Raw genomic sequence first — 57,671 nt, forward strand, 5'->3', positions numbered from 1 at the left:
CGAAATTACAGGAGCACACATGGCAGATCGCGTACTCCGGGGCAGCAGGCTCGGAGCGGTGAGCTACGAGACCGATCGCGACCACGACTTGGCCCCGCGCCGGATCGCCCGCTACCGCACCGACAACGGTGAGGAATTCGACGTCCCGTTCGCCGACGACGCGGAGATCCCGCCCACCTGGTTGTGCCGTAACGGTCAGGAGGGCCAGCTCATGGAGGGCACCTCCGTGGAGACCAAGAAGGTCAAGCCGCCGCGCACCCACTGGGACATGCTGCTCGAACGTCGCAGCAAGGAGGAGCTCGAGGAGCTGCTCAAGGAGCGCCTCGACCTCCTGAAGACCCGTCGCCGCGGATAGCACAGTGGCAACGCCGAAGGCCGCCTACCCGATCCGGGAAGGCGGCCTTCGGCGTTCTCGGCGCCAGCCGCCGATGATTCAGTGACTGGCTACTTTGCGGTACTGCAGTAGGGCCGCGGGCATCGCGATGGCGAGGATGACCAGCGAGCAGATGATCGCGTAGAGGATGCAGTTCTCCGCGGCCCACCCTGTCGCGGGGACGAAGGTCGGGGGCGAGTCGTTCTCGAAGAGCTTGCGGCCCGCGGCCGACACCGCCGTGATCGGATTCCATTCGGCGATCGCGCGCAGCGGACCCGGCAGCGTCTCGGCGGAGATGAACGCCGAGGAGATGAACGTCAGCGGGAACAGCCAGATCAAGCCCGCGCTCTGCGCGACCTCCACCGTCGGCGAGATCAACCCGGTCAGGGCTCCGACCCACGACATGGCGAACGCGAACAGCAAGATGATGGCGAAGGCGATCACGGCATCGCCGAAGCTGCCGTGGATGCGCCAGCCGACGATGTACCCGCAGATCGACATCACGCCCAGGCTCACGATGTTGACGACCAGGTCGGACAGCGTTCGTCCCATCAGAACCGCCAGCCGCGACATCGGCAACGTCCGCATCCGGTCGATGATGCCCTTCTGCAGGTCACCGGCCAGGCCGACGGTGGTGAACGCGGCATTGAACGCCACGGTCTGAGTGAAGATGCCGGCCAGCAGGAACTCCCGGTACTGGTCGCCGCCGAGCGAGGCACCGAAGATGTAGGCGAACAGGAACACGAACATCAGCGGCTGGATGGTGGCGGTGACCAGCAGCGTCGGCACCCGCAGGATGGTCAGCAGGTTGCGGTAGGCCACGATCGCGCTGTCGCGCACGAACCGGGCCTTCGGTTCCATCTCCTCGGTAGCGGGCGTGCGCTGGCTCGCCGGCTGGATGGGCAGATCACGGGTTTCGTACTCGTCCACCGTGATGTCGGGGGCGCTCACGACAGGACCTCCTCTTGCACGTCGTCGGTCTCGGGTTCGGGAATGGGCTCGGCCGGGGTGCCGGTGAGCGAAAGGAACACATCGTCGAGGGTGGGGCGCACGACGTTCGCGTCGAGGACGCAGACGCCGGCGTCGTCGAGGCGGCGCAGCGCTTCGACCATCGTGCGAGACCCGTCGCCGACCACCACCGACACCTCGTCGCTGCCGGGTTCGTGGATCGGTTCGCCGACTCCGACCTGGTGCAGAACCTGCACCGCGGGCCACGGGTTCTGCCCCGCGGCGAGGGTGACCGTGAGCCGGTCGCCGCCGATGGACGTCTTCAGTTCGTCGGCCGAACCACGGGCGATGACGGTGCCCTTGTCGATGACGGTGATCCGGTCGGCGAGGAGGTCGGCTTCCTCCAGGTACTGGGTGGTGAGCAGGACGGTGGTGCCGTCGTCGACGAGATCCCCGATCACCTGCCACATATCGAGGCGACCGCGCGGATCGAGGCCGGTGGTCGGTTCGTCGAGCACCACCACCGGCGGCCGGGCCACCAGCGCACCGGCCAGGTCGAGGCGACGTGCCATGCCGCCGGAATAGGTGCCCGCGCGCCGACCCGCCGCGTGGTCGAGTCCGAACGCGGTGAGCAGTTCCTCCACGCGGGCGACCGACTGCCTGCGTCCCATGCCGTACAGGCGCGCCACCATACGCAGGTTCTCGTAGCCGGTGAGGTTCGCGTCGACCGCCGCGTACTGGCCGGACAACCCGATCCTGGTGCGCGCGGTGGCGGGGTCGCCCAACACGTCGACACCGGCGACGCGCACCGAACCGGCGTCGGGTCGCAACAACGTGGTGACGATCCGCACGGTGGTGGTCTTGCCTGCGCCGTTGGGCCCCAGCAGGCCGAGGACCGTCCCCGCCGGGATCTCCAGGTCGATTTCCTTCAATACGCGCACCTTGCCGTAGCTCTTGGCCAGGCCGTGCACTTCTACCGCGAGACTCACGGACGCATCTCCTTCTGGCCGCTGCCGCACACGGTGATCTCCGGGACGGCATCGAGGTGGCGATGCAGCACAGGGCCGATCTCCGCCAACGATTCCGGTGTGGTCATCGCCGCGTGCCTGCAGGGCAGGTCGTGGTTATGGATGTTGCCGGTGACGAACGGTTGCCACGCGTCGGCACACCGGCTCGGATCGGCGGCGTTGATCTCGTCCGCCGCGGCGGTGAAGAACACGAGATCGCCGTCGAAGGTGCGCGGCCGGAACCGGTTGGCCATGACGGTGCCATCGGCGTAGCCGGTATAGAGGCGTTGCAGGTGGTCCATCGAGAGCGCGGCGAACGGGCCTGCCTCGGCCCGCAGCAGATTCGCCGCGTCGTGCAGATCGAGGTCGGCGGGCAACGCTGCGCCGTCGACCAGGTCGGCGCCGAACTCGCCGAGGATGTCGGCGACGCTGGGCATCGAGGTGTCGAGCCAGCGGTCGCCGAGCTGGTAGCTGTCCATCATCGCCAGCAGCGCGACGTCTTCGCCCATCTCCTGCAACTGCACGGCGATCTCCTGCGCGATCAGGCCGCCGAGCGACCAGCCGAGCAGGTGATAGGGGCCGTGCGGCTGGATCGACTTGATATGGGCGACATAGTGTCCGGCGGCTTCGGGAATCGAGGTGAAGCTGTCGTCTCCGGACACGTGCGGAGCCTGCAGGCCGTACACCGGACGCTGCGGGGCGAGATGAGCCAGCAATCCCGCGTAGCACCAGGCCAGGCCGATCGCCGGGTGCACACAGAACAGTGGGGTGTCGTGCGGGCTGGTGGACGGGCGGATCGCGAGCACCGGGCCGGTGGCCGCCTCGATCATCGCCTCCGGGTCGACATCGTCGAGCTTGCCGGCGATGGCCGACGGCGTGGCGTTGCCGAACATCATCTGCACGGGCATGTCGTAGCCCTGTTCACGCAGCGCCGCGACAACCGTGGTGGCCAGCAGGGAGTTGCCGCCGAGTTCGAAGAACCCGTCGTCCACGCCGACCCGGTCGACCCCGAGCACCTCGGCGAATACCGCGCACAGCGCTGTCTCGGCGGCGGTCACCGGTGCGCGATAACCACCGGACGCGGTGAACACCGGCTCGGGCAGCCGGGCACGATCGAGCTTGCCGACCGGACTCAGCGGCACCTCGTCGAGCAGAATGATCGCCTGCGGGACCATGTAGTTCGGCACGTGCCCGGCGACGTGCTCGAGCAGTTCGGGCACGCTCGGCGCGCTCCCGGTGCGCGCCTTCACATACGAGACCAGGGCGGTGGCCCCGGCCTGCGTGGTGTGGCCGATGGTGAGCGCGAGCTCGACATCGGCGTGCCGGGCGAACGCGACGTCGATCTCGCCGAGTTCGATCCGGAAACCGCGCACCTTCACCTGGTGGTCGGTGCGGCCGACGTACTCCACATCCAGCGCCGACCTCGCGCCGTCACGCCAGCGCACCAGGTCGCCCGTGCGGTACATCCGTTCGCCCGGCGCGCCGTAGGGGTCGGCCACGAACCGCTGCGCGGTGAGGCCGGGCCGGTTGAGATAACCGCGCGCCAACGCCGAACCCGCCAGCTGCAACTCGCCGGTCACACCGATCGGCGTCGGGTGCAGTCGCCGGTCCAGCACGCTGGCCGCGACGCCGCGAATCGGCCCACCGATGGTGATCGGCCCCTGCGGCGTCATCGGCTGCGGCATCAACGTGACGATGGTCGTCTCGGTGGGGCCGTACACGTTGTAGAAGTTGCGTCCCGGCGCCCAGCGGGCGAGCAGCTCCGGCGGGAGCGCCTCACCACCGACGAGGACGTGGGCCAGCGAGTTCACCCCCGTCGGGTCGACGGTGCCCAGCGCGGCGGTGGTGATGAACGCGTGGGTGATCCGTTCCCGGATGAACACCTGGCGCAGGTCCTCCCCGCCGACGACGCCGGGCGGGGAGATCACCAGCGTCGCCGCCCCACCGAGCGCGAACAGCAGGTCGAGCATGGCGGCGTCGAAGCTCGGGGTGGCGAAGTGCAGTACGCGGCTGCCGGGACGCACATCGAACCGGTCGGCGGTCTCGGCGGCGAAGTTCGACAGGCCGCCGTGGGTGACCACGACGCCCTTCGGTGTCCCGGTGGAACCCGACGTGTAGATCACGTACGCCGGGTTGTGCACGCGCAGCGGACGAATCCGTTCGGCGTCGGTGACCGGCGAGTCGTCGGCGCCGAGCACGGTGGCCCGGGTCTGCGGGTCGTCCAGGACCAGCCACCGGGTGTCGGTGGGCAGCTGATCACGATGCTCGAGCAGCGTCAAACCCAGCGCCGCGCCGGAATCGGCGAGCATGTGACCGATCCGCTGCGGCGGGTAGTTCGGGTCGACCGGCACGAACGCCGCGCCCGCCTTCGCGACGGCGAGCATGGTCGCCACCGATTCCACCGAGCGCGGAATACCAAGGGCCACCAGGGTTTCCGGTCCCACGCCCTGTCCGATCAGGACCCGCGCGAGCCGGTTGGTCCACCGGTCGAGCGCATCGTAGGTGACCACCGTGTCCCCGGCGCACAGCGCGACACCGTCGCGGGAACGGGCGACGGCGGCCTCGAAAACCGCGGGCAGCGTGACCGCCTGCTCGGCGCGGGCACCGTGCACCGGCGCCAGCGCGGTCCACTCGACCGCGTCGAGCAGGGCGAGATCGCCGACCGGGGTGTTCGGGTCGGCGGCCACACCGGTGAGCAACCGAACCAGTCGGTCGCCGAGCCTGCGCGCGGTGACCTCGTCGAACAGGTCCGCCGCGTAGTTCACCGACAGGCTGATGCCGTCGCCCACCCGGTCGGCGGTCTGGGTCTCGGTGAAGGTGAACTGCAGGTCGAACTTGGCGATACCGGCGTCGGCGTCGACGGCCTCGATCCGCAGCCCGGGCAGTTCCAGCATCCGCACCGGGGTATTGCGCACCGACAGCATCACCTGGAACAGCGGATGATGTGCCTGCGTGCGCGCCGGATTGACGACCTCGACGAGCCGTTCGAAGGGCAGATCGGCATGGGCGAACGCGTCGAGATCCCCGTCGCGGACGGAGCGCAGCAGGTCGACGAACGCGCGCTCGTCGGACACCTCGGTGCGCAGCACCAGGGTGTTGACGAACATGCCGATCAGCGCGTCGAGTGCCGGATGTCCACGGCCGGCGCTGGCGGTGCCGACAGCGATGTCGTCGCTACCGGTGACCCGGTGCAGCAGGACCGCCAGCGCCGCGTGCAGCACCATGAACATGCTGACGTTGTTGGCTGTGGCGATGCCACGCAGCGCCCGGTGGGTCGCGGCGTCCACCGCGCAGTCGACGGTGCCGCCCCGATACGAGGGCACCGGCGGGCGCGACCGATCGGCGGGCACGGTGAGCAGTTCGGGCAGGCCGCCGAGCACCCCGCGCCAGTGCTCGAGCTGCTTGCTGATCAGCGAGTCCGGATCGTCCTCGGTGCCGAGGAGTTCGCGCTGCCACAGGGTGTAGTCGGCGTACTGGACCGGCGGGATCTGTTCGCCGAACGGTTCACCTGTCCGGATCCCGCGGTAGGCGGCGGCCACCTCGGCGGCGAGTGGTTCCAGCGACCAGCCGTCCATCGCGATGTGGTGCACGACCAGTACGAGCACGTGCTCGGTCGAGCGCGCGACGGCGAACTTGGCCTTGACCGGTACCGCCTGCCCGGTGTGGTCGACGCTGATCAGCGCCGCCCGCATCGGCACCGAGGAGGAGAGATCGAAGCCCGGGGTGGCGAAGCGGGTCACCGCGTTGCCGACCTCGCCGACGGCGGCCGTCGCGTGGAACAGGGTGACAGCGGCGATCGCCGGATCGAGCACCAACTGCTCGGGCTCCCCCGCGGTTTCGGGGAACACCGTGCGCAGCGTCTCGTGCCGACGTTGCACCGTGTGCAAAGCGGCAATGAGCGCATCGAGGTCGACCGTGCCGTGCAGGCGCAGCACGACCGGGATGTTGTAGGCGCCCGACGACTGATCGGCACCGTCGGCGCCCGCGTTGAAGCGATTGAGGAACCACAGCCTGCGCTGGGCCGCCGACAGCGGAATCCGCTCCGGGCGCGGCTGTGGCACCAGGTCCGGGCGATACTCGTCGCCGGACGGTCCGGATTCGATGAGCGCGGCGAGTTCGGCGACCGTCGGCGCGGCGAACACGGTGCGCACCTCCAGACGCACATTGCTGGCCGCGGCCAGCCGGGCAACCAGCTGGGTGGCCAGCAGCGAATTGCCGCCGATGTCGAAGAAGCTGTCGGTGGCGCGGATCTCGCTCGCCCCGACGAGCTCGGCGAACACTCGCGCGACCGTCCGCTCGGCGTCGGTCTCCGGTGCCCGGCCCGCGGTGGCGGTGAATTCCGGTTCCGGCAACGCCGTGCGATCGAGCTTGCCGACCGGAGTGAGCGGAACCCGGTCGATCAGGTTCAGCGACGCCGGCACCATGTGCCCGGCCAGCCGGACCATCGCGTGCCGCTTCACCTGCGCCACCTCGGCCGGATCGACGCCCTCGTTCAGCTGGATCCACGCGACGATCCGATCGTCACCGGCGATCCGGCGGACCTCGGTGTGCGAGAAGCGGACCTCGGGATGACTGCCGAGGACGGCGCTGATCTCGCCGAGCTCGATCCGGAAACCGCGCACCTTCACCTGATGGTCGCTGCGACCCAGGTATTCGATCGCACCGTCGGCGGTCCAGCGCACCACGTCGCCGGTGCGGTACATCCGGCTGCCCACCGGGCCGAACGGCTCGGCGATGAAGCGTCCCGCGGTCAGGCCGTAGCGCTCGTGATAACCCTGGGCGATGCCGGCGCCGCCGAGGTAGAGCTCACCCGGTACCCCGGTGACAACCGGGCGCAGCCGCTCGTCGAGCACCAGTGCCCGTGACCCGCGAACGGGCGTGCCGATGGCGACCGGGACACCCGACCGCAGCTGCGACATCGCGGCGATGGCGGTGAACTCGGTGGGCCCGTAGGCGTTGACGAACCGACGGTCCGGCGCCCAGTTGGCCACCAGGTCCGGCGGCACCGCCTCGCCGCCGGCCATCAGACCGCGCAGCAGCGGCAGCGGGTGGCGGGTGACGTCGATCGAGGCCAGCACCGAGGGGGTGAGGAAGGTGTGGGTGATCCGCTCGCGTTCCAGCAGTGCCCCGAGTTCGTCACCGCCGTAGACGTCGATCGGGCCGATCACCATCTCGGCGCCCGAGTAGACAGCGAGGAGCATGTCGAGAACCGAGGCGTCGAAACTGGGCGTGGAGGAGAAGTACGTCCGGGAGAACCGGTCGACACCCACGCGTTCGGCCAGGTCGAGCGCGAGGCTGGTGAGACCGCTGTGGGTGACGGCGACGCCCTTGGGCAGGCCGGTGGACCCGGAGGTGTAGATCTGATAGGCCAGGTCGGCGGTCCGCACCGGACGGATCCGCTCGGCGTTGTCGATCCTGGCTCCGTCGTAGCCGGCCAACTCGGCGTTCAGTTCGTCGCCGTCGATCAGCAACCACGAGGTGTCGATCGGGCCCGCTGCCTCACGTAACGAGTCCGCGTCGGCGCGCGCGGTGATGACCGCGCGCGCACCGAAGTCGGTGAGCATGTGCCGCACCCGGTCGGCCGGATAGCGCGGGTCGACCGGGACGAACGCGGCACCGCTGGCGGCGACGCCGAAGATCGCGAGAACGCAGTCCAGTGACCGGGTCAGCCCGACGGCCACCCGGTCGCCGGCGCCGATGCCGCGCGCGATCAGCGCCCGGCCGAGCCGGTGCGCGCGATCAGCGAACTCGGCGTAGTCGAGCTCGCCCACGTCCCCGGCGGCGCTACCGCCGGCGAACCAGCGCAGCGCGGGCCGCCGCGCGAACTTCGTGGCGGTGCCGTCGAGAATGTCGGCGAGGATGACCGGTGTGACCGCAGCGGGCCCCAGCGCGGGGACGTGGTCACGACGCTCGGGCACGGTGAGCGGGTCCAGATCGCACACCAGTTGCCGTGGGTCGGCGCTCACCTGGGTGAGGATCAGCACGAACCGCTCGGCGAGGGTCTCGATGGTGGCGGCGTCGAACAGCTCGGTGGCGTAGACGAAGTCGAACCGCAGCCCGCTCGCCTCGGCGGGTGCGATCCGCAGTTCCAGATCGAACTTGGCCAGGGCGATGTCGAGCTCGTGCGCGCTCAGCCGCAGCCCCGGCAGTTCCAGCGCCGGTGTCCGGTTGTCCTGCATGCTCAGCGCGACCTGGAACAGCGGGTGCCGGTTGCTCGCCCGGCTGCTCTCCCTGCCCAACGCGTCGACCACCCGCTCGAACGGCACATCGGCGTGGGCGAGGGCGGCCAGTTCGGCGTCGCGATCGGCGTGCAGCAGGTCGGCGAAGCTGCGGCCGGGATCGACATCGGAACGCAGGACCAGGGTGTTGACGAACATACCGACGAGGTCGTCGAGTTGGATGTCGGTGCGCCCGGCGACCGGGGTGCCGATGGGGATGTCGCGTCCACCGGTGACACCGCGCAGCAGCACCGACAGGGCCGAGCGCATGACCATGAACAGGCTCACCCCGGCCGCGCTCGCCAGCTCGCCCAGTGCCTCCTGCAGCGGCACCGAGACCTGGCAGGTCACCGTGCCCGCCGCCCCGGTGGGTTCGGTGGGGCGTGGCCGGTCGAACGGCAGCGGCAGTTCGTCGGGCAGTTCGGACAGCGTCTCGCGCCAGAACGCCAGCTGGGTGGCGCTGATGCTGTCCGGATCGTCCTCGCTGCCGAGCACGGCGCGCTGCCACAGGCTGAAGTCCGCGTATTGCACGGGCAGCGGCGTGGATTCGGGGGCGGCGCCCCCGGTGCGGGCCACGTAGGCCAGCGCGAGATCACGGGTCAGCGGGCCGAGCGACCAGCCGTCGGCGGCGATGTGGTGAACGACGACGCCGAGCAGGTGCTCGTCGGATGCTGTGCGCAGCAACGACACCCGCAGCGGCGTCTGCCTGGTGAGGTCGAAGCCCTGGCGGGCCAGCGCGGTCAGCGTGGCGTTCGCCTGATCGGGGTCGGTGTCGACGGCGTGGATCCGCGGGGTCGTCCGGTCCAGCGGCAGGATCACCTGCTCGGCGCCGGAGAGGTCCTCGGGGAAGACGGTGCGCAGTACTTCGTGGCGCGCCACCAGGTCGGTGAGTGCGCCCCGCAACGCCTCGACATCCAGATCTCCGCCGATTCGCAAGACGAACGCGATGTTGTAGGCACTCGATTCGGGGGACAATCGGTTCAGGAACCACAGCCGTTGCTGCGGCAGCGACAGTGGTATGCGTCCCGGGCGCGGGGTGTGTACCGCCAGCGCCACCCGCTGCGTCCGGGGCGCTTCCGTGATCAGCCCGGCGATGCCGGCCACGGTCGGTGCCGCGAAGATCTGCCGCACCGGCAGGTCCACCTCGAACTCGGCGTGCAGCGCGGCGGCGAGCCGGGTGGCCAGCAACGAGTTGCCGCCGATGTCGAAGAAGCTGTCCTCCGCGCCGGGGATCGCGCGGCCGAGGATCTCGGTGAACACCGCGGCCACCCGCATCTCCAGGTGTGTGCGCGGTGCGCGCGACCCGCCGTTGACCACGAATTCCGGTGCGGGCAGCGCCTTTCGGTCGAGTTTGCCCGCCGGGGTGACCGGCATCGCGTCGAGCACCGCCAGCGCGGCGGGCACCATGTAACCGGGCAACCTGCCCCGGGCGGTGTCGAGCACAGCGGCCGGGTCGATCCGCCCTTCTGCGGTGACGTAGGACGCGAGCCGCTGCTGCCCCTGCTCGTCGACGTGGACGATGGTCAGCGCCGACCGCACGCCCGGGTGTTCGCGCAGCACATGGTCGATTTCGCGCAGTTCGATGCGGAAACCGCGGATCTTGATCTGGTCGTCGGCCCGGCCGAGGAAACGCAGCACGCCGGCCATGTCGACGACGACGAGATCGCCTGTGCGATACATTCTTTCGCCGATCCGCCCGTGCGGGTTGGCGACGAAGCGCTGCGCGGTCAGTGCCGACTTGCCGAAGTACCCACGGGCCAGTCCGGGCCCCGAGACGTAGAGCTCACCCGGCGTGCCCGGCGGCACCGGGTTCATCCGGCCGTCGAGCACGAACAGCCGCATGCCGCGCACGGGCGCCCCGAGCGGGACGGGCTCGCCCGGCACCATGGCCGCGCTCGCGGTGACCGCGACGGTGGCCTCGGACGGGCCGTACATGTTGTGCATCCGGTGCGCGGTGGCCCAGGCTGCGACGAGCTCGTCCGAGCACGCCTCGCCGCCCACGATCACCGTGTTGAGCACCGGGAACTCACCTGCGGGCACCGTGGCCAGCGCGGCGGGGGTGATGAACGCGTGGGTGATGCGTTCCGAGCGAAGGAAACCGGCCAGCTCCGCACCGCCGTACAGGTCGGCCGGGGCGACCACGATCGTGGCGCCCGCCGCGAACCCGAGCAGCAGTTCCAGCACCGAGGCGTCGAAGCTGGGCGAGGAGAAGTGCATGGTCCGCGCGTGCTCGGTCACCTTGAACAGCTGGGTCTGTTCGCTGGCCAGCGAGGCGATACCGGCATGGGTGACCACGACGGCCTTGGGGGTGCCGGTCGAGCCGGAGGTGTAGATGAGGTACGCGGGCTGACCGGCTCGCATCGGGTGCCTGCGGTCGGCGTCGGAGAGCGGTGCGGCCGAGCGGATCGCGCAGTCGGCCTCGAAATCGGCGGTCCCGAACACCATCCACTCCGGTCCGGACCGGTGCTTTCCGGAGTGGGCGGGCAGCGCGGCGAGATGTTCGGGCAGGGTGATCCCGAGCGTGGCGCCGGAGTCGCCGATCATGTGCGCGATGCGCTCGGCCGGGTAGGCGGGGTCGACCGGCACATACGCGGCGCCGGTCTTGGCGACGGCCCAGATGGCGATGATGGACTCGAGGCTGCGCGGCAGCGCGACGGCGACCACCGTTTCGGGTGCGGCGCCGTGCGCGATGAGGCCGCGTGCCAGCTGGTTCGAGCGCTCGTCGAGTTCGCGGTAGGTGGTGTCGAACCCGAGGTAGCGCACCGCCACCGAGTCGGGCAGGTGCTGGGCGGTGTCGCTGAGCAGGCGAGCCAGCGTCCCGGCCGGTTCGGCCGGAGCACCGGCCACGGGGACCAAGCGCGCGATCTCCCTGCGGTCGAGGACATCGAGATCGCCGATCGCCGTGGTGGGGGTCCGGACGGCGGCCGACAGCAGGGTGGTGAACCGCCGGGCGATGGCCTCCACCGTCGCACGATCGAAAACATCGGTGGCGAAACCGAATTCGGCGTGCAGCGGTCCGTCGTCGTGGCTGTCGCGAACCTCGAGCTGTAGATCGAACTTGGCGACGCCGATGTCGATCGGCACCAGTTCCGCGGTGACACCGGGCAATTCGACGCGCAGTTCCGGGGTGCGGTCGTAGGACAGCATCACCTGGAACAGCGGGTGCCTGCTGGTCGAACGATCGGGGTTGACCAGCTCCACCAGTCGTTCGAACGGCACGTCGGGGTTGGCGAAGGCATCGAGGTCGGTCTCGCGGACCAGGTCGAGCATGCGATCGAACCCGGCACCGAGGTCGACCTCGGTGCGCAACACCAGGGTGTTGACGAACATGCCGACCAGGTCGTCCAGCGCCGGATCCGAGCGACCCGCGATGGGCGTGCCGATGGTGACATCGGTGCTCGCGCACAGCCGAGCCAGCAGGGTGGCCAGCGCCGCGTGCAGCACCATGAACATGCTCACGCCGCGCGCGGTGGCGAGTTCGGCTGCCGCGCGCCGGGTTTCGGCATCGATGACGATCTCGACGGTCTCCCCGCCGGTGCCACGCTCGGCCGGCCGCGGCCGGTCCAGCGGCAGGTCGAGCTGATCGGGCAGTCCGGCCAGCGCCCCGCGCCAGTGCCCGAGCTGTCGTGCGATGGGCGCCTCCGGGTCGGTTTCCTCACCGAGCAGTTCTCGCTGCCACAGGGCGAAATCGGCGTACTGCACCGGCAGTGCCTGCCATCCGGGTGCGCCACCGCCCGCGCGCGCCGACACCGCGACCATGAGATCGCGGGCCAGCGGGGCGACCGACCAGCCGTCACCACTGATGTGGTGCAGCACCACGAGCAGCAGATGCTCCTCGGCGCCCACCCGGTAGAGCACGACCCGCAGCGGCGTCTCGGTTCGCAGATCGAAACCGCGCCCCGCCACCTGCGCGGCCAGCACAGGAATCTCGATGGCGGACGCCTCGATCGGCGTGAGTTCGGGTTCCACCCCGGCCGCCGGATGGATGAGCTGGTACGGACCCTCGGGGCCCTCGGGGAAACTGGTGCGCAGGCTCTCGTGGCGGACCAGCACGTCGCGCAGACCCGCGCGCAACGCGTCGAGGTCGAGCTGCCCGGTGAGCCGCAAGGCCAGAGGCATGTTGTAGGCGGCGGCGTGTTCGGCGAACCGGTTGAGAATCCACAACCGTTGCTGGGCCAGCGATAGCGGCACCCGTTCGGGCCTGCGTGCCGGCACCAGTTTCGGGGTGGAGGCCTCGGACTGGTGGGTGCTGATGTAGTCGGCAAGCGCGTCGATGGTCGGCGATTCGAACATTTCCCGGATCGTGAGGTGCGCGTCGAGGGCGGCGTTGATCCGGGCGACCGCGCGGGCGGCGACCAGGGAGTTGCCGCCGAGGTCGAAGAAGCTGTCCTCGATCCCGATCGTGACCCCGTCCAGGTCCAGTACCTCGGTGAAGATCTCCGCGAGCGCGCATTCCAGCTCGGTCTGCGGTTCGGCGGCGGCGGTGACCCGCACCACCTCCCTCGGTGCGGGCAGCGCTTTGCGATCGACCTTGCCGTTCGCACTGAGCGGCAGCTCGTCGAGCACCACCACCGCCGAGGGCACCATGTAGGACGGCAGGGCGCGGCGCAGCGCCGAGAGCAGGGCCGTGGGATCGGCGGCCGCCGCGCCCGGCGCGGCGACGACGTAGGCGACGAGTTCGTCGTCACCGAGGCGACCGGTGCGGGCCACGCAGACTGCGCGCGCGATGCCGTCCTGGGCGAGCAACGCGGATTCGATCTCGCCGAGTTCGATACGCAGACCGCGAATCTTGACCTGGAAGTCGGTGCGGCCCAGGTATTCCAGGACACCGCCCGCGACCTGCCAGCGCGCCAGGTCACCGGTGCGGTACATCCGCTGCCCCGGGGTGAAGGGGTTGGCGACGAATCGGTCGGCACTCAGGTCGGGACGACCCAGGTAGCCACGGGCCAGCTGGGTGCCCGCCAGGTACAGCTCGCCGACGACACCGGGCGGCACCGGGCGCAGCCGGGGGTCGAGCACATAGGTCTGGGTGTTCCACACCGGCGAGCCGATCGGCACCGTGGTGGCCTCGGCCGGGCAGGGCCAGTAGGTGACGTCGACCGCGGCCTCGGTGGGCCCGTAGAGGTTGTGCAGCTCCGGTCCGCCGTCGGGGCCGTGCAGCGCGGCGTGGAAGTCGGCGACCGTCGCGCCGGGCAGCGCCTCGCCACTGCAGAACACCCGGCGCAGGCCAGCCCCTCCGCGCACGCGCGGGTCGGTGACGAACAGCGACAGCATCGACGGCACGAAATGTGCTGTGGTGATGGCTTTCTCGGTGATGATCCGGGCGAGGTAGGCCGGGTCGCGATGGCCTTCGGGCGCCGCGACGACCAGCCGCGCACCGACCTGCAGCGGCCAGAAGAACTCCCACACCGACACGTCGAAGGTGGCCGGGGTCTTCTGCAGGACGGCGTCGGTGTGGTCGAGCGGGTATTCGGCCTGCATCCAGCGCAACCGGTTCACGATCGCGGCATGCGTGACGCCGACGCCCTTGGGTTTGCCGGTGGAGCCGGAGGTGAAGATGACATAGGCGAGGTGATCGGGGCGCAGCGGCGCGGTGCGGTCGGCGTCGGTGATCGGCGCGACGTCGTTGCCGCGCACGTCGAGCGTGTCCAGATCGACGCGGACGGTGCCCGCGGGCAGCCTGACCCCGTCGCGGTCCGCGGTGAGCACACACACCGGACGCGCCTGCGCCACCACGGCCTCGATGCGGTCGACCGGGTGCTCGGGATCCAGCGGCAGGTAGGCCGCGCCCGTCGCGAGTACCGCGTAGATTCCCACGACCAGATCGACACTGCGCTGCAGGCAGACACCGACAGTGGTCTCCGGGCCCGCGCCGCGGGCGATGAGATCGCGCGCCAGCTGGTTCACCCGGTCACCGAGTTCGGTGTATCCGAGTGTGCGGTCGGCGAATTCGAGACCGACGGCGTGCGGACTGCGGCCCACCTGATCCTCGAACAGCGAGACCAGCGTCGCGGCCCGCATGGGCACCTCGGTGGCGTTCCACTCGCGCAGCACGCTCTCGTTCTCCGCCGCGGTGATCGCGGTGATCGCGGAGGTGGGGGTGGTCGGCTCGGCGGCCAGGAAGCGCGCGAGGAAGTCGAGGTAGCGCGCGTGGTGGGCGGCGTTCTCGGACTCGCCGTACAGCTTCGGATTGGCCTCGAAGTCGAGTTGGATGCGGCCGCCGTCGCCGTTGTATATGTTGATCGAGAGGTCCTCCACGGGACCGGTGGCGAGAACGTTCACCTGACCGGCGATATCGTCGAATTTCACCTCGTCGTGGAACAGCATGATGTTGACCATCGGACCGAAGAAGCCGCGCGCGTCGCGGGAGTACCCGCAGTCTCGCCGGATGTCGTCGGAGCGGTAGCGCTGGTGGCGCAGGGCGCCGGTGATCTGCAGTGCCGTGCGCCGTACGACGTCGGCGACGGTGGTGTCGCCTTCGAACCGCAGGCGCAACGGCACCACGTTCGACACCACACCCGCCGAACGGCGCAGCACGACGGTGGTGCGCGCCGAAACCGGCAGGCTCAGTACGACATCCGGGCTGCCGGTGACCGAATGGACATAGGCGGCGAGTGCGGCGACGATCAGTGCGGAGTTGCTCGAATCGTGGGTGGCGATCGCGTCGGTGAGCAGCGTGTCGAGGTCGGTGTCGAGCACGGCGGTGGCGCGATGGCGGCCGGCGTCGTGGGTATCGCCCGCGGCGGCGACCGACGACAGCGTCATCGGTTCGCCCACGCCGGCGAGCTGTTCGATCCAGTACTCGCGGTCGGCGCGGAACCGGCTGGACTCGCGGTAGCGGGATTCGTCGGCGTAGAGCGCGACGAGCGCGGCGGCCCGGGAAACGGACGGCTCGCGCTGCTCGCCGACGGCCGTGTAGATCTCGGCGGCGCGCGACAGCGCGTTCATCGCGCCGTAGCCGTCGATGACGATGTGGTGCCCGCGCTGGTACCAGAACCATTCCCGGTCGCCGATCCGCAACACCACATTGATCGTGAGAGGTTCGTGCTCCATGTCGATCGGGGTGCTGGCGTGGGCGTTCATCCAGGCCAGCGCGGCGGCACGGGGGTCGGATTCGCCGCGCAGGTCGATCCGGGCCCAGCCGGGCCGCCACGTCGGATCCACGCGCTGGTGTGGCACGCCGTCGATCTCGAGTAGGCGGATGTGTCCCACCTGGGCTTCCGCGCCGTAGCGCTCGGTGGCGTACAGCAACCGGCCGACGTCGAGGTCACCGCGCAGTTCGACGTACTGAGCGATGGTGAGCGGAATGTCGGGCCGAATCCGTTGCGCGTACCACAGTGCTGTCTGACCGGGTGAGAGGGCGAACGGTTGGCCCGGGTCCCCGTCGGTGATGCTCGAGCTGACGTGGTCGGTGGCCAAAGAACTCATCAAGCACTCCGTTTCTGCCTTGTGTCACAACTCCCCGAGCAGCGCCCGGGCACGCAACGGCCCAGGGCGTGGCTTTTCCACGCCCATGATTCGGAGTACTGCGGCAGCCGGATGGCTACCAATGTGAATTTATTTCGAGCTCACCGAATTACACCCCGGAAGCCGCAACTCTGTGCCGCTTCCCACCGGTTGAAACAAACCGCTTATTCAGAATTGTCCGAAACTCGCGCAGGATTCGTCGGATTCGCGCGGCGGCGTCGGAGTAATAGCAATCCAACACCGATCGAGGTCAGGATAACGGAAGCGAGTTCTGGCCACACCCCTATTCGGGTTGCGACCGTCGTTTCGTCGCGCAACGGTAGCTGGGCCACCAACGCGGCGGGAACGACCTGCTCGGTCTGCTGTCCGATCACGCCGTCCGCGGTGATGATGGCGCTCACGCCGGTGGTTGCCGCCACCACGAGCGCTCGCCCGTGCTCGACGGCGCGCACCCGCGACATCGCCAATTGCTGGTAGGTCATCTCGCTCTCACCGAAGGTGGCGTTGTTCGTCGGCACCGTCAGCAGTTGGGCACCGGCGGCGAGGGATTCCCGAAATGCCCGGTCGAACGCGACCTCGTAACAGGTCGCCACCCCGACCGGCACACCGGCAGCCGTCACCGTGCCATCACCATTTCCCGGCACGAAATAGCCCGCACGGTCGGCATAGGAGGAGAACAAACGGAAGAAACCACGCATCGGCAGGTATTCGCCGAACGGCTGGATTATCTTCTTGTCATGGCGCTCCCCCGGGCCTGCCGTGCCGTTCCACACGATCACCGAATTGGTGGTCGTGCGGTCACCGTTCACCAGGACTGCGCCGACCAGGATCGGGGCGCCGATGCGCACCGAGGCTTCGGTGATCTCGGCGGCGGCGTCGGCATTGCGCAGTGGGTCGATATCGGAGGAGTTCTCGGGCCAGATCACGATGTCGGGCCGCGCGACCGACCCGCGGGTGACGGCGTCGGCCAACTCCTCGGTGCGCCGGACGTGGTTGTCCAGCACGGCGCGGCGCTGGGCGTTGAAATCGAGCCCGAGCCGCGGGACACTACCCTGGACGGCGGCGACCGTGATCGTCTTCAGACCTGCGTCCGGGGCGGGCAAAGTCGGCCGCAGGATCACTCCGGCCAGAGGCATGATAGCCACGGCCACCACGGACGTGGCAAATCCGGTACGCACAGCGCGCGTGTTCGGGCGCGGCGCGGGCAGGCGCGCCCAGGCGACGACGCGCACCCCGAGCGCGGCGAGAGCGGTGCCGGTGAGCGCGACGGCGAAGCCGATCAGCGGCGCACCGCCGTAGGCGGCCAGCGGCAGATACCAACCATCGGCCTGGCCGAAAGCCACGCGCCCCCACGGGAATCCGCCGAACGGAAAACTCGATCTCAGCCATTCGCTCGCGGTCCAGGCGAGGGCGAGCCAGATCGGCCAGCCCGGCAGCGCGCTCAGCCACCGGGCCAGCACGCCCCACAGGCCGAAGTACAGCGCGCACACCGTCGAGAGCGCCAGCCACGGCGCCGGCCCCACATAGATCCCGGTCCACGGCAGCAGCGGAACGAAGAACGCCAACCCGCCGAGCATCCCGTAACCGAACCCGCCGCGAACCGGGCCGGGCCCACGCACGGCGAGGGTGAGCAGGGCGATGGCCACGGGCGCGAGGAACCAGAACGGGCGCGGCGGAAAACTGCCGAACAGCAACAGCCCGCCCACGACGGCCGCGAGCAGCCGCGCCACCATCGGGTGCGGTGTTCGGGTGGATCGCCGCGCACCGGAATCCACCTCGCGCGCTGCTGATGCCGGTGCGGCTGCGGAATCGGGGTGATTACCCGTCGCGGGGTCGATCATGGTGTGTCGCTCCGTGATTGGTTACTGGCGGCGGGTCAGGCGGAGTAGATCGTGGTGCCGTCGCGCACGGTGCGCAGGCAGGTCGGCAGTTCGACGCCCGGTTCCAGGCGGGGCAGACCGGGTACGCGGGAGCGAGGGTCGGTGGACCAGCGCGCCACGGTGTCGGCGGCCGCGGCGACGACGAGCTCGCCCGCGTCCCACACGGCGTAGGACGCGGGTGCGCCGGGCACCAGCGTGCCCGCCATGCCGTCGCGTACGCCGCCCGCCCGCCAGGCGCCGCGCGTGGCGGCGGCGAAGGCGGCGCGGGGGGACAGTCCGTGCCCCGGGGTGCGGTGGTGGACGGCCGCGCGCACCTGCTCCCACGGGTTCATCGCGGTGACGGGCGCGTCGGAGCCGATGGCCAGGGAGATACCGGCCGCCGCCATCGCCGCGAACGGGTTGAGGCCCGCGGCGCGCTCGGCGCCGAGGCGGGTCGCGTACATTCCGTCGGGTCCGCCCCAGGCCGCGTCGAAGCCGGGCTGCACGGACACGATCACGCCGAGTTCGGCGAGTCGCGCGATCGCGGCGGCATCGGTCATCTCCGCGTGTTCGACGCGGTGCCCGCGCGCGGCGATCGCCGGTCCACCGAGTTCGGCTGCGACACGGGCGAATCCGGCGACGACGGAATCCATGGCGGCGTCGCCGATGGCGTGGAAACCGGCCTGGATCCCGGCCTCGGTGCACGCGTGAATATGCGCGGTGACCGCGTCTTCGTCGAGGAAGGTCTTGCCGCAGCCCGCCGCGTCGGCGTAGGACGCGCGCAGCGCGGCCGTATGCGAGCCGAGCGAACCGTCGACGAACAGGTCGCCGCCCAGCGCGTGTACCCCGAGTTCGTCGAGCAGGGCGCGCGCCTGTTCGGCGGTGCGCACCGCCTGCCCCCAGTAGGCGCGCACGGCCACGCCGTGTTCGAAGGCGAGCAGTTCACCGATGTCGTCGCGGCCGGAGATCTCGGGGCCCGCGCATTCGTGGACCGCGACGATGCCGTGCGCGGCCGCCGTGTCGAGGGCCGCCTGCCGGGCCGAATCACGCTGGGCGCGAGTGAGTTCCGCGAGTGCGACCGTGCGCACCCGGTGGTGGGCGTCGGCGCGCAGCAGTTCGCCACGCCGATATCCGTCGCCGAGATCACCGGCCGCGTCGAGCAGTGCCGAGGAGGCGACAGCCGAATGCGCGTCGACCCGCGCCAGGTAGACGAGCCTGCCCGAGCCCGCGGCCGCGTCGAGTTCGGCGACCGTCGGCGGACGCTGTTCGGGCCAGGCCGTGTCGTCCCAGCCTTCGCCGATGATCACACCGTCCGGCTGGTTCGCGACGTGCGCCCGCACCGTGTCGAGCAGGTCGGACACGGATCGGGCGCCCCGCAGGTCGAGCCCGGTCAGCTGCAGACCCAGCGCGGTGACGTGCACATGGGGGTCGACGAACGCCGGCGCCACGAACGCACCGTCGAGGTCGATGACCTCCGCGTCGGGATGCATCGCCCGCCCGGGCGCCTCGGCGCCCAGCCACACCACGGTGCCGTCGGTGACCGCCATCGCGGTCGCGTCCGGGGAGCTGGAACTGTAGAAGCGACCGCCGATCAGCAACTGGGTACTCACGGTGCCCCAGTCTGCCGTATCGCCCGATTGTCACCTCGGCAGGGAGCCCCCGCTCGGCGGCGTGAACGTCAGGTCGGCAGCGACAGCGCGGCGCGCACTTCGGCATCGCCGAACCCGGGGGAACGATGCCCGCCCGCTTCCACGGCGATCAGTTCCAACCGCCACGCGGCGGTGGTGAAATCCGACATCGACTGTCCGGCAGCGGCGCTCGCTCTACGCACCACGTCGGCCAGTTCCTCGCTCACCGTGACGGTGATCTGCTCGGTGGCCATGTCGGTACTGTAGACCCTTCGCGCCCACCCGCGGGCATGTCGCAACAGGTCTTTTCGGATCAGGCCGGACCGAGCGCGCGCGGACCCGCGGTGTGACCGTCGTCGTACCACTGCCCCACCACCGTCCCGTCGACCACGTCACCGTCCGCGTCGACGACCATCCCGCGATACGGCGAGGGCGCGAACGAGGGCAGCGGGCCGAAGCGGCGCGTACCCAGCTTCTCCAGCGCCGGTCGCAGCAGCGCCCTGGTCGGGGGGAACAGCGCGAGCAGGCCGACCACTCCGGTGACGAGGCCCGGCACGAACAGCAGCACCGAGCCGGTGGCGACGATCACCCCGTCGGCGACCGCGCTCTCCGCGCTCACCTCACCGCGCGAGGCGCGCCGGAATCGGTCGAACACCCGCCTGCCCTGTCGTCCGAGCAGCACCAATCCCACGCCCGATACCGCGACGAGCACGACAAGCGCCCAGCCGATGCCGATCAGCTGGGCGAGGCCGACGAGGGCGGCGATCTCGACGACGAGGTAGGCGATGAACAACAGGGCGGTCATGGCGATCCTTTCGGACGATCTACCTCCTCAACGCGCGAGCGCCCGATTTTTCTCCCGAGCGCGCCGACGAACTCAGCCGCCGGGTCGCACGAGCCCGGTCTCGTAGGCCAGCACGACCGCCTGCACCCGGTCGCGCAGACCGAGTTTGGTGAGGACGCGGCCGACGTGGGTCTTCACGGTCGCCTCCGACAGGAACAGCGCCGCGGCGATCTCGGCGTTGGAGCGGCCTGCCGCGATCTGTTCGAGCACCTCGCGTTCGCGCGTGGTGAGAGCGTCGAGGATTTTCGGGTCGCGCAGACTCGTCGGGTCATCGGCCACGAGCCGGTCCAGCAGCCGCTTGGTGACCCGGGGCGAGACCACCGCGTCACCGGCGGCGACGCTGCGGATGGCCGAGACGAGGTCCTCGGGCGGGGTGTCCTTGAGCAGGAACCCGCTGGCACCTGCCCGCAGGGCACCGAGTGCGTGTTCGTCGAGGTCGAAGGTGGTCATCACGAGCACCCGCACACCCTCCCCCGCGGCCACGATCCGCGCGGTGGCCGTTACCCCGTCGACGACCGGCATCCGCACATCCATCAGAACGACATCCGGGCGCAGCGCACTCGCGCGCCGCACAGCCTCGTCACCGTTGCCCGCTTCACCGATCACCTCGATATCGGGGTGCGCGCCGAGCACCATCTTCAGACCCATCCGCATGAGTTCCTGATCGTCCACCACGAGCACGCTGATCGGCATTGCCCCACCCTAATAGGCGCGACCGCCCCGCATTCCTCCCATTTTTCGCCCGCACGCCGGCCAGGAACGAGCAGGAATCAGTCCGCGTCGGTACGGAGCGGGAGGTCGGCGCGTACCTGCCAGCGACCGTCGCCGAGCCTGCCCGCGTGCATGGTGCCGCCGAGGACCGCGACCCGTTCGCGCATGCCGACCAGTCCCATCCCCGCGCCGGGAATGTCGGCATCCTGGCTCATCCGCGCGGGCACGCCGCCGCTGTCGACGACCTCGACGAGGACGTCCTCGTCGCGCCGATGCACCCGGACCACCGCCTTGGGCTCCGCGCCCGCGTGGCGCAGGGTGTTGGTGAGCGACTCCTGCACGATGCGGTGCACGCCGAGACTCACCTCGGGCGCGATGTCGTCGAGTTCGCCGGTCAGCTCGAGGTCGACGGCCAGACCGGCCTCGCGCATCATCTGGGCAAGCCTCGCGATCCCCGCGCTCCCGTGCTGGGGCAGCAGTTCCGGCGCGTGCTCGGTCCGCAGCAGGGCGACGGTGCGGCGCAGTTCGCGCAGCGCTTCGCGACCGGTCCCCGCGATGGTGGCCAGCGCGCGCTCGGCGGTGTCGGGGTCTTGGCGCAGGGCGTACTTGGCCCCGTCGGCCTGCACGATGATGACGCTCACCGCGTGCGCGACCACGTCGTGGAGTTCGCGGGCGATGCGGGTGCGTTCGGCGGCGACCGCGTCGTGCGCGCGTCGTTCCCGGTCGTAGTCGGCGACGGCCAGCCGGGCGGCCACCTCGGAGTCGTAGGCGTGCCGGGCGCCGTTGAACTCGGCCAGTGTCCAGCACAGTGCGTAGATGAGCCCGGCCATCGCCAGATCGCCGCCCGAAGGCTGATCGAGCAGCAAGACCGACACCGTCATGTCGAGTACGAGAAAGGCGAGGAAGATCAGCCCGTCGCGCCGCCCGACGTAGGCGACGAGGGTGTAGAGCATCACCCCGAGCCCGATCAGGGCCACATGGTCGGTGGCCCGCCCATCGATCAGATAGCCGATCAGGGTGTTGAGCAGCGACAACACCAGCATCGCGGCCGCCACCGCCCGCGGATACACCCGTCGCAGGATCAGCGGCAACGGCAGGATCACCGAGAAGATCAGGTAGACGACCTTGTTGTGTTCGTCGCCCACCCCGAGGGCATCGAGCAACAGCAGCAACCCGGCGAGGATCGAGTCGGCGACGATGGGTCGTCCGCGTAGCCACAGGCTGAACCGGCGCACCGACTCAGCCTAGCCCGGCTGGCTTTCCGGCCGTGATCTTGATTGCCTGGACGCGTGCAACTCGGAGACTGGACGGTCCTGCTGGTGGCCGCCGCGGCGGCGGGCTGGGTCGACGCCGTGGTCGGCGGCGGGGGGCTGATCATTCTGCCGACGCTGTTCCTCGTCGTTCCCGGTATCGCGCCGCAGACCGCGCTCGGCACCAACAAGCTCGCCGCCCTGGCCGGCACCGCGACCGCCGCGGCCACCTTCGCGCGCAAGGTGCCGATGCAGTGGAAGGTGCTGCTGCCCGGAGCGGTGATCGCCGCGATCACGGCCGCGTGCGGGGCGGCGGCGGTGTCGCTGATCGACCGCGACCTGTTCATCCCGTTGGTGATGGTGGTGCTCGTCGGGGTTGCGGTGTTCGTGACCGTGCGCCCCTCGGTCGGCCTGACGATGGCCACCCATCCACCGACGCGACGCAAGGTGATCCTGGTGGTCGGCCTCGCGTCCGGTCTCATCGGCCTCTACGACGGGCTGCTCGGGCCGGGCACCGGCACCTTTTTGATCATCACGTTCGCGACGCTGCTCGGCACCGAGTTCGTCCGGGCGGCGGCGATGGCCAAGGTGATCAACTGTGGGTCGAACGTGGGTGCGCTGCTGTTCCTCGGCTCGACCGGCCACATCCTGTGGGGTCTGGGCGCGGCCATGGCGGTGGCGAATATCGTCGGCGCGCTGATCGGTTCGCGGATGGCGCTGGCCAAGGGGGCGGGATTCGTCCGGATCGTCTTGCTCGTCGTGGTGGTGGTGATGGTGATCCGGCTGGGGTGGCAGCAGTTCGGTTAGCGCACCGGTCCGGCGGGCGCGGAGGCCGCGAGCCAGGGCTGAAGTATCCGAGAGGTGGTCTCGTGGATCTCGCGATGGAGGCGTTCACCGTCGTCGGCGCTGTGCTGTGGCTGCTGGAACAGCACGGTCAGCGCGCCCGACACCGCGCCGACCACGGCACCGACCAGCGCCGCGGCACCGACCTCGTCGAGTTCGTGCGGGAACGCGATGTGCAGCTGGTGGGCGATCTCGCGCTGGGCGAGCAGTTGCGCGTGCGCGGCGCGACCGCTCACCGAGGGGACCGTCCGCGAGACCCGCGCCCGCAGGGCGGCCACCCGCGTACCGACGTCGCCGACGAGGCGTTCGCCGGGGTTGTCGCCCGCCGCGCGCAAAGCCCGCAGCAACACCTCCACCGGTCGCTCGCCGGGCCGACGGGTGGCGATGGCGGCGACCGCCGCGCGCACCCGTTCGTCGGGTTCGGGGAAGAGCAGTTCTTCCTTGCTCGCGAAGTAGTTGAAGAAGGTCCGGGTGCCGACCTCGGCCTCGGCCGCGATGTCGGCGACGGTCGTCTCCTCGTAGCCTCTGGCCTCGAACAACTCGACGGCGGCCACGAGGATCGCACGTCGGGTTCGTTCCCTTTTTCGATCGCGCAGGGCAGATGGCGGCACGGCGGGCACCCTACGGCATTTCCGACGTCGCTCGCGGGAGGAGACGGAGTCCGCGCGTCACGGCAATGCCTGTCGCGACCGGCATCTCGCGCGTCATGGCACGCGACGCCGGTGCACGGCGAGCGCCGCATCGGCCGACATGCCAGTGCCCGGAACCGGTTCCGGCGCACATGTGTCGGTGGCACCGGTTAGCGTGGGTCCGGTGAGTACCACGACTTCCAGAGATGTGGACGAGGAGTTCCGCGCGCTCGGGCTCGCCACGCTGGCCGAGGCCGCGCTGTCGGCGGCCCGCGCCGCCGGGGCCGAGCATGCCGACCTGCGCGTGCAACGGTTGGTGACCCAGTCGATCCGATTGCGCGACGGCCGCGTCGAAGCGGTCACCGACGGGACCGAGCTGGGGCTGGCGGTGCGCGTGATCGTCGACGGCACCTGGGGTTTCGCCTCGCACGCCGCGCTCACCCCCGCGACCGCCGCCGAGGTGGCGCGCCGCGCGGTGACGGTGGCGCGGGCATTGCGCGCGCTGAACCGGGAGCGCGTCGAACTGGCCGACGAGCCACGCTACGACGATGTGTCGTGGGTCTCGGCCTACGACCTCGATCCGTTCGCGGTGTCGACCGCCGACAAAGTGGCGCTGCTGCAAGACTATTCGGAACGTCTGTCCGCGGCCGACGGTGTCGACCACGTCACCGCCTCGGTCCTGCAGGTCAAGGAGCAGACGTTCTACGCCGACACCGCGGGTTCGTCGATCACCCAGCAGCGGGTGCGGTTGCATCCCCAACTGGAGGCTGTCACCGTCGATTCCGCGTCGGGAGTGTTCGAGACGATGCGTACCCTCGCCGCGCCCGCCGGTCGCGGCTGGGAGTACGTCACCGGCGCCGACGGAACATGGGACTGGACGGGCGAACTCGCGCGGATCCCGGGCTGGCTGGCCGAGAAGGTGAAGGCGCCCAGTGTGGTCGCGGGTCCCACCGATCTCGTGATCGACCCCACGAACCTGTGGCTCACGATCCACGAATCCATCGGCCACGCCACCGAATACGACCGCGCGATCGGCTACGAATCCGCGTACGCGGGCACCTCGTTCGCGACTCCCGATCAGCTCGGCACGCTGCGGTACGGCACGCCGATCATGCACGTCACCGGCGACCGCACCCAGGTCAACGGGTTGAGCACGGTCGGCTACGACGACGAGGGCGTGGCGGGCCAGCAGTGGGACCTGGTGCGTGACGGCGTTCTCGTCGGCTACCAGCTCGACCGGGTGTTCGCCCCCCGGCTCGGGCTCGATCGCTCCAACGGGTGCTCGTATGCCGATTCGCCACACCATGTTCCGATCCAGCGGATGGCGAACGTGTCGTTGCAGCCCGATCCCGAACACGACACCAGCACCGCCGAGCTGATCTCGCGGGTGCGCGAGGGCATCTACATCGTCGGCGACAAGAGCTGGTCGATCGATATGCAGCGCTACAACTTCCAGTTCACCGGTCAACGGTTCTTCCGGATTCGCGACGGCGAGCTCGACGGGCAACTGCGCGATGTCGCCTATCAGGCGACGACCACCGATTTCTGGGGGTCGATGGAAGCGGTCGGCGGACCGAGCACCTGGCAGCTCGGTGGCGCGTTCAACTGCGGTAAGGCACAGCCGGGTCAGGTAGCGGCGGTGAGTCACGGCTGCCCGTCGGTACTGGTGCGCGGGGTCAACATTCTCAATACCCGGACGGAGGGCGGTCAGTGAACGAGGGTCTGTTCCCGGCGGGCGCGGTGGTCGAGCGGGCGCTCGCGGCGTCGAAGGCCGACGAGGCGATCGTGATCGTCACCGACGCGCACGAGGCGTCGCTGCGGTGGGCGGGCAACTCGATGACCACCAACGGTTCGTCGATTTCGCGCGAGTGGGCGGTGATCTCGGTGTTCCGCACGGGGACCGACGTCGCGCGGGTCGGTTCCATCAGTTCCACCAGCGTCGATCCCACCGAGATCGAGGCCGTGGTGCGCGCCAGCGAGGAGGCCGCGCGCACGGCCACCCCGGCACGTGACGCGATGCCGCTGCTCGAACCCACCGACGACGACACCCCCGCGTGGGATCAGGCGCCGGGCGCGACCGAGATCGACGTGTTCGCCGGGTTGGCGCGCGAGCTGTCGACCGGTTTCGACGGCACCGACCGCCTCTACGGTTTCGCCCACCACCAGGTGCACACCACCTGGCTGGGTACCTCGACCGGTGTCCGCCGCCGGTTCAGTCAGCCGACCGGTTCGGTGGAGATCAACGGCAAGCGGGGCGAGGGCGACGAGCTGGCGAGCGCGTGGGTGGGCGTTGGCACCGCCGATTTCACCGACGTCGACACCCCGGGCCTGCTCGCCGAGTTGTCGCGGCGCCTCGCCTGGGCCGAGCGCCGCGTCGAGCTGCCCGCGGGCCGCTACGAGACCCTGCTGCCGCCGTCGTCGGTCGCCGATCTGATGATCTATCTGGCGTGGAGCATGGAGGGCCGTGGCGCGCACGAGGGCCACACCGCGTTCTCCCGCGCCGGTGGCACGCGCATCGGTGAACGGCTCACCGACATTCCGCTCACCCTGTACTCCGACCCCAACGCGAGCGGCCTGGAATACCGGCCGTTCGTGGCGACGCCGTCGTCGTCGGAGTCGCTGTCGGTGTTCGACAACGGGCTGTCCGCGCGACGGGTCGACTGGATCGGCCAGGGCGTCATCGAATCGCTGGTGTATCCGCGCGCGACCGCTGCCGAATTCTCCGCTCCCGCCACGGTTCCCGGCGAGAATCTGCTGCTCACCGGTGGCGGCGAGGCTTCGCTGGACGACATGGTCGCCCGCACCGAACGCGGTCTGCTCCTCACCTGCCTGTGGTACATCCGCGAGGTCGACCCCGCCACGCTGCTGCTCACCGGCCTCACCCGCGACGGCGTCTACCTCGTCGAGGACGGGCAGGTGACCGGCGCGGTGAACAACTTCCGGTTCAACGAGAGCCCGCTCGATCTGTTGCGGCGGGTCTCGGAGGCAGGTGCCACCGAGATCACCCTGCCGCGGGAGTGGAAGGACTGGTTCACCCGCACCGCCATGCCCCCGTTGCGCATCCCCGACTTCCACATGTCCTCGGTGAGCCGAGCCACCTGATCGCTCACCAGGCCGGGAAGAACCCGCTCCGACCGGTCGCCCCGAGCGTGACAGCATGAACGGGTGACTGGTATCCGGATGTTCGCCACCGACCTCGACGGCACCCTGCTGCGTTCCGATCGCACGATCTCGCGGCGGACGGCCGAGGCGATGGCCGATGCTCGAGCCGCGGGCATCGAGGTGGTGTGGGCCACGGCGCGGGCCCGTCATTCGGTTCACGACCTGGCGCAGTCATGCGGTTTCCGCGGCAAAGCGGTGTGTGCCAACGGCGCGGTGCTGCTCGACCTGGCCGACGGCACACCGAAAATCATCGACACCGTCTCGATCGACAGCGGCGCGGCGGGTGCGGTGATGGCCCAGATCCGCGACCTGATTCCGGGGGTGGTGTTCGCCAACGTGGGCGCCACCCGGTTCATCGCCGAACCCGCCTATGCCGCCCTGTGCACCTTCGCCGACCACCATCGGCACCCGCACGAGATGGAACTGTCCGATTCCCTGCCGACCGGCATCGAGTCGATGGTGAAGATCGTCGCCCGTCATCCCGAACTGCCGGGGGCGCAGCTGTACCGGACGGCGGTGGCGGTGGGGATCACCGGTGTGGAGCTGACCCACTCCGGTGCCGCGTACATGGAGATGGCCGCGCAAGGTGTGTCGAAAGCCAGCGCGCTGGCCCGCCTGTGCGCGATCGACGGCATCGACCCGTCGCAGGTGGCGGCCGCGGGCGATGCGCTCAACGATGTCGCCATGCTCACGTGGGCGGGTACCGCGCTGGTTCCGGCCAACGCGGTACCCGAGGTGATCGCCCTCGCCGACCGGATTCTGCCGACCAACGACGCGGACGGCGTCGCCGCCTACCTCGAGGAATTGGTGGGGTCGACACCGCGCGACACCGCTAGCTGACCGCCGTGGGCGCCTCACCCACGCTCAGGTGCAGGATCGTATCGGCCGCGCCCACGGTGTCCGCGTCCAACGGGAAGTACCCCTGTTCCCGGGTGGCGTCGATGCGGATGAGCGCGGGGCCGAGTTCGGCCGCCGGGATCAACCCCCAGGTGTCGACGCGATTCTGGAGAACGTGCTCGTAGGTTCCCGGCGCGGGTTCGGCGAGTTCGAGGCCATCGCTGCGTCCCAGACTGCCGAGAATCACCCGGTAGTGCTCCCCCAGCAGCGATCCGACGATCGCCCCCGCGCCGAACCAGACGAGCTCCATCGGCCCCATCGGCATGACGCTGGTGGTGCGCCGCAGGTGCAGGTTGTGTGAGTGCACCAGCGTCGGACCACGGCGTGCTTCGGTGGACCGGATGTCGAGCAGGTTCTGGGCCATCAGCGCGTCACGGGCGGCGGCCAGGCTGTTCCATCGCACGCCGTCCTCGGTCGGCGCGGCCGCCTGCCGGTGATACCGGAGCAGGCCGAGGCCGGCGGTGAGATGAATCGCCGCTGTGCGCCACCGCGCGAGTGAGGTGGCCGCGATCCGCTCCGGCGCGCGCGCGTAGAGCAGCGCGAGCATGTCGTCGGCCATCGCCCGCAATCGCTCGGCATCGAGGGTGGCTCCGGGCGAGACGGCGGCGTCGAGGACGGCCTCGGTGCGGCTCCATCGCTCGTCGCTGCCCGCGGGCCCGCTGATGTCGAAGTCGAGTTCCAGGTAGTCGCGGGCGAATTCGAGGTAGGACCGGGGGCTGGGAGCGTTCATCGTTTCCATGGCGGCGTCGAATCCGTGAAAGTGGACCTGATCCCCGACCGGCCGACCCGCGTTGTAGTCGCGCAGCCAGGCGACCAGGTTCCGGTTGCCCGCGAGCTCACCGAATTCGTGCGAGAAGCCGGTCCGCATCACCTCGTCCAAGGTGCCGGGGCCGCCTCGAACGAATTCATCCACGGTGAGCGCGGCGACCCGATCCGTTTCCAGCGCGATCGACCGGAATCCCCTCGCCACCAACTCGACGAACAGCTCGTTGCGGATGGCCGCGAAGCCCGGCTCTCGGTGCGTCGGTTCCCCGAACGCCAGCAGTTCACAGGACGAAGGGACGAAGTCGCTGATTCTCTGACTCATACCTGTCAACCGTATCGTTGAAAGAACGGTGGAGACTCGACCAGCGGCTATTCCCGGATTATGTCGTAAAGTCTCAAACCAGTGAGAACCCTACGACCGTCCGACCTGGCCCGCGAGCACGCGATCTCCACCCAGGCGGTCCGCAATTACGAGCAGGACGGCTGTCTGCCGCCCGCCGAGCGCACCCCCACCGGATACCGCATCTACACCGATCTGCACGCGGCCGCGCTGCGCACCTACCTCACCCTGATCCCCGCGCACGGCCACGCGAGAGCGGGCGACATCATGCGCGCGCTGCACGCGGACGACCTCGACACGGCGCTCGCGATCATCGACCACGGGCACAGCCAACTCCTGCGCGACCGCGAGACCCTCATCGCGGTACGCCGGGCCGTCGACCACCTCGTCACCGAATCCAGTTCTGCCACCACAGGTTCGCCGGAGACCAGAACCATCGGCGAACTCGCCCACCACCTGCGAGTCACCCCCGCCACCCTCCGGGCCTGGGAAGCGGCCGACATCCTGTCCCCCGTCCGGGACCCGGCCACCGGCTACCGCCGTTACGGACCCGACGACCTGCGTGACGCCGAACTCGCCCACATCCTGCGCCGAGGCCACTACCGCCTCGACCACATCGCCGCCGTCATCGGGCAGATCCGCGCCGCAGGGAGCACCGAGGCACTGGCGAACGCCCTCACCGACTGGCAGGCCGCTCTCACCGCCCGTGGCCTTGCGCTGCTCGACGCCGCCGCCGCGCTGAGCCGATACACCGCCGCGCTACGCCACTAGGCCGGCATGACGCTACCCACGCAGTGGACGGTGACGGCCGAGGACCCTGATGGGCGCCCGGTGGACATCCAGGGCGCACCGTCCCCGCCCCGGTGCGCCTACCTGATCACACGCGTTCGAGCACCGCAGACGCGCCGATGCCACCCGCCGCGCAGATCCCCAGCAGCGCGGTCTGCTTCCCGGTCCGGGCCAACTCGTTGGCCATGGTGGTGACCATGCGCGCGCCGGTGGCGCCGAACGGGTGACCCAGCGAGATCGAGCCGCCGTGCACGTTCAAACTGTCGATGTCGACGATGCCGACCGGCTCATCGCGGTCGAGGCGTGCCTTGGCCCACTCGGCGCTCTCCAGCATGCGCAGAACCGAGAGCGTCTGCGCGGCGAAGGCTTCGTGGATGTCGACCAGGTCGATATCGGCCAGCGTCATGCCCGCCTTGTCCAGGGCGCGCGGCATCGAGATCGCCGGGCCGATGAGTACCTGGTCGGCGGGGTCGACGCTGACGAAACTCCAGGAGCGAAAGGCTGCCTTCGGGGTGAATCCGAGGGCGCGCGCCTTCTCCTCGCTCATCAGCAGGACCGCCGACGCACCGTCGGTGAGCGGGCTGGCATTGCCCGCGGTGACCGTGCCGTTCTGCTCGAACACCGGTTTCAGCAGGGCGAGCTTCTCGACGCTGGTGTTCGCACGGACGAGTCCGTCGCGCTCGATCCGGGTGCCCGACGGTGTGGTGACCGGCACGACCTCGTCGTCGAAACGTCCCGAGGCGATCGCGGCCGCGGCCCGCTGGTGCGAGCGGGCCGCGAACACGTCTTGGTCGGCGCGGGAGATCCCGTTGACGCGGGCCATCTTCTCCGCGGACTCGCCCATGACCTCGCCGGTGGTGCGCTCGGCGATCTTGGGCTGGCGCGGCAGGATGTCGGTGAACGGCGCGAGCTGTCGAACCACCTCGAGGTAGTCCATCGGCTTGGGCTTGCCCAGCGCGACCGGCGCGACCGCGTGCACGACCTTCTGCGGCAGCTTGATCTCGGCATTGCTGGTGGAATCGCTGCCACCGGCGATCATGATGTCGTACTCGCCGCGTTCGATCGCCGCGGCCGCCGAGGTCACCGCCTGCAAACCGGACGCGCACGCGCGGGTGACCGTGTATCCCTCGCACCCGAAGTCCAGGTTCAGGTCGAGGGCGATCTCCCGCGCGATATTGGGCGCATGGCTCGGCAGCACAACGCCACCCCAGACGATGGATTGGATCTCGCCGGGCGCGATGCCGGTCCGCTCGATCAGCCCGCGAACGGCCGCGCCCGCCAGGGCGATGCTGTCGAGGCGGGTGAAGTCGGTGAACGCGCGGACGAACGGTGTCCGCGCGCCGCCGACGACGACGGCCCGATTGCGTTTCTCGGCCATGTGAGTCCCTTCGCCAAGTGCTGCCGAAGACTCACAGTATCCGATACCGAGGGTTCTACATATCGGATCGAGGCGAATCAGGCGGGCGTGATCTCGATGCCGATGGTGCCCGCCTTACCGCGGCGCAGATTGCTGCCGAGGATCACGAGCGGGCCGGTGAGCCAGTATTTCTTGCGCAGCAGCGAGCGGAGTTCGCCGGTCTCGGCCGCGTCGAGCAGCCGCGCGGTGCCGGTCACGACGGCGCCGTGCGCGTCGCCGCGCACGTTGCAGGGTTGCACCGTCACCTCGGGGTTGCGCCGGACACGCTTGACCTTCCAGCTGTCGGTGACCGTCCAGACGAACAGCTTGTCGTCGCGGGCCACCGCCCAGACGGGCGTTCCCACGGGCGTGCCGTCCTTGCGGAAGGTGGTGAGCAGTACGTAATTCGCGGTCGCCAGTTCGCCGAGGCGGTTCGTCATGCCCACAGCCTAGTGCGCGCGGCGATCCGAGCGCTCGGCCAGTAGGCTGCGGCCATGCCAGTTCGACGCCACGATCAGCCCACCTGTCGGCGGTGGATCCGTTGTCTGACAACAGCAGTCACGGTGGCCGCCGCCCTCGGGATCGGCCCGGTCGGCACGGCGCAGGCCGGTGCGCCATCGTGCGCCGACGGCTGGCACAGCGAGGTGCTGGCGGCCGATCTCGGCGGCCTGGAAAATCTCGAATTCGACGGCCGTGGCGGCTTCTACGTCAGCGGCATCGTTCGCGGGGAGATCTCGCACGTCGCCGCCGACGGCCACGTCACCACGATCCTTACCGGCCTCGACAACCCCGCCGGGCTGCGACTGATCGGCGACGATCTCTTCTTCGTCACCGGCGACGGCACCACCCCGAACGGCGGCGGCACTCTGAGCCGGCTCGACACGGTCACCGGCGAGGTCACCGTTGTGCTCCCGAATCTGGTGCAGCCCAACGGATTACTGCTACTGCCCGATGGAGACCTGCTCATCTCCCAGCTCTCCGTCCCCTGGCCGCCGGTCGGTATCAGCCGCTACCGCCCCGCCACCGGCGAGTTCACCCTCGCCTGGTCTCCCGTCCCCCGCCCCAACGGCCTCGCTCTCGCCCCCGACCGCCGGGCGGTCATCACCGAGGACGTCCTCACCTCCCAGCTCGTGCGCGTCCCCCTCGACGCCCCCGACCTGTACACCCCCGTCGCGACCGTGAACGACGGTCTCCTGCCTGCCCTGGACGACCTCGACGTCACCGCCGCCGGCCTCGCCTTCGTCACCGGCGACTATTCCGGCAGCGTCTACCGGGTCGACCTGAGCTCGGGCGCCTGGTGCACGCTCGCCACGGGCTGGACCACCCCCCGAGGCCCCCTGCCCGCCGCACCTCCCATCGGCCCCACCTCGGCCCGCCTGGCCCCCGACCTCACCACCGGAACGTGGTCGCTCTACGTCACCAGCATCGACGGCACGCTCCGACGGCTGCGCCCACCGCCCGGTGTGGATCTCACTGCGTCCTTCTCACGCTGAGCACGCCGACCGAGCGGCACCGAACGTCAGCGGGGCCGCTCGGCCCGGAACCGGAACATTCCGAGGCCGGTCTCCACGTCGATGCCCGTGAACCCCGCGACCGCCAGCCGGTCGGCGAGGGTGTCCGCCGGGACCGGCACGCACGTGTCGCCCAGATGCTGGAGCCGGAACAGCGGACTGTCGAGGCCGTCCGAGCCGGCGAAGACGCCGCCGGGTCGAAGCACTCGCAGCGCTTCGGCGAACAGGTCGTCCTGCTGCGGGGGTGAGGGTACGTGGTGCAGCATCGTGAAGCAGACCACGGAGTCGAATTCCTTGTCCGGCAACGGCATCGCGGTCGCGTCACCGTCCACCACGCGCAGGTCCGCCGCGAAGCGGGTGCGTAGCCGCGCCGCGAGCACGGGGTCGATCTCCAGGCCGGTGAGCGAGTCGGCGCGCTCGCGCAGTGGACTCACGTTCGCGCCGAAACCCGGGCCGATCTCCAACGCGGACGCCCCGAGGTCGATGTCGCGCATCACCCACGGCACGATCTTCGTCGCCGTGATCCATTCCCACGCCGTGGACCTGCACAACAGCCTGTGCCAGATATTCATCGCCATGACTACGACGGTAGGAGCCCGTGGCCGTGGCCGATAGTCGCTACGCTGACAGACTATGTCGCTGAACGGACAGGACCTGCTGCTGGCCGCGGACACCGGTCCGACGGCCATGGTGTTCGGCGCGGGAGTCCTGCCCGCCGGCTACTGGTTCGACGAGCACCGCCATCCGCAGCATCAGATCGCCTGGGCGGGTAGAGGAGTCATCGGGATCGACATCGACGCCAACCACTGGGTGCTGCCACCGACCAGGGCTTTGTGGATCCCCGGCGGTATCGCGCATCGCACCGGAACGACGGCGGGCGCCGATATGCGCGGCATCTTCGTCGAACCCGACCGATGCCCGGCGCTGTTCGCCCGGCCCACGCTGTTGAGCGTCTCGCCGCTGCTGCGAGAACTCTTCGACCACATGACGTCGCGGCAACTGACCGACGACGGACGGACACGGGCCGAGGCGATGGTGTTCGACCTGCTCGAGCCGGTCGAGGTCATCCCGATCGGCGCACCGCTGCCGACCGACCCCCGGGCTCGCGTGGTCGCCGAGGTCCTGCTCGAGGACCCCGCCGACGACCGCACGCTCGCCGAACTCGGCCACCACGCGGCGGCCAGCTCGCGCACCCTGGCGCGCGCGTTCCGTGCCGAGACCGGCATGACCTTCGCGCAATGGCGCACCCAGATCCGCCTGGCGGCCTCGCTGACCCCGCTGGCCGACGGCGTACCGGTGACCCGCATCGCCGCCCGGGTCGGATACCGCAGTGCCAGCGCGTATGTGGCGGCGTTCCGGCGGGCCGTCGGCACGTCGCCCGGCCAGTACTTCGCCCGCCAGGAGGACAACGTGTCGCCGTGACAGCTGAGGTTTCGCGCACGGCGAGGCCAGCGGTAGCGCATTGTCGATCTCCGTGATGGACTGGCGAATTCGGCTATCGGGAGGTCAGCGTGGGATCGCCACCGCAGTGGGCACGGCAGGACGGGTTCGGGATCAGGGCGGAGTGGGGACGCACCGGAGCGGCGGTGCTCGGACCGGGGGCCGGGTGCCTGGTGGTGATCGACGTGTTGTCGTTCACGACGTCGGTGTCGGTGGCCACCGCCGCCGGCACCGCGGTATTCCCGTATCGATGGCGCGACGCGTCGGCGCGAGCCTTCGCCACCGAGAATGCCGCCGACTTGGCCGTCGGCCGGCAAGAGGCCGGTCCGTGGTCGCTGTCGCCGGCGGCGATCCGGCGCGCGCCGTTCACCCCGCGCCTGGTGCTGCCCTCGCCCAACGGTTCCACCATCGCCGCCGCGGTCGAGGGGACGCCGGTCGTGGCGGCCTGCCTGCGCAATGTCAGCGCGGTCGCCGACTGGCTGCTCGCCCAGCACTGGGGCACTCCGGATCGACCGATCGCGATCATCCCGGCGGGCGAGCACTGGCCGGGCGCCGACACCGTGCGACCGGCCCTCGAGGACTGGCTCGGCGCGGGCGCGCTCGCCGCCGCGCTGATCGATCGCGGCCTCGCGACGCCGTCCCCCGAAGCACGCGCGGCGGCAGCGACCTTCGATGCGACAGCGGATGTAGCCGCCACGATCACCGAATGCGCGTCCGGCCGCGAACTCGCCGCGATCGGCTTCGCCGATGATGTGGCCATCGCGATCGAACGCGACGCCGACGCCACCGTGCCGGTTCTCACCGACAACGCTTTCACCAACAACGCCTTCGTCGACCGCCGAATTCGCTAGCGGGCACACAGAATCCGTGGCACTGCCGACACCGTCAGCCGTGGGCGGTGAGGATCCGCGGACCGTCGGCGGTGACGGCGATGGTGTGTTCGCTGTGCGCGCACCGGGAGCCGTCGGCCGAGCGGATGGTCCATCCGTCGGCGTCGGTGTAGACCTTCGCCGTACTCGCCGCGAACCACGGCTCGATGGCCACCGTGAGACCGGGGCGCAGCCGGAACCCGCGACCGGGTCTGCCGTCGTTGGCGATATGCGGATCCTCGTGCATCGTCCGCCCGAGCCCGTGCCCGCCGAACTCGGTATTGACCGGGTATCCGTATTCGCGAGCGACGTTCGCGATCGCGGCGGAGATATCGCCGATCCGGTTGTCGGGTTGCGCGGCCGCGATCCCGGCGGCCAGTGCCTCTTGCGTGGCCCGGACCAACCGTTCGTCCGCGGGCGAGGGAGTACCGACGATGAACGAGATCGCCGAGTCGGCGACCCAGCCGTCGATCGACACGGCCAGGTCAGCGGTCAGCAGGTCGCCGTCGCACAACCGGTAGTCGTGCGGAAGTCCGTGCAGCACAGCATCGTTCACCGCGAGGCACACCGTGTTGCGGAACGGCCCGCGCCCGAACGAGGGCGCGTAGTCCCAGTAGCACGACACCGCCCCGCGCTCGCGAATCCGCTCCCGCACATACGCTTCCAGTTCGAGCAGGTTCACCCCGACCGCCGCACGTTCGCGCACCCCGGCCAGCACGTCGGCGACGAACCGGCCGGTCACCCGCATGCGCTCGATCTCCGCGGGTGATTTCAACTCCACCATCACGCCTCCATTGGTATTTTCATACCGACCCTAGCCGCGCCGGTATAAAAATACCAATGTCAGCGATTGAGGTTGCCCATGTCCACGGGGATCTGCGCGCCGGTGATCTGACTCGCCTCGTACGAGCACAACCAGGCCACGGTCGCCGCGATCTCCTCGGGCTGGCAGATGTGGCTGGGCAGCGTGTTCATGTAGATGGGTGCGAGAGTGGCGCCGTACCGCTCGAACAGCGGCCCCATCTCGGTGATCTTCATGCCGCTTTCCACCCCCGCCGGATGGACGGTGTTCACCCGGATCCGGAACTCGCCGAGTTCGTTCGCCATCGTCTTGGCCAGCCCCGTGATCGCGTGCTTGGTCGCGACATAATGGCCGGTGAACGGAGTTCCCTTCAGGCCCGCCACCGAACTGGTGAACACGATCGCACCGCCTTCGCCCTGCGCGATCAAATGGGGGATAGCCGCTTTCGCGGTATGGAAGACACCCGTCAGATTGACGTCGATGGTCTCCTGCCACTGCTCGGCGGTGATCTCCCACGACATCGCCGCCGAGCAGATTCCCGCGTTGGCCACCACCACATCGAGCCTGCCCAGCTGCTCGATGCCCGCCGTCAGCGCCGCCGAGAGCCCGTCGAAATCGCGCACGTCGACCTTGCTCGCGACGATCTTGCCGCCCGCCTTCTCGACGAGCCGCACGGTCTCGGCCAGATCCGCCTCCGTCGCGCCCGCGTAGCTGGTGCTGGCGAACTCCGCGCACGCGTCGATCGCGATCACGTCGGCGCCTTCCTCGGCGAAGCGCACGGCCTCGGCCCTGCCCTGCCCGCGCGCCGCTCCCGTGACGAAAACAACCTTGCCCTCGAACCGTCGTGTCATACCCATACCTTTCGAACCTCGATGTTCTCCTCTGACACCTACCACCGCCACCGCCGGTGCGAGGCGAAACGGAGATCCCTACTCAACTTGGCCATCGCGTCCCCGAGCACCTACCATCGGTCCCATGGTGCGACTCCCGCTCAGCCCCGCGCAGGTCGAAGCGGGCCGCCGTCTGGGCCGCCGCCTCCGCACCGCTCGCGGCGACCGCGACCTCGCCGAGGTAGCCCTGCGAGCAGGCATTTCCCCGGAGACGCTGCGCAAGATCGAGTCGGGACGACTACCCTCCCCGGCCTTCGGCACCGTCGTCGGCCTGGCCGAGGCTCTCGCGATTCCGCTCACCGAACTGGCCGAGTCCTACCGCGCCGACCAGGTCGCCGAATCCGCCTGAGCACCACCGCGCACGCACCGGCGTTCGCCTCGGTCCGAGGTCAGCGGCGGTTCATCGACTCCTCGTTCTCGTAGCCCAGCGTCACATCGTGGGTGATCTCGCCGCGGGTGATCGATACCTGACTCGCGACGGGTGGGTAGCCGCGGGCGACCACCGTGTATTCCCCTGCAGGCAGGTCCGGTACCAGGTAGCGCCCCTGCTCATCGGTGCGTGCCGACGCCGCCGGATCGCCGCCCGAGTCCAGGACGGTGATCTGCACATCGGCGACGGGTCGGTCGCCGTCCACCCAGGCCGAGCCGAGCAGAATGGCCATCGGTTCCAGGTCGATATCGCGGTGGAGCGAGCCCGTCTCCGGCACGGTCAGCGCGACCGCCGCCGGGCGCATGTGGTCGGCGACCGCGACCAGGGTGTAGGTGCCGCTCACGACGTCGCGGCACACGTAGGTGCCGTCCTCGCCGGTGATCGCCGCGTCCACCACCTCACCCCGGAGGTCGGTCAGCGTGATCGTGGCGCCCCAGAGCGGTTCGCCGCGCCGCGCCGATCGCACGATTCCGGTGAGTTCGCCCGCACCGGTGAGCATCAGGTCGACGTGCTGGGCGCGCTCTCCGATCGAGACGCTCACCGCCTCGGGCTGATGCCCGACCGCCGCGGCGATGAGCACATAGTTGCCCGGTCGCGGCGCCGCGATCACGTACGCGCCGTCGGCGTCGCCGTTACCGCGGGCCACCTGGTGCCCGTGCTGATCGATCAGGGTCAGTGTCGCATCCGGCACCGGGCGCGCGTCGTCCCGCCGCAACAGCCCCGCGATCACCCGGCCGGGGGCGGCGGGGTGCAGTTCGCCCGCCATCTCGTGCGCGTCGTGCAGGCTCACATCGCGCAGCGCGGTGGCGTCGGAGTTCTCCTCGGGCGCTGGATCATCCTGTAGCGGAATCTCTTTCATGAACACCAGCACCAGGCAGGCCACCACGGCGAGGTCGGCCGCGAGCAGGAACACCGTGTGCATCGAGTCGGTGAATCCCACGAGGATCGGGATCCGCACCTGCTCCGGCAGCGTGGCGATGCCGCTGGTATCGCTCAGCAGGCCGTCGAGCCGCGCGCTGTCGAAACCGGCAGGCAGGCTCCCGCCGAAGGCGTTCAGGATCGCACCGGGCAGCCGGTCGAACAGCACGGTCAGGAAGATCGCGACGCCGAGGGTTCCACCGAGCTGACGGAAGAAGGTCGCCGATGCGGTCGATACCCCCATCTCGGTGCGCCCGACCGCGTTCTGCGCGGCGATGACCAGTGTCTGCATGCAGCCGCCGAGCCCGAAACCCATGATCGCGCTGAAGGCGAGCGGCTGCCACAGCGGACCGTTGTAGGAGATCCTGGCGAACAGCGCGCACCCGATCGCCAGGATCAGCGCCCCGAGCACCGGCAGCACTTTGTAGCGACCGGTGGCCTTGGTGATCAGCCCCGAGATCTGCGCGCCCACCATGATCCCGAGTACCAGCGGCAGCATCAGCAGCCCCGCTTCGGTCGGCGAGAAACCACGCACAACCTGCAAATACTGCGGAACCATCGTGATCGCGCCGAACATCGCCAGACCCACGAGAAACCCACCGAGGATCGCGATACTGAACGTGGAGTTGCGAAACAGCCGCAGCGGGATCAGCGCCGAGTCCTTCATGAGGAATTCGACGACGACGAACAGCAGGAGCCCACCCGCGCAGATGCCGTAGCACAGCAGCGATTTCGGCGCGGTCCACCCCCAGATCCGACCCTGCTCGGCCACGATCAGCAGCGGCACCACTCCCACGATGAGCGTGATCGCGCCGAACCAGTCGATCCGGCTGTGTCGGCGGGTGTGGCTCACATTCAGCACCTTCGCAACCACGAGGAACGCCAGCACCCCGACGGGCACGTTCACCAGAAAGACCCAGCGCCAGCCCTCGATGCCGCCGAGGGTCTCGTAATCGGACAGGAATCCGCCGACCACCGGGCCGAGCACCGTCGCGATGCCGAACACCATGAGGAAATACCCCTGATAGCGCACCCGTTCGCGCGGGGGCACGATATCGCCGACGATGGTGAACGCCAGCGACATCAACCCGCCGGCGCCCAGGCCCTGGAAAGCCCGGCACCCGGCCAATTGGTACATGGTGGTCGCGAAGCAGCAGGCCGCCGAGCCGATCACGAAAAGCGCGATCGCGAGTAGGTAGAACGGTTTTCGCCCGTAGATATCGGCGAGTTTGCCGTAGAGAGGCGTGGTGACGGTGGCGGTGATCAGATAGGCCGTTGTCGCCCATGCCTGTTCGTCGAACCCGTCGAGACTGTTCGCGATCCGCACGATCGCGACGCTGACGATGTTCTGGTCGAGCGCGGCTAGGAACACCCCGAGTAGCAAACCGGACAGAATGGTGAGTGTCCGGCGGTGCGTGAGGCGTGATTCGGCAACGACGATATCGGTCATGGAGAAGCCCTGGTTCTGATCGGCTGGCAAGTGGGGGTCGATCATTCGGCCCACACGAGGGCCGACAACCCCGCTGCGAGGAAAACTTTGCGCCGCGGGTCGAACTCTTCATGCACTGGTTCGCCGAGCTTACCCACGTCGGATCTGCCGCCGTCACCGAGGGATCAAGTTACCGTTTATTTCATCAGGAAACGATAGGCCGCCGCACGCGGAACTGTCAGTTCGGTGCGCGTGAATTCAGTCGCCGAGTTCGGCCAGCGCGCACAGAGTTTCCGAACAGCCAGCGTCGATTCGCAGGGTGGCGAGTTCGTCGCCGCGGGTACGTCCGCGATTCACGATCACCACGGGCAGCCCGTTTTTCGCGGCTCTGCGCACGAATCGCAGGCCCGACATCACGGTCAGCGAGGAACCGGCCACCAGGATCGCCTGCGCTCGGTCGACCATGCCGAAAGCGGCCGCCACTCGATCCGACGGCACATTCTCGCCGAAATACACGATGTCGGGTTTGAGCATTCCGCCGCACACCAGACAGTCGACCATCCGGAATCGGTCGGTATCGGTCACCACGGCGTCCGCGTCGGGCGCCACTTCGATACCGGAGGGTTGCGCCGAAACATTCTCCGCGAAACCGGGATTGGCCGCTTCGAGATGTTGGGCCAGAGTCATTCGCGAGATCAGATTCTCGCACCGCAGACAACGCACCCGCGCGTAGGTTCCGTGTAAATCGATCACCCGACGCGCCCCCGCCTTCATATGCAGCAGGTCCACGTTCTGCGTGATCACTCCCGACACCACTCCCGCGCGCTCGAGCCGGGCGAGAGCACGATGACCGGGATTGGGCCGCGCGGCGTCCATCCGCCGCCAGCCGATGTGGTTGCGCGCCCAATATCGTTGCCGGAATACCGGGTCACCGACGAATTGCTGATAGGTCATCGGGGTGCGCGGCGGCGAATCGGGACCGCGGTAGTCGGGTATGCCGCTGTCGGTGCTCAGCCCGGCACCGGAGATCACGACGGTGCGGCGCCCGCGCAGCAGCTCGGCCGCGCGCGCCACCACGTCGGTGGTGTTGTGGTCCACCATGGGTTCCACTCTACGAGCGCGCCGACGCCGCCCCGTGCGCGGGACGAACACGCCGGGGCGGAGTTGCGTGGGGCGGGCGCGCGGCGAGATGATGTCTCATCCGCCCGGCATCGACCGCTGCAGAGGAAACCTATGTCCGACACCGATGAGCAAGGCCGCACCGCGCTCAATGCCGCGGTCGACGAAACGATCGTCGCCGTCCGCCGGATGTTCTATGTCCTGGGCGACGAGATCGACCGCACCGAGGGCCCGATCGAATTCACCTTCCACAACGGGTCGACCCTGCTGTTCGACGCCGGCGTCGACGGTGCCGAACTGCGCATCGGCGGCGCACCGTGGCGCGACCCGTTCGAGCCGCTGGTCGACCCGGTGAACATCGAATACGTCGCCAACTCCGGCAAGTACACCGCCTTCGACGTCACCGACGAGTCACCCTACGACGAGCTCGCGGGCCGACGCGTCGACGCGGTCTCGGTGGTACCGCTGGCCGACGGCCGCCCCCGCGCGGCGACCCTCTATCTGGGCAGGGGCATGGTGAAGGCGGAGTCGATCGCCGACGAACTCATCGTGACCCTGATCTCGGCATAGCTCACGACCCGGTCGACAATGACCCGGCCCTGGCCACGCGACTCGCTCGTCCGCCGAGGCGGGACCTACCCTCGGCTGAACACGCCCGCCACGAACGACTCCGACAGCTCGTCGATGACATCACCGCGGATCTGCCTGCGTTCGTTGGCCAGTGCGGTGGTCGTGCAGATACCGAACGCGCCCTGCTCGTCGTAGAGCACCGCCGCGCCCGCCGCGATCCCGTCGTCGCTGAGGTGGCTCTCCGCCTCCAGGCCCATCTCGTCGCCGACGGGCATGCGGGAGAACGTGATCGACACATCGGTGTTGATGAATCCGATGCCCTCGGTTCCCCAGTTGGTGACCAGGCTGGTCTGCTCGCCGGTCATCGCCGCGTAGCAGAACGGCGACGACGGCTCCCCCGCGACAACCGGGATATTGCGCACCCACTTGCGCTTGCGGGCGTCGTTCTGATGTTCGGTCATGTTCGCCGACCACTCCTGCCCGTCACTGCCGAACAGGTGCATCGTTTGGTCGATCGTGGCCAGCACGCTCGGGGGCGGCAGCGGCCGATCCCGGTCCGGGCGCCATACCTCACCGGGCGGCTGCGTGGAGCGCTTGAGCAGCAGCGCGCTGCCACGGGCCACGATCTCGCCGTCGGCGCGCACCGCGATCGTCACCGAACGGACCCGGTTCCCGTCGCGCACCAGTTCGCTGGCGATCGTGAGCGGCGCCGCGGGCACCGGGCGGTGCAGGTCGACGGTCAGTCGCGCCGGCACGAATCCGTCGGCGCAGTAGCCCGCCTGCACCTCACGCGCCATCAGGCCGCACACCGGCGGCCCGGACAGCATGCTGGGCGCCCACAGGCTCAGCGAGTACCGCAACGGCGTGTAGACGCCGTCCGCGTGGGTGAAATAGCCAGGGGAGGTACTCATCGTGCCCCTTTCCTCCGCGGGTGCCGGGCGGGTTCGCCGCGGCACCCCTCTCCTCACACTAGAACGCGTTGCAGTTTTGCGGCAAGTGGGGTCATTCCAGCTCACCCTCGGTTTCCAGATAGACCTGCCGCAGTTTGTCCAGGGTCTCCTGCTCCGGGTGCTCCCACAGCTTGCGTTCGGCGGCCTCCAGGAGCCGTTCGGCGATGCCGTGCAGGGCCCACGGGTTGGACTGCTCCATGAACTTGCGGTTCACCTCGTCGAACACGTAACTCTCGGAGAGCTTTTCGTACATCCAGTCCGCGACGACATTGGTGGTGGCGTCGTAGCCGAACAGGTAGTCGACGGTGGCGGCCATTTCGAAGGCGCCCTTGTAGCCGTGGCGGCGCATGGCCTCGAGCCAGCGCGGGTTCACCACCCTGGCACGGAAGACGCGGGCGGTCTCCTCCGAGAGCGTGCGGGTGCGCACGGCATCGGGGCGGGTGGAGTCGCCGATGTAGGCCTCGGGGTTCTTGCCGGTCAGGGCACGCACGGTGGCGACCATGCCGCCGTGGTACTGGAAGTAGTCGTCGGAGTCGGCGATGTCGTGTTCGCGGGTGTCGGTGTTCTTGGCCGCGACCGCGATGCGCCGGTAGGCGCTGCGCATGTCGTCGGCGGCGGGGGCGCCGTCGAGATCACGGCCGTAGGCGTAGCCACCCCAGGTGGTGTAGACCTGCGCGAGGTCGTCGTCGGTGCGCCAGCTCTTGGAATCGATGAGCTGCAGCAGACCCGCGCCGTAGGTACCCGGCTTGGAACCGAAGATCCGGGTGGTGGCGCGGCGGCTGTCGCCGTGTTCGGCGAGATCGGACTGGGCGTGCGCGCGAACGTAATTCGACTCGGCGGGCTCGTCGAGGTCGGCGACGAGGCGGACCGCGTCGTCGAGCAGGGCCAGCACGTGCGGGAAGGCGTCACGGAAGAAGCCGGAGATACGTACGGTGACGTCGATACGCGGGCGGGCGAGTTCGTCGAGGGAGATCACCTCGAGGGAGGTGACGCGCCTGCTCGCCTCGTCCCACACCGGCCGAACGCCGAGCAGCGCGAACACTTCCGCGATGTCGTCGCCGGAGGTACGCATCGCCGAGGTGCCCCACACCGACAGCCCGACCGACTTCGGGTACTCGCCGTGATCGGCCAGATAGCGGGCCAGCAGCGATTCCGCCATCGCCTGCCCGGTCTCCCACGCCAGCCGCGAGGGGACGGCCTTGGGGTCGACCGAGTAGAAGTTGCGGCCGGTGGGCAGCACATTGATCAGGCCGCGCAGCGGTGAACCGCTGGGGCCCGCGGGGATGAAGCCGCCGCCGAGGGCGTGCAGGACCCGGGCGATCTCGACGCTGGTCTCGCGCAGGCGGGGCACGACCTCGGTGGCGGCGAACCGCAGCACCGTGCGTACCGCGTCCAGGCGCGCCGCGTCGTCTGCCGAGAACGCGCCGCCTGCCGCGTCGCCGCCGGTCGCCGAATGTCGCTGCGCCCCGGCGAGAATCGCGGTAGCGAAGTCGCCCACCAGCGTGTCGACCTCGGCCGCCGACCAATCCGTGGCCTGCAGTGCGGCGAGGAGTTCGCGAGCCCGGCCTTCCACCACGTCGACGCGTTCGCGGGATTCGTCGCCGGCCTCGCTCAGACCCAATGCTTCCCGCAGGCCCGCCACATTCTGTTCCCCGCCCCACAGTTGGCGCGCGCGCAGCATCGCGAGCACGAGGTCGAGTTCGGTCTCCCCCGCCGGCGCCTGGCCGAGGATGTGCAGGCCGTCGCGGATCTGGACGTCCTTGATCTCGCACAACCAGCCGTCGACGTGCAGGAGCATGTCGTCGAAGACATCCTCTTCGGGGCGCTCGGCCAGACCGAGGTCGTGGTCCATCTTCGCCGCGCGCATCAGGGTCCAGATCTGCTGGCGGATGGCGGGCAGTTTGGCCGGGTCGAGGGCGGAGATGTTGGCGTGCTCGTCGAGCAGCTGTTCCAGCCGCGAGATGTCGCCATAGGTTTCGGCGCGCGCCATCGGCGGGATCAGGTGGTCGACGAGCGTGGCGTGCGCGCGGCGCTTGGCCTGGGTGCCCTCACCGGGGTCGTTGACCAGGAACGGGTAGATCAGCGGCAGATCGCCCAGCGCCGCGTCGGTGCCGCAGGAGGCGGACATGCCGAGGGTCTTGCCGGGCAGCCACTCCAGGTTGCCGTGCTTGCCCAGGTGCACCATCGCGTCGGCACCGAAACCGTCCGGCGCCGACAGCCAGCGGTAGGCGGCGAGATAATGATGGCTCGGCGGCAGATCGGGGTCGTGGTAGATCGCGACGGGGTTCTCACCGAAACCGCGAGGCGGCTGGACCATCAGCACCACATTGCCGAAACGCAGTGCGGCGATGACGATCTCGCCCTGGGGATCGGCCGACCGGTCGACGTAGAGTTCGCCCGGCGGCGGACCCCACGACTCGACGACTGCCTCGCGCAGGTCCGCGGGCAGCGACTCGAACCAGCGGGTGTAGGTGGCGGCGCCGATGCGAATCGGGTTGCCCTCCAACTGTTCGGCGCTCAACCACTCCGGGTCCTGACCACCCGCGGCGATCAGGGCGTGGATCAGCGCGTCGCCGTCGCGTTCCACCAGGCCAGGGATCTCGGCGATATCGCCGAGATCGTAACCGGCGGAACGCAATTCGGTGAGCAGCCGGATCGCGCTGGCCGGGGTGTCGAGGCCGACGGCATTGCCGATGCGGGCGTGCTTGGTCGGATAGGCCGAGAGCATGATCGCGATCCGCTTGTCCGCGGCCGGAATGTGGCGCAGACGGGCGTGGCGCACGGCTATCCCCGCCACGCGGGCGCACCGTTCGGCGTCGGGGACATAGGCCGACAGACCGTCGGCGTCGAACTCCTTGAAGGAGAACGGCACCGTGATGATGCGACCGTCGAATTCGGGCACCGCGACCTGCGTCGCCACATCGAGCGGCGACAGACCGTCGTCGTTGGCTTCCCACTGCGCGCGCCCGCTGGTCAGGCACAGGCCCTGCAGGATCGGCACGTCGAGCGCGGCGAGCGCGGCCACATCCCAGGCTTCGTCGTCGCCACCGGCCGACGCGGTCGCGGGCTTGCTCCCACCGGCCGCCAGGACGGTCACCACCAGGGCATCGGCGCGGCCGAGCAGCGTGAGGAGTTCGGGTTCGGCGGTGCGCAGCGAGGCCGCGTAGACCGGGAGCGGCCGAGCGCCCTTGGCCTCGATCGCCTTGCACAGCGCCTCGATGTAGTCGGTGTTGCCCGCGAGATGCTGGGCGCGGTAGTAGACCACGGCGACGGTCGGCGCGTGCGGTTCGAGGATCCGCGCGGACCGGTCGAGCTCGCCCCAGGTGGGCAGCTGCGCGGGCGGTTCGAAACCGTGGCCGGTCAGCAACACCGTGTCGGACAGGAAGTGGTGCAGCTGCCGCAGGTTCTCGGCGCCGCCCGCGGCCAGGTAGTTGTGCGCGTCGGCCGCGACACCGACCGGCACCGTCGAACATTCCATCAGCTCGGCATCGGGTGCGATCTCGCCACCCAGCGCCACCATCGGCACACCACTGGCCCGGATCGCGTCGAGGCCCTCCTCCCACGCGCGCTTGCCGCCGAGGATTCGCACGATCACCAGATCAGCGCCATCGAGCAGATCCGGCAGATCCTCCACGAGCAGCCGCGCGGGGTTGCCCCAGCGGTACTCGGCGCCGCTCGCGCGCGCGCTCAGCAGGTCGGTGTCGGAGGTGGACAGCAGCAGGATCACAGGGAGAGACCTTCCTCGGGTTACGCGCCCATCGGGTGTGCGGTGCTCGCCGGGGAGGGTCTGGCTGTTCACAGTGGCGCGACCGCACCGGATTTCCACCGGTTTCCTCGACGCCCGCCGAGCAAGACGATGCTACTGGGCCCGCCCCGCCCGCAACTTTCCAGCCCACTTCCCGATGCTGGACGTTCGATCAGCAGGCAGTGGCGCGAGTGTCGCCGGACGGAGCGGTCGCCGCTGTTGCCTGCTGATCTTGATCCGTGGGGTTGCGCGGCGCGGTGGTGTCGCACGGTCACCGCGCGGGCCGACAGTCGGGGTCAGTGGGTGGGTCGCCGGGTGGTGTCTCCGGCCGCGATTGCCGCCGCTACCTCAGTGAGGGCCTTGCGGATCAGCGCGCCGTAGTCGTCGTCCGGGAGGGTGTCGAGGCGCTCGCGGGCCGCTTCGATGTGTTGTGTCGCGGCGGGGAAAGAACCGAGACGGCGGAAGTTGTCGGCGAGATTCAGGTGCAGGGAGGGGTAGAAGCCGGCGACCCGCAGGCCCGCGTGGTGGTCGTCGAGGCGGGTATCGGTGAGGACGTCGGCGGCGTCGAGGGCGCGGATGTCCCACACCAGGGCTTCGGCCGGGTCGTCGTAGACGTCGGCCAAATAGTGAGCGAGGGTGCAGCGGTGTAGTGGGTCTCCGACGGGGCCGATGTCAGCCCAGACCTGGAGCAGTGTCGTACGGGCTCTATCGGCGCCGCCGGTCCGAAAGTCGGTGACGCCCTGGGTGATTCGGTCCATGATCGGGTCGGCGGTGGTCATCGAAAGGTCTCCTCGGTGGGTTCGGGTCGGCACGGCATGACCAGGGTCGACAGGTCGCCGTCGTCGGCGGAGCGGACCAGCACGGGCTGATCGGGCGCGATGAGGTCGAGCATCACGTCGGGCCCGACGGCGGTGGCGACAGCCGGGTAGAGGGTGGTGACGGCGAAGTGGATTGCCATCGCGGGCCCGGTCGAACCAGTCGACGGGATTTCCGGCGCCACAACTGATTCCGCCGAGGCACTTGAGCTGGCTGTCGAACTGCCTTGTGCTACCGCATCATTCGTGGCGGCGGTCACCGGGTGCGTGGCGCGCTCCGCGTACGCACTCGCGGGGAGCACGGAGACCGTCCCGGTGGCGTCGACCGAGAGGACCACGATCGGCGAGTCGGCGCGTTCCAGAGCGCCGAGCAGCGCCGTACGGGTGAGCACGACTCGGGTCCGCACCGGGGCGAGCGCGGACAGCATCGCTCGGTAGTCGGGGAAAGCCTGGGTCGATCGGCGGCAGAAGCGCCGCGTGTCGTCCGGCGGGGCGTCGTGACGCGTTGTCGGCTCGCCTTCTGTTCCGTTGGGCGATCCGGCGATCGAATCCGTTGTAGCCGTGTGGAATTCGATGCGGTCGCGGTGTGGTCGGATCGCGACCGCGTGTCGTCGGCGCAACCAGGACACGGCCGCGCGGAGGTCTTCGGCGTCCACCGTCGCATCCCAGGCCGCGTCGCTGACGCGGGTGAGGCGGACGGTGCGGGTGGCCAGGCGGTAGCGGTCCGTCGCGGTGAGGATCAACTGCTGCCCGTCGGTCTCGAACAGCATCGTGTCCAGTACGGCCAGCGACGGATCGGCGACGGTGGCTGTCGCGACCTGGTCGATCGCCGCCGCCACCACCGGTCCACTCACCCACACGTCGTCGCGCGGTCTCCGGGCGGGATCGAGCTCCTGTTCCGGATCGCGCGCGGTGGCGAGCGGTCCTCGAGGACGATCGGGGTGCACCCCTGCCCGGTCGCGATTTCCGCTCCCGCTCGGGCCGGACTCCGAGCCGTGGGTGGCCCGGAGAGCGCCGCGCGCGGCCGTCGCGGCGGCGCGAACCTGGTCCTGGCGACGGTCGAGATCGGCGAGGTGGTGCTCGAGCAGGGCGATCGCCCGGGCGTGGTCGGTTTCGGTGAGCAGGGCCTTGACCGCGGGCAGCGGCATGTCCACGGCGCGCAGGTGACGCAGGAGGTGGGCGGGGGTGGACTGTTCCTGGGCGTAGTAGCGGTAGCCGGTGACCTCGTCGACGTCAGCGGGGGCGAGGATGCCCGCGTCGGCGTAGAAGCGCAGGGCGCTGGCGCTCAGGCCGCAGGCGCGGGCGAAGGCTCCGATGGTGATCAGTTCGGTGTCGGGCACCGGTTCATGATCGAGGTTCGACCGAGTCGAAGGTCAAGTCGCCGATCGTTCGGTGCCCGCGGCGACCATCTCCGGGGAACCGGTGCCGAGATCGCGGTACACGTTCGCGATCACCAGCCGGCCGAGGGCGTTGTTGCCGACGCCGCCGATCACCGCGCCGATTCCCGCCGGGATCAGCGTGCCGAACAGCAGCAGAGTGCGTTTGACCAGGTAGTTGACGATGAACCGTTTGGCGGGGGAATCAGGCATGCCCGCCAGGCCGGGGATGTGGTCGGTGACGACCGAGAGCCACTGGCCCGTCTTGTGGCCCGCGGTCTCGTCGAGCACCTTGGTGCCCGCGTCGCCGAGCACGACCTTCGATACCAGTCGCGCCTGCCGCGAGTCGTCGGGATCGAGGCCGTACGCCGCGGCGGCGCCGACGGACAGCACCGAGGAGGACTCGAGGAACACGAGGGTGTCCACCCCGGTCGCGGCCAGACCGATCAGCGTGCCCACCCCGGGCACGGCGGCGGTGAGCCCCACCGCGACGCCGCTGGCGGTGACGACCACCAGGTACTGGCGCGACAGCCGCTGCACGATCTCCACCGGCGCGTCCTGCGGGTGCCTGCGTTCGAGCCAGTCGACGTAGCGGTGCACCACCGGCGCCTGCGCTTGCGCGACCCTGTCGAGCGCGGGAACGACACGCTTGTCCACGAATTCACGCAGCATGGAGGCGACTCTCCTGTCGATATTCGGCCGGCGAAGGATCCGCCGCTCACCCTAGCGACTACCCGCGAATCGTCCCGTCACGCGTGACGGCCTCGTCACAGCGGCGGGCCGGACAGTGGCGCGGCCGACAATGTCACCGCGGCGGTAGCGCCGACCGCGGCCTGATCGCGCGACAGCAACCGGCCGACCCCGCGAACACCGCCACGTCGGGTTCGGGGCGCAGCGGGTGGGTCGTAGGCTTGAGCATCATGACCAGGAGCGCGCCCGATTCTTGCCCAGGGGTCCTGCGGTTGCATCAAGCCGCCGACGGGCCGTTGGCGCGGATCCGCGTACCGGGCGGGCGCTTGACATCGGCACAGCTCCAGGTGTTGGCCGACGCGGCGCGCGATCTGGGCAACGGCAACCTCGAGCTGACCTCGCGGGGCAATATCCAGCTGCGGCAGGTCCGCGACGCCTCCGAACTCGCGCAACGGCTGGGCGAGGCGGATCTGCTGCCCAGCCGGACGCACGAGCGGGTGCGCAATATCGTGGCCTCACCACTGTCCGGGCGGGTCGGCGGGTTCGCGGACGTGCACGGGCTCGCCGTCGACCTCGACGCGGGCTTGCGCGATGATCCGGACCTGGCGCAACTGCCCGGGCGGGTGCTGTTCACCCTCGACGACGGACGCGGTGATGTGAGCACACTGCACGGTGACATCGGCATCCAGGCGGTGGGCGCCGACGAGTTCGCACTACTGCTGGCGGGCGCCGACACCGGGCTTCGGGTCACCGCCGGCGAAGCCGTCGACGTGATGCTCGACGCGGCACGCGGCTTTCTCGATCTGCGGGGATCGAGCGAATCGGGGCAGTGGCGGCTGCACGAGATCGCGGGCGGAGTCGAATCGGTGATCGAGACGCTCGACCGCTCGCCCGTCGGCGAACCTCTCGAACTCGGTGCGACGCACACTGTTCCGATCGGCTGGCTCGACCAGGAGGACGGCCTCGTCACGCTCGGCGCCGGGGTGCGGCTGGGCACGCTGTCGGCCAGGACGACCGAATTCCTCGCCGCGATCGAGCGGCCGATCTTCGTCACCCCCTGGCGCAGTCTGGTGATCACCGACCTCGACGAGGGGCCCGCCGAGACCGTGGTGCGCGTGCTCGCGCCGATGGGTCTGATCTTCGACGCGCAATCCCCGTGGCTGCAGGTCAGCGCCTGCGCCGGACGCCCCGGCTGCGCGAAATCGCACACCGATGTCCGCGCCGACCTGGCCGCCGCTGTCGAGTCCGATCGTGTCCTGCCCGCGCTGGCGCGGGATCCGGCCGACCGCGAGCAGCCGATCGAGAGTCCCGCTGGATCGGCCGATTCCGAGGATGCCGCCACGCCCGCCGAGCAGCGTCCGCCCCTGATCGAACTCGTCGCGGCCGAAGCGGTCACGGCAGCGGGTCGCCAGCACTGGTCGGGGTGCGAGCGTCGCTGCGGTCGCCCACGCGGGCCCGTGACCGATGTCGTCGCCACCGAGCACGGCTATCGCGTCGAGACCGACGACCCGACCTGATCCGGTCGGCCCACAGTCGCGTCGCGGCGGGTGTGCAGCTCCAGCACGCAGCACTTGACGCCGCCGCCACCCTTGCGCAGTTCGGACAGATCCAGCGGAACGGGGACGAATCCGCGCGCCCGCAACTGCGCGATGAGACCGGTGGCGCCGGGGTCGAGGAAAACGTGTTCACCATCGCTGAGCCCGTTCAGCCCGAAGCAGAGCGCGTCGTTGTCGTCGGCGAGGATCGCGTCGGGGTAGAGCGCGGTCAGTACCTCGCGCGCGGCCTGGCTGAACGCGGCCGGGTAGTAGGCCACGGTGGCGTCGTCGAGGACCATCAGCGCGGTATCGAGGTGATAGAAGCGCGGGTCGACCAGCTCGAGCGAGACCACCGGCACGTCGAAGTACCGCTCCACCTCGGCGTGCGCCGACAGCGAACAGCGGAATCCGACGCCGGCCAGGATCCGCTGCCCGGCGAACGCGAAATCGCCCTCCCCCTCGTTGATTTCGGACGCGGCGGCCAGTGCGCGCAGTTCTCGTGCGGCGAACCACCGGTGGAACGCGGGCCCCTCGGCGGCCCGTTCGGGGTGGGCGAACCGGGCCGAGAGCGCGTGCCCACCGATCACGATGGCGCTGTTGGCGGCGAAGACCATATCCGGCAGACCGGGTTCGCCGGGCACCGTTTCCACGGTGTGGCCGTGCGCTTCCAGGGTCGCGCGCAGGATTTCCCACTGGGCGAGCGCACGCGCCCGGTCGACCGGGGCGGCCGGATCCATCCAGGGGTTGATCGCGTAGGTGACCTCGAAATGGTCGGGGCGGCACAGCACGTAGCGGCGCGCGGAGGCGGTCCGCGTGGGTGCGTGGACACGAAGTGGGCTGGCGGCGGTCATCAGGACTCCTGGCGGCGACGCGGACGGTTTCACCGACCGTAATCGCCGTCGCGTTGCACACGGAACATCGATTCATTGTGCATTTCGGTGCAAAGATGGGGAATCATTGCGCGCGCGGCGAAGGAGCGACATGGACGACATCGATCGGCGAATTCTCGCGGAGCTGCTCGTTCACGCCCGCGCCTCGTTCCAGGAGATCGGTTCGGTGGTCGGATTGTCCGCGCCCGCGGTGAAGCGGCGGGTGGACAAAATGGTGCAGAGCGGGCAGATCACCGGATTCACCGCGCAGGTCAACCCGGCCGCGCTGGGCTGGAAGACCGAGGCCTACGTCGAGGTCTACTACCGCGACAACATCTCCCCCGCCGAGCTGCGCCGCACCCTCGAACCGATTCCGCAGATCGTCGGGGTGTGGACAATCGCGGGCGAGGCCGACGCGCTCGTGCATGTGATGGCCACCGATATGGCCGAGATCGAGGTGACGGTCGAACGGATCAGGGAGAACGCGCGCGTCGGGCGCACTCGCAGCTCGCTGGTGATGTCGCGCATTCTCGAACGCCCCCGTACCTGAGCCGCCGGACACCACGTCAGACACAGGTTCTAGGGTTGTCGCCATGTCCGATGTGCGTGCCAGCTACCTCACCGACGGGGCCGAGATCTATCGGCGCTCGTTCGCGACGATCCGCGCCGAGGCGGATCTCGCCGGTTTCCCCACCGACGTGGAACGGGTGGCGGTGCGGATGATCCACGGCTGCGGGCAGGTCGACCTGGCCCCCGACATCGCCTTCTCCCCCGGCGTGGTCGCCGCCGCGCGCGCCGCGCTGCACGCGGGCAAACCGATCGTCTGCGATGCCAACATGGTCGCCTCTGGGGTGACCCGCAAGCGACTGCCTGCCGACAACGCGGTGCTGTGCAACCTCACCGACCCGCGCGTGCCCGAACTGGCCGCGCGACTGGGCAATACCCGCTCGGTGGCGGCACTGGACCTGCTGCGCGACCAGCTCGACGGCGCGGTGGTGGCCATCGGCAACGCACCGACCGCGCTGTTCCACCTGCTCGACATGCTCGACGCCGGTGCACCACGCCCCGCCGCGATCATCGGTATCCCGGTGGGGTTCATCGGCGCCGCCGAATCCAAGCAGGCGCTGATCGACTTCGGCGGAATCGAGTATCTGACCGTCCGCGGCAGGCGGGGCGGCAGCGCGATCACCGCGTCGGCACTGAATGCGATTGCGAGCGAACAGGAATGAGCGAGATCAGCACCGGCAAGCTGTGGGGTATCGGCCTGGGTCCCGGCGATCCGGAACTGGTGACGGTGAAGGCCGCCCGGCTCATCGCCGAAGCCGATGTGGTGGCGTTCCACAGCGCCAAGCACGGCCGCAGCATCTCCCGCGCCATCGCCGAACCGTATCTGCGCCCCGGCCAGATCGAGGAGCATCTCGTCTACCCGGTGACCGTGGAGACCACCGATCATCCCGGCGGCTACCAGGGCGCGATCGACGAGTTCTACGAGCAGGCGGCGCAGCGGCTGGCCGCCCACCTGGCCGCCGGGCGCACCGTCGCGCTGCTCGCCGCGGGCGATCCGCTGTTCTACTCCTCCTACATGCACATGCACCGGCGGCTGGCCGACCGCTTCGACGCCGAGATCGTCCCCGGCATCACCTCGGTCAGCGCGGCTTCCGCGGCGCTGGGAACCCCCCTCGTCGAAGGCGAGCAGGTGTTGACGGTGCTGCCCGGGACCATGCCCGTCGACCAGCTCACCGAGCGCCTTCGGACCACCGACGCGGCCGCGATCATGAAGCTGGGCCGCACCTATCCCGGTGTGCGCCGAGCACTCTCGGAGTCGGGCAGGCTCGCCGACGCCTATTACGTGGAACGCGCCAGCAGCACCCGCGAGCGTGTGCTGGCCGCCGCCGATGTCGACGATGCCGAGGTGCCCTACTTCGCCATCACCCTGGTGCCCGGTCCGAAGCCGACCACCCCGATCCGGGCCCGTTCCGCTGCCGACGCGCCCTCGATCGACCGGTCGACGGCTGGATCCGACCGGCTCACCGCCACCCCACCGCGCCCGGCCACGCCGACGCACGCGGGCGAGTCCGTGCTGTCGCAGGCGCCCGAATCCGATGGCGCGCCAGGCGAAGTCGTCGTCGTCGGCCTCGGCCCCGGCGATGCCGCGTGGACTACCCCGCAGGTCAGCGAGGCGCTGGCCGCGGCAACCGATCTGGTCGGGTACACCACCTATATCGACCGGGTGCCCCAGCGGGCAGGCCAGCAGCGGCACGCCAGTGACAACAAGGTCGAGTCCGAGCGGGCCGCGATGGCGCTGGACCTGGCCAAGCGGGGCGCGCGCGTCGCGGTGGTGTCCTCGGGTGATCCGGGTGTCTTCGCGATGGCCGCCGCGGTTCTCGAGGTGTCCGCCGAACCACAGTTCCAAGATGTCGCGGTGCGGGTGCTGCCAGGGCTCACCGCCGCCAACGCGGTGGCGAGCCGGGTCGGCGCGCCACTGGGCCACGACTACGCGATGATCTCGCTGTCGGACCGGCTCAAGCCGTGGGATGTCGTCGCACAACGCCTGTCGGCGGTCGCCGCGGCCGATATGGCCATCGCGATCTACAACCCGGCTTCCTCACAGCGCCGCTGGCAGGTCGGCGCCATGCGTGAGCTCCTGCTCGAACACCGCCCGCCGCGCACGCCGGTGGTGCTGGGTCGCGATGTCGGCGGGCCGACCGAATCCGTCCGGGTGACCACGCTCGGTGAGCTCGATCCCGACGAGGTCGACATGCGCACCCTGCTGATCATCGGATCCTCCACCACCACCACCTTCGACACGCCGGAGGGCACCCGCGTTTTCACTTCGCGCAGGTACGGGTCGGTGCCGAGCCGGTAGCTCGCGCCAAGCAGTAAGAAAACCGCACGGTCGGTACCGCGCATGACCCGCGCCGAGCGGTCGTCCGGATCGACACGACCGGCGATCGCGGCGACCCCGCGGCCGACCGGACGACCGCGCTCCTCGGCGACCGCGATGGTCGGCGAGGCCCCGGCGATCCGCGCCCACGATGGCACACTGGTTGCGCGGGTTCACCCGCGCGCACAACAGCGTGACAGCTCGTTTCCTGGTTCGATTCCCCAACGCGTCCCACGAGGACGATGAAAGGACTCACCACGATGAGAGTTCAGCACCACGCACACCACGCCCTCCCCACCCGACTGCGGCGCGGCCTCACGGTCGGCCTGATCGCCGCCGCCATGGCGGTCCCCGTCGCGGGAATCGCCTCGGCCGACCCGCCGGCCGCGTCCCCGGCACCCGGCGCGATCGAGGCACCCGCGGCACCCGAAGCACCCACGGCTCCGGGAGCACCCGAGCAGCCCGCGGCACCGGCATCGCCGGGTCTGCCCGGCCGGCCCGAGGCTCCCCTCGCCGACAGCGCCACCAGCATCACGCTGCTGGTGGACGGCGGCGCGAGCGAGGCCGTCTCGGTCAGCATCGACAGCACGGCTACGGTCGAGGATTTGAAGGACCTCATCCAGGAACAGACCGGGGTCCCGGCGGCCGACCAGCAGCTCGCCACCGCGAGCGAGGTCGAGCTGGTGGACTCGCGGACCCTGGCGTCCTATGAGCTCACCGACGGCGACACCGTGATCCTCGCGGTGGCCTGAGCCCGACGGGTAGCTCGATGCGGCGGTGGCGCTCAGCGCGCGAGCGTCATCGCCGCACCCCGGTCTGGCGAACGCGCCGCAACACAGGCACTATTGGCGGACCGCGCACCCCGGCGTAACATTCCACTTAGGAATGTAGTTCGAAGGGAGTTGACCGTTGACCGACACCGCGACTCGACGCCGCCCGCTGAACTCCACCGCGGCCTCGCTACTCGGGTTCCTCCACGAGGGCCCGAAGTCCGGCTGGGATCTGGCCACACAGGCCCAGCTACGCATCGGCGACTTCTGGACCATCACCCAGAGCCAGGTCTATCGAGAGCTGTCCACAATGGATACCGCGGGCCTGGTGACCAAGGGTGAACGCGGCGCCAGGGAACGCATTCCCTACCGGATCACCGACATCGGGCGCGAGGCCTTCGCCGAGTGGATCGGGCGCGACCCGGGCGTCGAGACGATCCGCGTGCCACTGCTGCTCACGCTCTCCTTCGGCGAGCACCTCGATCCCGCGCATCGCGATCGGATCATCGCCGCCAACAAGAACATTCATCAGGATCGCCTCGACCGATATCTCGACGAGGACGAAACCGCCCTGGCACCGCACCAGCGGGCGACCCTCGAATTCGGCATCGCCTACGAACGCGCGGTCCTGCACTGGTTCGACCAGCTCCCGACGATCTTCACACCACCGAGCCCGCGCTGACGGCACTCGGCCACCGGGGTCAGCGCACCCGGTGCGGCGCGGATTCGCGCAGCCACCGCACCGCGGCGCCGACATCGGCCACGGTCACCGCACCCTCGGGCAGCGGCGGCCGGTCGATCATGATCACCGGCAGTCCCGCGGTGCGGGCCGCGAAGATCTTCGCCTCGGTCTGTTCACCGCCGCTGTTCTTCGTGACCAGCACGTCGATGCGATGACGCGACATCAGCACGAGTTCCTCGTCGAACGTGAACGGCCCACGCGCCAGCAACAGTTTGGCGCGCGGCGGGAGCGGGACGTCGGGGGCGTCGATGGAGCGGATGACGAAACCATGGCCCGTACAGCCGACGAACGCGCCGACGCCCTGACGGCCGATGGTCAGCAGGACTTGCTTGTCGCGCGCGGTCAGGGCCGCGGCCGCCGCGGTGAGATCGGGCACGCGGGTCCACAGATCTCCGCACCGCTGCACCCACTCGGGGCGGCGCAGATGCAGCGCCGGGATGTCGAGCTCGGCCGCGGCGGTGGCGGCGTGCGCGCTCACCCGCGCGGCGAAGGGATGGGTCGCGTCCACGACAGCATCGATCGCGTTCTCGCGCAGCCACATTCGGAGGCCCTCGACGCCACCGAACCCACCCACGCGGACCGCACCGACCGGCAACCGCGGATTGGCGACTCGACCGGCGAGGGAGGACACGATATCGAGTCCACGCTCACCCGACGCTCTGCGCGCCAACTCCCTGGCTTCGCCGGTGCCACCGAGGATCAGAACTCTCAGGACAGCCCTCCGCGATCATCGACACCGGCATCACCATCGAACTTCGAGTACTTCATGTAACTCTCCATCGTGGAAACCGAACCGGGGGGATTACCCGGAACGGCAACGACCCTACCCCCGAGCCGTGGGTTCTACACGTCCGGTCCGAAATTCTTACGGCGCGCGGACCCTGTGAGAACGGATTCATCGTGATCTGCGCGTGATCTGATCGTGATCGTCACTACGGGTCCGCCGTCCGGCGACCAGCGGGTTTTCGGACAATCCACTGAGCGACCGGCAGGTGCGGCCGCCATGCGGTGAACCCGCCGAGCGCCTCCCCTCGATAGATCTGGAATTTGCGCAGGGTTCCGCCGAACCTCGCAGACCAGTCGAGCAGCAGCGCTTCCGATTCCGCGGTGACCGCGTTGGCGACGAAGCGGCCGCCGGGACGCAGGTGCTGCCAGCACAGTTCGAACATGCCGTCCTGGGTGAGGCCGCCGCCGAGGAATATCGCATCCGGCGCCGAGATCTTTTCCTCGGCTAACTCTGAGCTCATCTCGCCGCGGATCGTTATTCCCGGCACCCCGAGCGCGGTGATATTGGTCGCGATTTGTTCGCGCCGGGCGGGCAGTCGTTCGAACGTGACGGCGCGGCACCGCGGATGGGTCCGGCACCATTCGATCGCGATACTGCCCGACCCGCCGCCGACATCCCACAGCATTTCCCCCGGTACAGGGGCGAGTGCGGTGACGGTGAGGGCGCGAACCTCGGCTTTGGTGAGCTGACCGTCCCCGGCGAAGGCGGCGTCGGCCAAGCCCGGCAATCGGGTGTCGCGGCGCGTTCGCGGATCGGCGCGACAGTCGACGGCGACGATGTTGAGCGGGTCGCCGGGCGGGTGCGCCCAGGTGGCGGCGGAACCGGTGTACCGGCGTTCGGCGGGGCCGCCGAGTTGCTCGAGAACGGTCAGCGACGAGTCGCCGAATCCCTTGTCGCACAGCAGTTCCGCGATTCGAATCGGCGTTGTCTGGTCTTCGCTGAGAACGAGAATCCGCCGCCCTTCGGACAATTCGGGCACGATGGTGGGCAATGGCCGGGCAACCACGCTCACCACCGGAGTATCGGCCAGTGGCCACCCGAGCCGGGCGCACGCCAGCGACGCCGAGGAGGGCTGCGGGAACACGCGCAGCGCCGCCGGGCCGAACCGGCGCGCCAGCGTGACGCCGATCCCGTAGAACATGGGATCACCGCTGGCCAGGACACCGATGCGGCGATCGGCGTTGCGCCCGAACAACTCCGGCAGGGCAGCCAGCAGCGGCGTCGGCCACGGCACCCGTTCGATGTCGCTCGCCGGGAGCAGCGCCAGTTGGCGCGCGGAGCCGAACACCACCTCGCAGTCCCCGATGGCGCTACGGACGTTCTCCCCGAGACCGGGCCAACCGTCGGCCCCGATTCCGGCCACCACGATCGGGTGGCCGGTCCAGCCCTTCGCCGCGTCGACCG

The 57,671-nt window shown here is 69.6% G+C and carries 43 protein-coding genes (1 of these 43 running past the window's edge); 17 read left to right on the forward strand and 26 right to left on the reverse strand.

Going from position 1 to position 57,671, the window contains the following annotated elements; all coding sequences use genetic code 11:
• Positions 1-19 precede the first annotated feature (19 nt).
• Positions 20-355, forward strand: coding sequence for an RNA polymerase-binding protein RbpA (locus NA12_RS20445; protein ID WP_067453486.1), 336 nt, complete (start codon positions 20-22; stop codon positions 353-355).
• A 78-nt stretch (positions 356-433) separates the two neighbouring features.
• On the opposite strand, the gene NA12_RS20450 is transcribed toward NA12_RS20445, so the two are convergent.
• From NA12_RS20450 to NA12_RS20490, 9 genes are all read right to left on the reverse strand, one after another.
• On the reverse strand, positions 434-1,234 hold the full coding sequence (locus tag NA12_RS20450) for an ABC transporter permease (protein ID WP_067453853.1): 801 nt from the start codon (positions 1,232-1,234) through the stop codon (positions 434-436).
• 86 nt (positions 1,235-1,320) lie between these two features.
• Positions 1,321-2,310, reverse strand: coding sequence for an ATP-binding cassette domain-containing protein (locus NA12_RS20455; protein ID WP_067453489.1), 990 nt, complete (start codon positions 2,308-2,310; stop codon positions 1,321-1,323).
• A complete protein-coding gene (locus NA12_RS20460; protein WP_165914834.1) occupies positions 2,307-15,974 on the reverse strand; it encodes a non-ribosomal peptide synthetase in 13,668 nt (4,555 codons plus the stop codon). Before NA12_RS20460 ends, NA12_RS20455 begins: the two co-directional genes overlap by 4 nt.
• 203 nt (positions 15,975-16,177) lie before the next feature.
• Complete coding sequence (gene lnt / locus NA12_RS20465; RefSeq protein ID WP_067453492.1) at positions 16,178-17,746, reverse strand: apolipoprotein N-acyltransferase; 1,569 nt, start codon at positions 17,744-17,746, stop codon at positions 16,178-16,180.
• 143 nt (positions 17,747-17,889) lie between these two features.
• A complete protein-coding gene (locus tag NA12_RS20470) occupies positions 17,890-19,482 on the reverse strand; it encodes an amidohydrolase (protein WP_067453495.1) in 1,593 nt (530 codons plus the stop codon).
• 68 nt (positions 19,483-19,550) lie between these two features.
• Positions 19,551-19,754 (reverse strand): hypothetical protein, encoded by a 204-nt coding sequence (locus tag NA12_RS20475; RefSeq protein ID WP_067453497.1) that lies wholly within the window; start codon positions 19,752-19,754, stop codon positions 19,551-19,553.
• Between the two features lie 59 nt (positions 19,755-19,813).
• Entirely contained in the window at positions 19,814-20,305 is a 492-nt protein-coding gene (locus NA12_RS20480) for an FxsA family protein (RefSeq protein WP_067453500.1), read from the reverse strand.
• A gap of 72 nt (positions 20,306-20,377) precedes the next feature.
• Positions 20,378-21,037, reverse strand: coding sequence for a response regulator (locus NA12_RS20485; RefSeq protein ID WP_067453503.1), 660 nt, complete (start codon positions 21,035-21,037; stop codon positions 20,378-20,380).
• Positions 21,038-21,114: 77 nt separating this feature from the next.
• Positions 21,115-22,290 (reverse strand): sensor histidine kinase, encoded by a 1,176-nt coding sequence (locus NA12_RS20490; protein ID WP_067453506.1) that lies wholly within the window; start codon positions 22,288-22,290, stop codon positions 21,115-21,117.
• Positions 22,291-22,344: 54 nt separating this feature from the next.
• Here NA12_RS20490 and NA12_RS20495 point away from each other — a divergent pair, with 54 nt between their 5' ends.
• On the forward strand, positions 22,345-23,112 hold the full coding sequence (locus NA12_RS20495) for a sulfite exporter TauE/SafE family protein (protein ID WP_067453509.1): 768 nt from the start codon (positions 22,345-22,347) through the stop codon (positions 23,110-23,112).
• Here NA12_RS20495 and NA12_RS20500 read toward each other — a convergent pair.
• Positions 23,109-23,759 carry a TetR/AcrR family transcriptional regulator gene (locus NA12_RS20500; protein WP_243655000.1) on the reverse strand — a complete coding sequence of 217 codons (651 nt, stop codon included), beginning with the start codon at positions 23,757-23,759 and terminating at the stop codon, positions 23,109-23,111. The two genes, NA12_RS20495 and NA12_RS20500, sit on opposite strands and share 4 nt — an antisense overlap.
• Before the next feature lie 202 nt (positions 23,760-23,961).
• Between NA12_RS20500 and NA12_RS20505 the strand changes: the two genes are divergently transcribed.
• The 3 genes from NA12_RS20505 to NA12_RS20515 all read left to right on the forward strand — a co-directional run bounded on the left by NA12_RS20505 (position 23,962) and on the right by NA12_RS20515 (position 27,779).
• The gene (locus NA12_RS20505) at positions 23,962-25,491 is read left to right on the forward strand and encodes a TldD/PmbA family protein (protein ID WP_067453868.1); all 1,530 of its coding nucleotides are present in this window, start codon (positions 23,962-23,964) and stop codon (positions 25,489-25,491) included.
• A gap of 8 nt (positions 25,492-25,499) precedes the next feature.
• Positions 25,500-26,879, forward strand: a complete 1,380-nt coding sequence (locus NA12_RS20510; protein WP_067453865.1) for a metallopeptidase TldD-related protein — start codon at positions 25,500-25,502, stop codon at positions 26,877-26,879.
• A gap of 63 nt (positions 26,880-26,942) precedes the next feature.
• Complete coding sequence (locus tag NA12_RS20515) at positions 26,943-27,779, forward strand: HAD family hydrolase (protein ID WP_067453516.1); 837 nt, start codon at positions 26,943-26,945, stop codon at positions 27,777-27,779.
• Here the strand turns inward: NA12_RS20515 and NA12_RS20520 are convergent.
• Positions 27,772-28,923, reverse strand: coding sequence for an erythromycin esterase family protein (locus NA12_RS20520; protein ID WP_067453519.1), 1,152 nt, complete (start codon positions 28,921-28,923; stop codon positions 27,772-27,774). The genes NA12_RS20515 and NA12_RS20520 overlap by 8 nt on opposite strands.
• Before the next feature lie 81 nt (positions 28,924-29,004).
• Between NA12_RS20520 and NA12_RS20525 the strand changes: the two genes are divergently transcribed.
• On the forward strand, positions 29,005-29,712 hold the full coding sequence (locus tag NA12_RS20525; RefSeq protein ID WP_067453522.1) for a MerR family DNA-binding transcriptional regulator: 708 nt from the start codon (positions 29,005-29,007) through the stop codon (positions 29,710-29,712).
• Positions 29,713-29,818: 106 nt separating this feature from the next.
• On the opposite strand, the gene NA12_RS20530 is transcribed toward NA12_RS20525, so the two are convergent.
• Positions 29,819-31,108: an acetyl-CoA C-acyltransferase gene (locus tag NA12_RS20530; protein ID WP_067453526.1), complete on the reverse strand. Its 1,290-nt coding sequence runs from the start codon at positions 31,106-31,108 to the stop codon at positions 29,819-29,821.
• A gap of 77 nt (positions 31,109-31,185) precedes the next feature.
• Positions 31,186-31,566 carry a PPOX class F420-dependent oxidoreductase gene (locus NA12_RS20535; protein WP_067453529.1) on the reverse strand — a complete coding sequence of 127 codons (381 nt, stop codon included), beginning with the start codon at positions 31,564-31,566 and terminating at the stop codon, positions 31,186-31,188.
• Positions 31,567-31,620: 54 nt separating this feature from the next.
• On the opposite strand from NA12_RS20535, the gene NA12_RS20540 reads away from it, so the two are divergent.
• On the forward strand, positions 31,621-32,619 hold the full coding sequence (locus NA12_RS20540) for an SMP-30/gluconolactonase/LRE family protein (protein WP_243654999.1): 999 nt from the start codon (positions 31,621-31,623) through the stop codon (positions 32,617-32,619).
• Between the two features lie 26 nt (positions 32,620-32,645).
• On the opposite strand, the gene NA12_RS20545 is transcribed toward NA12_RS20540, so the two are convergent.
• The gene (locus NA12_RS20545) at positions 32,646-33,215 is read right to left on the reverse strand and encodes a class I SAM-dependent methyltransferase (RefSeq protein ID WP_084472949.1); all 570 of its coding nucleotides are present in this window, start codon (positions 33,213-33,215) and stop codon (positions 32,646-32,648) included.
• Between the two features lie 55 nt (positions 33,216-33,270).
• On the opposite strand from NA12_RS20545, the gene NA12_RS20550 reads away from it, so the two are divergent.
• Positions 33,271-34,059 carry an AraC family transcriptional regulator gene (locus NA12_RS20550; RefSeq protein WP_067453532.1) on the forward strand — a complete coding sequence of 263 codons (789 nt, stop codon included), beginning with the start codon at positions 33,271-33,273 and terminating at the stop codon, positions 34,057-34,059.
• 89 nt (positions 34,060-34,148) lie between these two features.
• Complete coding sequence (locus NA12_RS20555; protein ID WP_084472950.1) at positions 34,149-34,928, forward strand: 2-phosphosulfolactate phosphatase; 780 nt, start codon at positions 34,149-34,151, stop codon at positions 34,926-34,928.
• A 34-nt stretch (positions 34,929-34,962) separates the two neighbouring features.
• On the opposite strand, the gene map is transcribed toward NA12_RS20555, so the two are convergent.
• Together map and NA12_RS20565 are read right to left on the reverse strand one after the other, a co-directional pair.
• Positions 34,963-35,730: a type I methionyl aminopeptidase gene (map, locus tag NA12_RS20560; RefSeq protein ID WP_067453534.1), complete on the reverse strand. Its 768-nt coding sequence runs from the start codon at positions 35,728-35,730 to the stop codon at positions 34,963-34,965.
• A gap of 59 nt (positions 35,731-35,789) precedes the next feature.
• Positions 35,790-36,605, reverse strand: coding sequence for a mycofactocin-coupled SDR family oxidoreductase (locus NA12_RS20565; protein WP_067453537.1), 816 nt, complete (start codon positions 36,603-36,605; stop codon positions 35,790-35,792).
• Between the two features lie 118 nt (positions 36,606-36,723).
• Here NA12_RS20565 and NA12_RS20570 point away from each other — a divergent pair, with 118 nt between their 5' ends.
• Positions 36,724-36,987 carry a helix-turn-helix domain-containing protein gene (locus NA12_RS20570; protein ID WP_067453542.1) on the forward strand — a complete coding sequence of 88 codons (264 nt, stop codon included), beginning with the start codon at positions 36,724-36,726 and terminating at the stop codon, positions 36,985-36,987.
• 40 nt (positions 36,988-37,027) lie between these two features.
• Here the strand turns inward: NA12_RS20570 and NA12_RS20575 are convergent, their stop codons facing one another.
• Together NA12_RS20575 and NA12_RS20580 are read right to left on the reverse strand one after the other, a co-directional pair.
• On the reverse strand, positions 37,028-39,436 hold the full coding sequence (locus NA12_RS20575; RefSeq protein WP_067453880.1) for an MFS transporter: 2,409 nt from the start codon (positions 39,434-39,436) through the stop codon (positions 37,028-37,030).
• Positions 39,437-39,673: 237 nt separating this feature from the next.
• Positions 39,674-40,516, reverse strand: a complete 843-nt coding sequence (locus NA12_RS20580) for an NAD-dependent protein deacetylase (protein WP_067453883.1) — start codon at positions 40,514-40,516, stop codon at positions 39,674-39,676.
• A gap of 132 nt (positions 40,517-40,648) precedes the next feature.
• Between NA12_RS20580 and NA12_RS20585 the strand changes: the two genes are divergently transcribed.
• Positions 40,649-41,104 (forward strand): hypothetical protein, encoded by a 456-nt coding sequence (locus NA12_RS20585; RefSeq protein ID WP_067453544.1) that lies wholly within the window; start codon positions 40,649-40,651, stop codon positions 41,102-41,104.
• A gap of 65 nt (positions 41,105-41,169) precedes the next feature.
• On the opposite strand, the gene NA12_RS20590 is transcribed toward NA12_RS20585, so the two are convergent.
• From NA12_RS20590 to NA12_RS20610, 5 genes are all read right to left on the reverse strand, one after another.
• Positions 41,170-42,015 carry an acyl-CoA thioesterase domain-containing protein gene (locus tag NA12_RS20590; RefSeq protein ID WP_067453547.1) on the reverse strand — a complete coding sequence of 282 codons (846 nt, stop codon included), beginning with the start codon at positions 42,013-42,015 and terminating at the stop codon, positions 41,170-41,172.
• A 91-nt stretch (positions 42,016-42,106) separates the two neighbouring features.
• Positions 42,107-45,781, reverse strand: coding sequence for a cobaltochelatase subunit CobN (cobN, locus tag NA12_RS20595; protein ID WP_067453550.1), 3,675 nt, complete (start codon positions 45,779-45,781; stop codon positions 42,107-42,109).
• Between the two features lie 314 nt (positions 45,782-46,095).
• Positions 46,096-46,578: a hypothetical protein gene (locus NA12_RS20600; RefSeq protein WP_067453553.1), complete on the reverse strand. Its 483-nt coding sequence runs from the start codon at positions 46,576-46,578 to the stop codon at positions 46,096-46,098.
• Positions 46,575-47,954, reverse strand: a complete 1,380-nt coding sequence (locus NA12_RS20605) for a DNA polymerase III subunit beta family protein (protein WP_067453556.1) — start codon at positions 47,952-47,954, stop codon at positions 46,575-46,577. Before NA12_RS20605 ends, NA12_RS20600 begins: the two co-directional genes overlap by 4 nt.
• A 33-nt stretch (positions 47,955-47,987) precedes the next feature.
• Complete coding sequence (locus NA12_RS20610; RefSeq protein WP_067453559.1) at positions 47,988-48,662, reverse strand: hypothetical protein; 675 nt, start codon at positions 48,660-48,662, stop codon at positions 47,988-47,990.
• Positions 48,663-48,910: 248 nt separating this feature from the next.
• Here NA12_RS20610 and cobG point away from each other — a divergent pair, with 248 nt between their 5' ends.
• A complete protein-coding gene (gene cobG, locus NA12_RS20615) occupies positions 48,911-50,197 on the forward strand; it encodes a precorrin-3B synthase (RefSeq protein WP_067453886.1) in 1,287 nt (428 codons plus the stop codon).
• Here cobG and ddaH read toward each other — a convergent pair.
• Positions 50,167-51,066 carry a dimethylargininase gene (ddaH, locus tag NA12_RS20620; protein WP_067453561.1) on the reverse strand — a complete coding sequence of 300 codons (900 nt, stop codon included), beginning with the start codon at positions 51,064-51,066 and terminating at the stop codon, positions 50,167-50,169. The genes cobG and ddaH overlap by 31 nt on opposite strands.
• A 130-nt stretch (positions 51,067-51,196) precedes the next feature.
• Between ddaH and NA12_RS20625 the strand changes: the two genes are divergently transcribed.
• From NA12_RS20625 to NA12_RS20645, 5 genes are all read left to right on the forward strand, one after another.
• A complete protein-coding gene (locus tag NA12_RS20625) occupies positions 51,197-51,634 on the forward strand; it encodes an Lrp/AsnC family transcriptional regulator (RefSeq protein WP_067453564.1) in 438 nt (145 codons plus the stop codon).
• Between the two features lie 43 nt (positions 51,635-51,677).
• Positions 51,678-52,313, forward strand: a complete 636-nt coding sequence (locus tag NA12_RS20630; RefSeq protein ID WP_067453567.1) for a precorrin-8X methylmutase — start codon at positions 51,678-51,680, stop codon at positions 52,311-52,313.
• Positions 52,310-53,950, forward strand: a complete 1,641-nt coding sequence (gene cobJ / locus NA12_RS20635; RefSeq protein ID WP_067453570.1) for a precorrin-3B C(17)-methyltransferase — start codon at positions 52,310-52,312, stop codon at positions 53,948-53,950. The genes NA12_RS20630 and cobJ overlap by 4 nt, the downstream gene beginning before the upstream one ends.
• A gap of 278 nt (positions 53,951-54,228) precedes the next feature.
• The gene (locus NA12_RS34190) at positions 54,229-54,720 is read left to right on the forward strand and encodes a ubiquitin-like domain-containing protein (RefSeq protein ID WP_132370029.1); all 492 of its coding nucleotides are present in this window, start codon (positions 54,229-54,231) and stop codon (positions 54,718-54,720) included.
• 157 nt (positions 54,721-54,877) lie between these two features.
• Positions 54,878-55,420, forward strand: a complete 543-nt coding sequence (locus NA12_RS20645) for a PadR family transcriptional regulator (RefSeq protein WP_067453577.1) — start codon at positions 54,878-54,880, stop codon at positions 55,418-55,420.
• A gap of 19 nt (positions 55,421-55,439) precedes the next feature.
• Here NA12_RS20645 and NA12_RS20650 read toward each other — a convergent pair whose 3' ends face one another.
• Both NA12_RS20650 and NA12_RS20655 read right to left on the reverse strand, forming a co-directional pair.
• Positions 55,440-56,192 carry a cobalt-precorrin-6A reductase gene (locus NA12_RS20650; RefSeq protein ID WP_067453580.1) on the reverse strand — a complete coding sequence of 251 codons (753 nt, stop codon included), beginning with the start codon at positions 56,190-56,192 and terminating at the stop codon, positions 55,440-55,442.
• 220 nt (positions 56,193-56,412) lie between these two features.
• Positions 56,413-57,671, reverse strand: the 3' portion of a protein-coding gene (locus NA12_RS20655) for a bifunctional cobalt-precorrin-7 (C(5))-methyltransferase/cobalt-precorrin-6B (C(15))-methyltransferase (RefSeq protein WP_067453583.1). It continues 10 nt past the right edge of the window; 1,259 of the gene's 1,269 nt are visible here — the last part of the coding sequence; its start codon lies off the right edge, out of view — the gene reads right to left on this strand; it ends in the stop codon at positions 56,413-56,415.

Source organism: Nocardia alba NBRC 108234, assembly GCF_001612665.1.
Lineage (GTDB): Bacteria > Actinomycetota > Actinomycetes > Mycobacteriales > Mycobacteriaceae > Nocardia > Nocardia alba.

Coding starts and splice junctions, on each gene's coding strand:
- NA12_RS20445 (WP_067453486.1), top strand. CDS start 20: ATGGCAGATCGCGTACTCCGGGGCAGCAGGCTCGGAGCGGTGAGCTAC.
- NA12_RS20450 (WP_067453853.1), bottom strand. CDS start 1,234: ATGGAACCGAAGGCCCGGTTCGTGCGCGACAGCGCGATCGTGGCCTAC.
- NA12_RS20460 (WP_165914834.1), bottom strand. CDS start 15,974: ATGAGTTCTTTGGCCACCGACCACGTCAGCTCGAGCATCACCGACGGG.
- lnt (WP_067453492.1), bottom strand. CDS start 17,746: ATGGTGGCGCGGCTGCTCGCGGCCGTCGTGGGCGGGCTGTTGCTGTTC.
- NA12_RS20475 (WP_067453497.1), bottom strand. CDS start 19,754: ATGGCCACCGAGCAGATCACCGTCACGGTGAGCGAGGAACTGGCCGAC.
- NA12_RS20480 (WP_067453500.1), bottom strand. CDS start 20,305: ATGACCGCCCTGTTGTTCATCGCCTACCTCGTCGTCGAGATCGCCGCC.
- NA12_RS20485 (WP_067453503.1), bottom strand. CDS start 21,037: ATGCCGATCAGCGTGCTCGTGGTGGACGATCAGGAACTCATGCGGATG.
- NA12_RS20520 (WP_067453519.1), bottom strand. CDS start 28,923: ATGAGTCAGAGAATCAGCGACTTCGTCCCTTCGTCCTGTGAACTGCTG.
- NA12_RS20530 (WP_067453526.1), bottom strand. CDS start 31,108: ATGGCCGAGAAACGCAATCGGGCCGTCGTCGTCGGCGGCGCGCGGACA.
- NA12_RS20535 (WP_067453529.1), bottom strand. CDS start 31,566: ATGACGAACCGCCTCGGCGAACTGGCGACCGCGAATTACGTACTGCTC.
- NA12_RS20540 (WP_243654999.1), top strand. CDS start 31,621: ATGCCAGTTCGACGCCACGATCAGCCCACCTGTCGGCGGTGGATCCGT.
- NA12_RS20545 (WP_084472949.1), bottom strand. CDS start 33,215: ATGGCGATGAATATCTGGCACAGGCTGTTGTGCAGGTCCACGGCGTGG.
- NA12_RS20550 (WP_067453532.1), top strand. CDS start 33,271: ATGTCGCTGAACGGACAGGACCTGCTGCTGGCCGCGGACACCGGTCCG.
- map (WP_067453534.1), bottom strand. CDS start 35,730: ATGGTGGAGTTGAAATCACCCGCGGAGATCGAGCGCATGCGGGTGACC.
- NA12_RS20565 (WP_067453537.1), bottom strand. CDS start 36,605: ATGGGTATGACACGACGGTTCGAGGGCAAGGTTGTTTTCGTCACGGGA.
- NA12_RS20570 (WP_067453542.1), top strand. CDS start 36,724: ATGGTGCGACTCCCGCTCAGCCCCGCGCAGGTCGAAGCGGGCCGCCGT.
- NA12_RS20575 (WP_067453880.1), bottom strand. CDS start 39,436: ATGACCGATATCGTCGTTGCCGAATCACGCCTCACGCACCGCCGGACA.
- NA12_RS20580 (WP_067453883.1), bottom strand. CDS start 40,516: ATGGTGGACCACAACACCACCGACGTGGTGGCGCGCGCGGCCGAGCTG.
- NA12_RS20585 (WP_067453544.1), top strand. CDS start 40,649: ATGTCCGACACCGATGAGCAAGGCCGCACCGCGCTCAATGCCGCGGTC.
- NA12_RS20590 (WP_067453547.1), bottom strand. CDS start 42,015: ATGAGTACCTCCCCTGGCTATTTCACCCACGCGGACGGCGTCTACACG.
- NA12_RS20600 (WP_067453553.1), bottom strand. CDS start 46,578: ATGACCACCGCCGACCCGATCATGGACCGAATCACCCAGGGCGTCACC.
- NA12_RS20610 (WP_067453559.1), bottom strand. CDS start 48,662: ATGCTGCGTGAATTCGTGGACAAGCGTGTCGTTCCCGCGCTCGACAGG.
- cobG (WP_067453886.1), top strand. CDS start 48,911: ATGACCAGGAGCGCGCCCGATTCTTGCCCAGGGGTCCTGCGGTTGCAT.
- ddaH (WP_067453561.1), bottom strand. CDS start 51,066: ATGACCGCCGCCAGCCCACTTCGTGTCCACGCACCCACGCGGACCGCC.
- NA12_RS20625 (WP_067453564.1), top strand. CDS start 51,197: ATGGACGACATCGATCGGCGAATTCTCGCGGAGCTGCTCGTTCACGCC.
- NA12_RS20630 (WP_067453567.1), top strand. CDS start 51,678: ATGTCCGATGTGCGTGCCAGCTACCTCACCGACGGGGCCGAGATCTAT.
- cobJ (WP_067453570.1), top strand. CDS start 52,310: ATGAGCGAGATCAGCACCGGCAAGCTGTGGGGTATCGGCCTGGGTCCC.
- NA12_RS34190 (WP_132370029.1), top strand. CDS start 54,229: ATGAGAGTTCAGCACCACGCACACCACGCCCTCCCCACCCGACTGCGG.